The sequence below is a fragment of the Deinococcus sedimenti genome, assembly GCF_014648135.1.
Classification (GTDB): domain Bacteria; phylum Deinococcota; class Deinococci; order Deinococcales; family Deinococcaceae; genus Deinococcus; species Deinococcus sedimenti.
This window is the reverse complement of sequence record NZ_BMQN01000015.1, coordinates 1-57,671: the sequence shown is the minus strand read 5'-3', so window position 1 is coordinate 57,671 and position 57,671 is coordinate 1. Positions and strand designations below refer to the sequence as shown.

Annotated in this window: 45 protein-coding genes and 2 pseudogenes (1 of these 47 running past the window's edge); 26 read left to right on the top strand and 21 right to left on the bottom strand. The window is 66.6% G+C overall.

Annotation, left to right across the window (positions count from 1 at the left end):
- On the top strand, window positions 1-1,397 hold the 3' portion of the coding sequence (locus tag IEY69_RS17800) for a DUF262 domain-containing protein (protein WP_189074492.1). The gene continues 310 nt to the left of window position 1, outside the view; only the last 1,397 of its 1,707 coding nucleotides appear in the window; the start codon falls outside the window, past its left edge; the stop codon is at window positions 1,395-1,397.
- 312 nt (window positions 1,398-1,709) lie between these two features.
- Window positions 1,710-3,077, top strand: a complete 1,368-nt coding sequence (locus IEY69_RS17795) for a DNA cytosine methyltransferase (protein WP_189074491.1) — start codon at window positions 1,710-1,712, stop codon at window positions 3,075-3,077.
- 48 nt (window positions 3,078-3,125) lie between these two features.
- Here the strand turns inward: IEY69_RS17795 and IEY69_RS17790 are convergent, their stop codons facing one another.
- The 3 genes from IEY69_RS17790 to IEY69_RS17780 are packed head-to-tail and all read right to left on the bottom strand — an operon-like array spanning window position 3,126 to window position 6,932.
- A complete protein-coding gene (locus tag IEY69_RS17790) occupies window positions 3,126-3,962 on the bottom strand; it encodes a DUF6339 family protein (protein ID WP_189074490.1) in 837 nt (278 codons plus the stop codon).
- Entirely contained in the window at window positions 3,959-4,984 is a 1,026-nt protein-coding gene (locus IEY69_RS17785; RefSeq protein ID WP_189074489.1) for a hypothetical protein, read from the bottom strand. Before IEY69_RS17785 ends, IEY69_RS17790 begins: the two co-directional genes overlap by 4 nt.
- A complete protein-coding gene (locus IEY69_RS17780; RefSeq protein WP_189074488.1) occupies window positions 4,971-6,932 on the bottom strand; it encodes a hypothetical protein in 1,962 nt (653 codons plus the stop codon). Before IEY69_RS17780 ends, IEY69_RS17785 begins: the two co-directional genes overlap by 14 nt.
- 1,717 nt (window positions 6,933-8,649) lie before the next feature.
- Between IEY69_RS17780 and IEY69_RS17770 the strand changes: the two genes are divergently transcribed.
- Window positions 8,650-9,444: a hypothetical protein gene (locus IEY69_RS17770; protein ID WP_189074486.1), complete on the top strand. Its 795-nt coding sequence runs from the start codon at window positions 8,650-8,652 to the stop codon at window positions 9,442-9,444.
- A 243-nt stretch (window positions 9,445-9,687) separates the two neighbouring features.
- Here the strand turns inward: IEY69_RS17770 and IEY69_RS17765 are convergent, their stop codons facing one another.
- From IEY69_RS17765 to IEY69_RS17730, 8 genes are read right to left on the bottom strand one after another with little or no spacing between them, the layout of a single operon-like run.
- Complete coding sequence (locus IEY69_RS17765) at window positions 9,688-11,796, bottom strand: hypothetical protein (protein ID WP_189074485.1); 2,109 nt, start codon at window positions 11,794-11,796, stop codon at window positions 9,688-9,690.
- The gene (locus IEY69_RS17760) at window positions 11,793-14,207 is read right to left on the bottom strand and encodes a hypothetical protein (protein ID WP_189074484.1); all 2,415 of its coding nucleotides are present in this window, start codon (window positions 14,205-14,207) and stop codon (window positions 11,793-11,795) included. The genes IEY69_RS17765 and IEY69_RS17760 overlap by 4 nt, the downstream gene beginning before the upstream one ends.
- Window positions 14,208-14,215: 8 nt before the next feature.
- Window positions 14,216-15,787, bottom strand: a complete 1,572-nt coding sequence (locus tag IEY69_RS17755; protein ID WP_189074483.1) for a hypothetical protein — start codon at window positions 15,785-15,787, stop codon at window positions 14,216-14,218.
- Window positions 15,765-19,085 carry a DEAD/DEAH box helicase gene (locus IEY69_RS17750; protein WP_189074482.1) on the bottom strand — a complete coding sequence of 1,107 codons (3,321 nt, stop codon included), beginning with the start codon at window positions 19,083-19,085 and terminating at the stop codon, window positions 15,765-15,767. Before IEY69_RS17750 ends, IEY69_RS17755 begins: the two co-directional genes overlap by 23 nt.
- Window positions 19,082-20,446, bottom strand: coding sequence for a protein kinase domain-containing protein (locus IEY69_RS17745; protein WP_189074481.1), 1,365 nt, complete (start codon window positions 20,444-20,446; stop codon window positions 19,082-19,084). The genes IEY69_RS17750 and IEY69_RS17745 overlap by 4 nt, the downstream gene beginning before the upstream one ends.
- Entirely contained in the window at window positions 20,443-21,210 is a 768-nt protein-coding gene (locus IEY69_RS17740) for a protein phosphatase 2C domain-containing protein (RefSeq protein ID WP_189074480.1), read from the bottom strand. The genes IEY69_RS17745 and IEY69_RS17740 overlap by 4 nt, the downstream gene beginning before the upstream one ends.
- Complete coding sequence (locus IEY69_RS17735) at window positions 21,194-21,874, bottom strand: vWA domain-containing protein (protein ID WP_229784088.1); 681 nt, start codon at window positions 21,872-21,874, stop codon at window positions 21,194-21,196. Before IEY69_RS17735 ends, IEY69_RS17740 begins: the two co-directional genes overlap by 17 nt.
- Window positions 21,871-22,332 carry a hypothetical protein gene (locus IEY69_RS17730; RefSeq protein ID WP_189074479.1) on the bottom strand — a complete coding sequence of 154 codons (462 nt, stop codon included), beginning with the start codon at window positions 22,330-22,332 and terminating at the stop codon, window positions 21,871-21,873. Before IEY69_RS17730 ends, IEY69_RS17735 begins: the two co-directional genes overlap by 4 nt.
- A 258-nt stretch (window positions 22,333-22,590) precedes the next feature.
- Between IEY69_RS17730 and IEY69_RS17725 the strand changes: the two genes are divergently transcribed.
- From IEY69_RS17725 to IEY69_RS17690, 8 genes are all read left to right on the top strand, one after another.
- The gene (locus IEY69_RS17725; RefSeq protein ID WP_189074478.1) at window positions 22,591-23,700 is read left to right on the top strand and encodes a hypothetical protein; all 1,110 of its coding nucleotides are present in this window, start codon (window positions 22,591-22,593) and stop codon (window positions 23,698-23,700) included.
- A gap of 146 nt (window positions 23,701-23,846) precedes the next feature.
- The gene (locus IEY69_RS17720) at window positions 23,847-24,383 is read left to right on the top strand and encodes a hypothetical protein (protein WP_189074477.1); all 537 of its coding nucleotides are present in this window, start codon (window positions 23,847-23,849) and stop codon (window positions 24,381-24,383) included.
- Window positions 24,380-25,675 carry a hypothetical protein gene (locus IEY69_RS17715; protein WP_189074476.1) on the top strand — a complete coding sequence of 432 codons (1,296 nt, stop codon included), beginning with the start codon at window positions 24,380-24,382 and terminating at the stop codon, window positions 25,673-25,675. The genes IEY69_RS17720 and IEY69_RS17715 overlap by 4 nt, the downstream gene beginning before the upstream one ends.
- 1,160 nt (window positions 25,676-26,835) lie before the next feature.
- A complete protein-coding gene (locus tag IEY69_RS17710) occupies window positions 26,836-30,090 on the top strand; it encodes an eCIS core domain-containing protein (RefSeq protein WP_189074475.1) in 3,255 nt (1,084 codons plus the stop codon).
- Window positions 30,091-30,092: 2 nt separating this feature from the next.
- Window positions 30,093-30,533, top strand: a complete 441-nt coding sequence (locus IEY69_RS17705) for an SMI1/KNR4 family protein (RefSeq protein WP_189074474.1) — start codon at window positions 30,093-30,095, stop codon at window positions 30,531-30,533.
- A 373-nt stretch (window positions 30,534-30,906) separates the two neighbouring features.
- On the top strand, window positions 30,907-31,872 hold the full coding sequence (locus tag IEY69_RS17700) for a XamI family restriction endonuclease (protein WP_189074473.1): 966 nt from the start codon (window positions 30,907-30,909) through the stop codon (window positions 31,870-31,872).
- Window positions 31,869-33,449 carry an Eco57I restriction-modification methylase domain-containing protein gene (locus IEY69_RS17695; protein WP_189074472.1) on the top strand — a complete coding sequence of 527 codons (1,581 nt, stop codon included), beginning with the start codon at window positions 31,869-31,871 and terminating at the stop codon, window positions 33,447-33,449. The genes IEY69_RS17700 and IEY69_RS17695 overlap by 4 nt, the downstream gene beginning before the upstream one ends.
- Window positions 33,450-33,704: 255 nt before the next feature.
- Window positions 33,705-34,079, top strand: coding sequence for a hypothetical protein (locus tag IEY69_RS17690; RefSeq protein ID WP_189074471.1), 375 nt, complete (start codon window positions 33,705-33,707; stop codon window positions 34,077-34,079).
- 194 nt (window positions 34,080-34,273) lie between these two features.
- Here IEY69_RS17690 and IEY69_RS17685 read toward each other — a convergent pair whose 3' ends face one another.
- Window positions 34,274-35,593, bottom strand: a complete 1,320-nt coding sequence (locus tag IEY69_RS17685; protein ID WP_189074470.1) for a site-specific integrase — start codon at window positions 35,591-35,593, stop codon at window positions 34,274-34,276.
- A gap of 474 nt (window positions 35,594-36,067) precedes the next feature.
- Between IEY69_RS17685 and IEY69_RS21830 the strand changes: the two genes are divergently transcribed.
- The 5 genes from IEY69_RS21830 (at window position 36,068) to IEY69_RS17660 (ending at window position 43,565) form a co-directional block, all read left to right on the top strand.
- Window positions 36,068-39,772: a DEAD/DEAH box helicase gene (locus IEY69_RS21830; RefSeq protein ID WP_229784086.1), complete on the top strand. Its 3,705-nt coding sequence runs from the start codon at window positions 36,068-36,070 to the stop codon at window positions 39,770-39,772.
- Window positions 39,769-40,473, top strand: a complete 705-nt coding sequence (locus IEY69_RS17675) for a hypothetical protein (protein WP_189074469.1) — start codon at window positions 39,769-39,771, stop codon at window positions 40,471-40,473. Before IEY69_RS21830 ends, IEY69_RS17675 begins: the two co-directional genes overlap by 4 nt.
- Before the next feature lie 266 nt (window positions 40,474-40,739).
- Window positions 40,740-41,642 (top strand): hypothetical protein, encoded by a 903-nt coding sequence (locus IEY69_RS17670; protein ID WP_189074468.1) that lies wholly within the window; start codon window positions 40,740-40,742, stop codon window positions 41,640-41,642.
- Between the two features lie 177 nt (window positions 41,643-41,819).
- On the top strand, window positions 41,820-42,386 hold the full coding sequence (locus IEY69_RS17665) for a hypothetical protein (RefSeq protein ID WP_189074467.1): 567 nt from the start codon (window positions 41,820-41,822) through the stop codon (window positions 42,384-42,386).
- A 717-nt stretch (window positions 42,387-43,103) separates the two neighbouring features.
- Complete coding sequence (locus IEY69_RS17660) at window positions 43,104-43,565, top strand: hypothetical protein (protein ID WP_189074466.1); 462 nt, start codon at window positions 43,104-43,106, stop codon at window positions 43,563-43,565.
- 18 nt (window positions 43,566-43,583) lie between these two features.
- Here the strand turns inward: IEY69_RS17660 and IEY69_RS17655 are convergent, their stop codons facing one another.
- Complete coding sequence (locus IEY69_RS17655; RefSeq protein ID WP_189074465.1) at window positions 43,584-43,808, bottom strand: helix-turn-helix domain-containing protein; 225 nt, start codon at window positions 43,806-43,808, stop codon at window positions 43,584-43,586.
- 93 nt (window positions 43,809-43,901) lie between these two features.
- Between IEY69_RS17655 and IEY69_RS17650 the strand changes: the two genes are divergently transcribed.
- The 3 genes from IEY69_RS17650 (at window position 43,902) to IEY69_RS17640 (ending at window position 45,918) form a co-directional block, all read left to right on the top strand.
- On the top strand, window positions 43,902-44,531 hold the full coding sequence (locus tag IEY69_RS17650) for a hypothetical protein (RefSeq protein WP_189074464.1): 630 nt from the start codon (window positions 43,902-43,904) through the stop codon (window positions 44,529-44,531).
- 168 nt (window positions 44,532-44,699) lie between these two features.
- Window positions 44,700-45,641 (top strand): tyrosine-type recombinase/integrase, encoded by a 942-nt coding sequence (locus IEY69_RS17645; protein WP_189074463.1) that lies wholly within the window; start codon window positions 44,700-44,702, stop codon window positions 45,639-45,641.
- A 31-nt stretch (window positions 45,642-45,672) separates the two neighbouring features.
- Complete coding sequence (locus tag IEY69_RS17640; RefSeq protein ID WP_189074462.1) at window positions 45,673-45,918, top strand: hypothetical protein; 246 nt, start codon at window positions 45,673-45,675, stop codon at window positions 45,916-45,918.
- Window positions 45,919-46,087: 169 nt separating this feature from the next.
- On the opposite strand, the gene IEY69_RS17635 is transcribed toward IEY69_RS17640, so the two are convergent.
- The gene (locus IEY69_RS17635) at window positions 46,088-46,582 is read right to left on the bottom strand and encodes a hypothetical protein (protein WP_189074461.1); all 495 of its coding nucleotides are present in this window, start codon (window positions 46,580-46,582) and stop codon (window positions 46,088-46,090) included.
- A 13-nt stretch (window positions 46,583-46,595) separates the two neighbouring features.
- Here IEY69_RS17635 and IEY69_RS17625 point away from each other — a divergent pair.
- From IEY69_RS17625 to IEY69_RS17610, 5 genes and pseudogenes are all read left to right on the top strand, one after another.
- Window positions 46,596-47,767: pseudogene (locus IEY69_RS17625) on the top strand (IS3 family transposase).
- A gap of 34 nt (window positions 47,768-47,801) precedes the next feature.
- Complete coding sequence (locus IEY69_RS22120) at window positions 47,802-48,092, top strand: DUF6193 family natural product biosynthesis protein (RefSeq protein ID WP_373291081.1); 291 nt, start codon at window positions 47,802-47,804, stop codon at window positions 48,090-48,092.
- A 92-nt stretch (window positions 48,093-48,184) separates the two neighbouring features.
- A complete protein-coding gene (locus IEY69_RS17620) occupies window positions 48,185-48,433 on the top strand; it encodes a type II toxin-antitoxin system ParD family antitoxin (RefSeq protein ID WP_189074459.1) in 249 nt (82 codons plus the stop codon).
- Window positions 48,420-48,770: a type II toxin-antitoxin system PemK/MazF family toxin gene (locus IEY69_RS17615; RefSeq protein WP_189074458.1), complete on the top strand. Its 351-nt coding sequence runs from the start codon at window positions 48,420-48,422 to the stop codon at window positions 48,768-48,770. The genes IEY69_RS17620 and IEY69_RS17615 overlap by 14 nt, the downstream gene beginning before the upstream one ends.
- Window positions 48,767-49,792: a tyrosine-type recombinase/integrase gene (locus IEY69_RS17610; RefSeq protein WP_189074457.1), complete on the top strand. Its 1,026-nt coding sequence runs from the start codon at window positions 48,767-48,769 to the stop codon at window positions 49,790-49,792. Before IEY69_RS17615 ends, IEY69_RS17610 begins: the two co-directional genes overlap by 4 nt.
- A 51-nt stretch (window positions 49,793-49,843) precedes the next feature.
- On the opposite strand, the gene IEY69_RS17605 is transcribed toward IEY69_RS17610, so the two are convergent.
- Entirely contained in the window at window positions 49,844-50,593 is a 750-nt protein-coding gene (locus tag IEY69_RS17605; RefSeq protein WP_189074456.1) for a hypothetical protein, read from the bottom strand.
- A 74-nt stretch (window positions 50,594-50,667) separates the two neighbouring features.
- Complete coding sequence (locus IEY69_RS17600; protein WP_189074455.1) at window positions 50,668-50,847, bottom strand: hypothetical protein; 180 nt, start codon at window positions 50,845-50,847, stop codon at window positions 50,668-50,670.
- An 86-nt stretch (window positions 50,848-50,933) separates the two neighbouring features.
- Here IEY69_RS17600 and IEY69_RS17595 point away from each other — a divergent pair.
- Window positions 50,934-51,328 (top strand): annotated as a pseudogene (locus IEY69_RS17595) (IS4 family transposase); the annotation flags it as partial.
- Window positions 51,329-51,408: 80 nt separating this feature from the next.
- Here IEY69_RS17595 and IEY69_RS17590 read toward each other — a convergent pair.
- From IEY69_RS17590 to IEY69_RS17570, 5 genes are all read right to left on the bottom strand, one after another.
- Window positions 51,409-51,816 carry a hypothetical protein gene (locus IEY69_RS17590; RefSeq protein ID WP_189074454.1) on the bottom strand — a complete coding sequence of 136 codons (408 nt, stop codon included), beginning with the start codon at window positions 51,814-51,816 and terminating at the stop codon, window positions 51,409-51,411.
- A 121-nt stretch (window positions 51,817-51,937) separates the two neighbouring features.
- Window positions 51,938-52,906 carry a hypothetical protein gene (locus IEY69_RS17585; protein WP_189074453.1) on the bottom strand — a complete coding sequence of 323 codons (969 nt, stop codon included), beginning with the start codon at window positions 52,904-52,906 and terminating at the stop codon, window positions 51,938-51,940.
- A 639-nt stretch (window positions 52,907-53,545) separates the two neighbouring features.
- A complete protein-coding gene (locus IEY69_RS17580; RefSeq protein WP_189074452.1) occupies window positions 53,546-54,937 on the bottom strand; it encodes a replication initiator protein A in 1,392 nt (463 codons plus the stop codon).
- Window positions 54,938-55,465: 528 nt separating this feature from the next.
- Complete coding sequence (locus IEY69_RS17575) at window positions 55,466-56,371, bottom strand: ParB/RepB/Spo0J family partition protein (RefSeq protein ID WP_189074451.1); 906 nt, start codon at window positions 56,369-56,371, stop codon at window positions 55,466-55,468.
- Between the two features lie 68 nt (window positions 56,372-56,439).
- Window positions 56,440-57,228: a ParA family protein gene (locus tag IEY69_RS17570; RefSeq protein ID WP_189074450.1), complete on the bottom strand. Its 789-nt coding sequence runs from the start codon at window positions 57,226-57,228 to the stop codon at window positions 56,440-56,442.
- 144 nt (window positions 57,229-57,372) lie between these two features.
- Between IEY69_RS17570 and IEY69_RS17565 the strand changes: the two genes are divergently transcribed.
- A partial coding sequence (locus IEY69_RS17565; protein ID WP_189074449.1) for an IS6 family transposase occupies window positions 57,373-57,671 on the top strand: 299 nt, incomplete at its 3' end.

The following is a 57,671-nucleotide window of genomic DNA, read 5'->3' as shown; positions in this document are numbered from 1 at the left end:
TCGCGGCGGCGAGCGAACTGAATCACTACATCTTTCAAAAAGGTAGCCAGATCACCAATGTTCCCGATCGTCCTCGGTTGAGAATCCGGGATCGGGACAATGTCTTTTTCCGTGAAGTCATCCAAGAGGCGTGCCGAGATCTGAACGACCTCCGATCAGTGGTGCTTTCCGATCCCCAGAAGAACCTAAAGAACAACTACGAGGCCTATCTGGGGCGGCTGAGCGCGCTGACACCCGATCAACGCCTCTCCTTGGCAACCCATATTCTGACCAACTGCTTTCTCGTGACGGTGAGTACACCGAACATGGAATCGGCCTATCGCATCTTCTCGGTGATGAACGACCGGGGCTTGGACCTCTCCTACACCGACATCCTGAAAGCTGAGATCATCGGCGCCGTCGGCGAGCCGCGCAGAGAGACCTATACAGCGGTCTGGGAGGACATTGAAGAGGAGCTCGGGCGAAGCGGTTTTGAGAATCTGTTCTCCCATTTACGAACCGCCATCAGAAGAGTCAAAGCTCAAGATACCCTCCTCAAAGAGCTCCGAACCTACGTCAAGCCACAACAACAGCCGGAGAAGTTCATTGACGCCACGTTGCAACCTTACGCCGAGGCATACCGGATCATCCGTCGACAGGAATATGAGGCTACGACCGGCGCGGAGAAGGTAAACGAGATGACCGGCTGGCTCAGTAAAATCGACAACGAGGACTGGGTTCCCCCCGCATTGGCGTTTTTCGTCCGGTATCGTCAAGAGCCCCAGCTTCTCATAAGGTTCTTCACGGCACTGGAACGTCTGGCCGTCGTCATGTTACTTACTCGTGCAAACGTGAACGAACGGATTAACCGCTATGCGGAAGTCCTTTTGGCCATTGAGCGGGGAACGGGTATCTTTGGGCCGAGTTCGCCTCTCCATATTCGTCCTGCGGAAGCTGAACGTGCCGTGGCAACTTTGAACGGAGACATCTACAATTTCACGAAAATCAACCGTTACGTGCTTCTTCGGCTTGACGCTGCTTTGAGTGGCGCAGGAGCCAAGTACGATCAAAAGATCATAAGTATTGAGCACGTCCTCCCCCAGAACCCTCGAGCGGACAGCCATTGGATGCAGTGGTTTCCGGAAGCGAGCGACCGCGAGAGGTGGACACATAGACTGGCGAACCTGGTACTTCTGGCAAAGACGAAGAACAGCCAGGCGAGAAATTTCGAATTCGATAAAAAGAAGACGTCGTATTTCCAGGGAGTTGGAGGTGTCTCGCCCTTCGCTCTGACCACACAAGTTCTTTCCGAGTCTGCATGGACGCCGGAGAGCCTTGAGATCAGGCAGAGAGAACTGACGATGAAGCTCATAGAATTATGGAAACTCGATGGAAATCATGTATTCACAGCAATATAGGCTACGCATCAGTTGTCCTTCATAAAACGTGTGGTCATTATATCTTGAGGGTGATTCAAGAAGTGTATACAGTCGTTGGGCGGCTCGCTCATGAGGCTCCTGCTCGGAACGTATCCTTCCAGCCGTGTGACTTCTTGGTCCTATTGAGACCGGTGTCAGTCCGAATCGTTTAGGAGTGACCTTTACCCCCATAGCACAGAGCCTACGTCGCCACACCAACTTCAAGCCGTGCCGTTATCGCTCACGGGTGAGGCGCCGCGGATCCCGTGGAAAGGCCCACCGTCAAGCCGCTCCTGATAAGCTCTGTAGGTCGTGAGTCGCTTAATCGAAAATCAAACAGCTCAAGTGGAAGACGGCTTGACGATTCTGGAAGGCCCGAAGAGAGAACGAGATTTTGAGGCGGAAGGCAACCAGGAGCGACCACAGCTCACACTCTTTTCGCAGGAGCAGTTAGATGCCCATCGCGTCGAATCTTTCGCCCTCAATGTCGATGGGACGATGCTGACAAGGTATGTGAGGCGACGCGACGGCACGAAACGTGCCTCGTCGGTCCGATTGCGACGTCCACTCGAAGGGGATCTTCGCGCGGCCTACGACGAAGCTTGGTTGAAGAGCGACACCCGCCCGCCGACCACCAACCTGAGTGGCCAGTTGCGTATCGTCGACCTGTTCAGCGGGTGTGGAGGCTTAAGTCTCGGAGTGATTGAAGCCGCCCGCGCCCTTGAGATGGATTACGAGGTCGTACTCGCGTCGGACATCTTCCCGTCGGCTCGAGAGGTGTACGAAGGCAACATCGTCGTAAGGCGCACGACGGACGAACCTGTCGAGTCGCTCTTTGACGGTGCGCTCAAGGCCCCTTTGACGGAGTCCGAACTCGCCTTGAAGTCCAGTCTCGGCCCGGTCGATTTCGTGATCGGCGGCCCCCCCTGTCAAGGGCACTCAAATCTGAACAATCACACGCGCCGGACGGACGAGAAGAACGCTCTCTACATCCGGATGGCGCGTGTCGCGGAGGTCCTTTCTCCCGAGCACCTGATCATAGAAAACGTCGCCGGGGTGCGCTTTTCCAAAGACCAGGCGTTCCAGAAGGTGTGGCATCACCTCCGATGGTTGGGGTACTACGTCTGTACCGGCCTCGTCTACACGGACAGGATCGGGGTCGCACAAACGCGACCGCGCGTGCTCCTGCTCGCTTCGAAAAAGCAGCGGATCTCGTGGGACGACATGATTGAGGAATACAGGACGGAATCCCGCAGTTTCGATTGGGCCTGCGCGGACCTGGAAACGCTCGGCGAAGGAGACTACGACACTACACGTCAGCCGCTGCCCTTGACGCAACAGCGGATCGACTATCTATTTGAGAACGACCTGTTTGAGCTCCCGGAATCCGAGAGGCCGGAATGCCACCGGAACGGTCATACGTACAATGCCGTCTACGGTCGCATTCACGGCGAACTGCCCGCGCCCACCATCACGGGTGGATTCATGACGATGGGTCAGGGTAGGTTCGTTCATCCTCGGTGTCGGCGTACCCTCACTCCACACGAAGCGGCCCGGATCCAGTTCATTCCGGACTGGTTCCGGTTCGGAAAGCGCTCGCGGAAGGACTATGCGACATTGATCGGCAACGCGGTGCCTCCCAAGTTGTCGTATGTTGCGGCCTTGGAACTGATGCGTTGAAACGGAAGGGCGTCCCCGACCTATCCGGTCAGGAGCCGTCCGAAGTTGTCAAAGAAGCGACCTGAACCAGTCTTCCAGACTGTTGAGGGTCTCTGCCGGGACGCCCGATGAAGGGGGGCCTTGAGGAAGTTCTTCGTTGAGGAGCTCCTCGCGCTTCGGTATCATTCGATACCATTCGTCGGTAGGATCGTCGTCCAGGTCATACGCTGCTCTGGCTTCCAAGGAGTTCAGGCTGAGTGCGGCGTTGATCTTCTTGCTCAAACCTTTCATTTCCTCGTCATTGAGCCTAGGCGCGCCTTCACGAATGGGATAGTTCTCCGCCACCTTGACGAATGCGATGGCAGCCGGTCGATAATGCGAATACGAAAGTTCAAGGGCAAACTGCGCGGTGCGCGTACGGCGGAACAGGGGGGCGACAAACTGATAGTCGTCACCCGACCTGACCATTTCCGCTCCCCACCAGAGTCGTGCAAGACCGTTGCGGAGCGTTCCGCCGGTGTAACGCCAGGCCGAAGTGACCGTCTCCGGATCGGTGGGCCAACGAATCTCCATGTACCCTCGTCCGTACGCCAATGTCAGCCATGTCCAGAATTGAGGATCTGCAGCCAAAGCACGGTGCACCCGGACCGCGGCGTGCAGGCGGGGCGCCAGCCACCCGTCCAGCTCGTTCTTCTCCTCGTCTGTTAGCGGACGTTTGACCGTCCATTTCGAATCCGTCGTTAGGTGCCCGAACAAGGCCTCCAGCGGCCCCAGGTCCAGCGCCTGCTCCTCGTCGAAATCGACGGCGAACTTTTCGTACTCCTCCAAGGACCCCAAATCGTTCCCTTTGAGCTTCGTGATCAACAAGGTCTCAATTTCTCGGCGATACCCACGGACGCGATTCATTCTTCTCCTTCGTCAATGGCTCTGACGGCGTCTCGAATCATCTTCGTGCCACCGATCTGTTCCTGGATGGCCGTGCCGAGCAGCGAGGCCAAGCTGCCCGCTGCCGCACCGTTCCGGAGCTTTTCCAACAGTGTCGGGAGCCGCTCGTCCTCTGGTTCGAGTGGAAACAGCCTAGGCAGCAGCTCGTTGAGAACGTTTCCTTTCCAACCCTCGGGAAGTTCGGGACTATCGTCTGGACTTGTCGTCAGATCGGCCGCGGCCACGAGAAACATCTGATGCCAGACGGCCTGTGCGACGAAGGCCATGGTCATAAGCTTGACTGCCTTGCTGGTTCCGGCCGCATCGTCCGTCTCCAAGGCCGCATGTAGGGCCTTATGGTTGGAGTTGAGCCACACGACCGGCTCTTCGGCACCGGTATCCAGATAGAACACGTCTTGGGGATGCTTACTCCGCCATTCGTGATGAGAGGCCTGAAAGTCCTCCCAACGGACGTCCATTCCCGCATTGAGACGGGGCTTGGGCGGCTGCAACCGCACAACGGCACTCTGCCCTTCGGCGAGGATCTGGCCTACAGCCAAGGCAAAACTCTTCTTCGCCCCGGGTGGCCCCGGCAGGATTCGTACCAGTCTCGCGTCGCATTTCACATCGCGATCCACGCTGGAACGGCGTAGCGTCACCGTCCCTTCCCAGCGCCCGGGCGCGACCGCCGTCAGCTCTACCCCACGCCGCAACTTCGTGCTCGGACATGTCACGCGCACGATCATCCGAGTTTCGGTGTCCAAATCGGACTCCGGAGGCGCGAGTTTTTGCAGTTCCGCGTGTGGAAGGGTCACGCCCACTTGCATCTCGAGGGTTTTCCACTTGGGCGATACGAGCTCGTACACCATGCTGCCGACGTCTTCAATGCCCATAGCGGACGTGAACTCGATCGGGGTTCCAGCGTCTCGGTCGATGCAGGATGTTATCTGGACGCTCACGTCTGTCGACATCGCGTAGGGAGCAAATCGTTCACTGGTCGGCATCGCGCATTTCCTCGACTTTTAAATCCACCTTCAGGCGACTGGTCGCCGCGACGATTCCGTCGGCGTCAACGGCCGAGACCCCTGCAAAGGCGATCTCTTTCCGGTTCGGAGCCACCTCCAGCGCTCCCTCGGCGGTCGACGCCCCCTCGCCCACGACGTCAAGCTTCTCCCATCTCAGTGGAATCGGCCGTCCGCTTTCCACTTCCAAGAAGAGTCGAGGAGTCACGCGCCAGCGCTTCGTGCGGTCTTTGACCGTGACGATGGCCGAGACCTGCCATCGCTCATCCAACACGAACGCTTTGGGTCGTTTCATGGTCGCCGGTAACGAAGTCCCTTTCTTCGGGCCGGGGGCGACCGGGGTCTTGACTACCACCGCCAGCAGTTTCATGAGCTCGCTGGGACCGCTGTTCTCGTTGCCTTCCGGGGGACGGATGGTCTTGCGGATGGCCGTGACGATCGCCTTGTGGAAGTCGTCGAGACGGGACTTGGCACCCCGCACGTAATTCGCACTCAGATCGCTGGTGAACCGCCATTCGTCGTGCGCTGGGGGTTCAGCGTCCCGCAGAAACCGTTCGGCCGCCTGAGCTTCAGGATGCTTTCCGGTCGCCGTTCCGGCGAGCAGTACCGCGTGGAACAGGCGCCCTCCGACAACCAGACCGCTCTGCTTCCAGTACTTGACCACCATCGCCCTGCCACGGGTCAAGGCGACGTGCTCGACGAGCCCTTGTTTTGAGGCCTTGCCTGGCTTCTCGCTGGGCTCTGCTAGCCGGATGAGGAGGTGACAAGTGGCGATCGTCTCGCCCCTTTGACCCTTCAAAGCAGGGACGACCAACGGAACGTCAACCTTGACGGTATCCCCCGGGTCCCTCAACTGTTCAACCAATTCGCCCTTGAGATACCGATCATAGGCGTCGTAGAACTCGGGGAACAGGACGTTGGGAGATACTGTCCGCTGCTCGAGGCGTTTTTCGTCCTTCCAGCGTTCCACGGACACGGAGAGGCGCCCGGCGACGATAGCCGGCCAGAAGTGCTTCGCAGCGGCGGATACCAACTGCTCCACCATAGTCTCGGCCTTGACAGGCTCAGAGGCTTGTGGATCGGTGAAGCCGACGACGAGGAGGCTCGTCCCGTAGGCGAAGTGCGCGTCGGCGTCCTGCGGAAGGTCAGTCCGGTCCAATTGCATTGCCTTCAGCTCCTGACTAGTCAGCCACAAAGAACTGGCTTCGTCGCCTCCGGTCGAGAACCACCCTGGCCCGGCGAGTCCACCAGGCTTTCCATCTGCTTCGTGCCAGGTCAGTTCCGCCTTGCCGATGACTCGGAACAGATCGGCGCCGTCCACTGCCGGGGAGGGAGAGGGGTATGTGGGCCGAATCGCCGAGGCCACCATGACGGCGGAGAGATCGGAGCACACCCAATTGACGGCTTTCCCCAGGCCGAAGGATCCGCCAGCGGTCGAGTCGGACTTTGAGCTGTCCAAGTTGTTACGGATGAAAGCGGCGAACGGGCTTCGGCCATCGCCGGACTGGCGCTCGCTTCCGAACAGACCTGTAGTGCCGTAATCGTCAATCCTCAACAGGGTTAGTGAACTCGCGCTCCGGACGTGCTCCAGACCCTGCTTGAGCCGGCGCCCCATCTTGGAGTCGATTTTGGCCGCACTCTCAACGTGCTGCATGAGGTCCGACAGTCCGATCGATTTTTCGAATTCAGCGTACTCTTTGGAGCTTTTTGAGAGCTCCGTGATCACATAGCGGATCGAAACGGTGGCTGCGTCTTCCATGGCCGCGTCCAGGCTGTTCTGTCCCGTTTCTCTTACCAGCGTGTCAATGTCCGGTGGGGTGGCAAAGATATTGCTGTTGCCAAAATCACGTCCCCCATCTGAGGGAGCCGGGCGCCAAACCCACTCTCCTCCATTTTCCTTAATTGCTGCCGACATTTGATCGGATTCCATTCGACTCCTTGCACATAATCAAACTTCTGGAGAGGACGATCGGCATGACGGCTTGATGTGTCACAGATGAATTATGATGCGTTTTGATTCAAGGGGTGCCGAGATATCCGTCATTGGGTGCCCGCTGGAACGAATGCGCGGACGCGGATGAGACGACGGCTTCTCACGATTGACAGCTCCTCGCCGCCGGCGCACAAGGGTTTGCCCGTTAGGTGCGGGTGCTGCGCCTGCCACTCCCTGACCGAGACACGATAAGTTCGGCGATCGCCGACGCGATGCCGTCACAGTCGCGCTCGATTTCCTTTTCCCAAACCCGGACGACTCCTCAGCCCGCCGCGCTAAGGTCGGCAACATTCTGCGCATCACTCTCAACATTCCGTTCTATCTTGGCGCGGCAGTGCGGCTGGAGTTTCTCCTTTGAGTCATTGAAGCGTCGACCGCGTCAAAAGTCGCTGTCCACGAACACCGCTACCCTCGCGCCCGGGAAGACGACGTACGGAGAGCCCGGAAGAGTCGTCGCGTGCGTTCGACCTCGCGGTGGAGAGCCGAACGGAGAGCGAGCTCCAGCGCCGTGTCCCAGCAACGCACCCGCCCATCAAGGCGCTCCGCTGTTCTCGCGTCAACCGGCAAGACCCGAGTGGTTGTGGCCAGGGCACGACGAAGTCAGCCTCCCGTTTCCGACCACACACCGGACTGGGGAAATTGATGGGCGTGTCAGCGAGGCTGATGCTGAACTTTCTGGAGATGGTATGGGCCGTACGGTGACGCGTCTGTTCTTTGGACCAGTCGTTGACTGGCCTATCAATGAAGTAATCGACAATCATGCCGTCTGGCAGCGCGAGGGTGGACTCGGTGGTAGTCATTCCACGTAATTGTCACGCTTTTTCCGACGGCATACATCCTTTTCCGCCCTGTCGACAGGCCTGAAGTGAACAGATGTTCGGGTCCGTGAGGCGCATGTGCACCGGTCTGCCGGTCAGGAGTAGCACACGTCATCCGAGCGTGAACCGCGCTGACAGGTGATCAACCTCTGTCTGCCGAATTGTCCGGAGCTTGAGCTACAGGTAATCGGCTTGTCAAGTCCGGGACCGACTCACGCTGTTTGTCGGCCTAGACGCCGCTTTCTGGAGATCTCCCTCCTCATGACCAAGGTGCAACCACCCACGCGTCCATACGGTCTTTGCGTGACTTCCCTGTCCTTGGTGCCAGTTGAACGACCTGTAATAGCCGGCACCTCCATCGTTGGCGCGGTTGGATGTCCGTCGGCCTGGTCAAGACGTGCCCCGCCCTATTCCTCTCCAGCCCCTTCGGGTCGCGACGAGCTGTCCAGCCATGGCCCGACGCTGCACGTCAGGGCCAGGCCACGAGATCACGTGGCGAATTCTGCTGTTCCTGATCAGGCCACAAGGTGCCCGCTGTCGCTGGCTGGTACCTGTCCGTCAGATGCACTGCTGGTGACGTCTGACGTCTAGCAGCTCCGCACGAGCGGCCTGGCTTGCTGCGGCGGCCGAACAGGGCTGACCACGCCTGGTCTGCCGTCAACGCCGGGTTGACACCACCACTCGAACGCAGGTCCTGAACGGCGTGCCCCGCCAGGCACCCGTTCAGGCCTGGAGCTGCGCAGGAGCCAATGCTTCCCCTCGCTGACCCCACGAGATTTACAATCACGCACCTGCATCAGCGTCAGCGCCCCGCCGGGCACTGGCTGCCGGACGCCGTGACGGACACCACCGCGAAACGGAGGGCCAAGGCGCGGCGCCTGATCGGCGATGGCATGGGGATCGTGGCCCGCCTGGTGGCGTGTCCGGGACGGCTGTATCACCTCGTGTACGTCTTCGAGGAAGGCGTCGAGCTGTACACGGAGGGTGGTGAGCTGGCCCGGCACCACCTGCAGGCCTTGATACCTGATCTGCCCCAGTACGTGCGTGTATGCCTCAGCCGAGCGGAGGCGCTACACGTGCATATCCTGGCCAGCATTCCAGATGCGGAGTGTCTCAGCCGACTCCGGCAGATGGGATTCCACTGCCGGGCGGTCAATCTACGCGGGCCACACCTGGCGCGGCTGCTCGAGTATCTGTCGCGTCCGTACGACGAGCGGGCCAGTCGGCCTGACCGGCGTGCTGCGCTGCGGTACAGCGCGACCGAACTGCTGGATCAGCGTTTTGCCGCAGCGGAGGCGTACCTGCAGGCCAGACGCGCAGCCCAGGGACAGCGTTTACCGCGTTTAAGTTGGACCCGAAACCTGCCCCTGCTGCGGGCAGAGCCGTATACCCTGTACCGCCTGGCCGTGCTGCGCAAAGCATGGGCGACTCGGCCTGAAGGTGCAGAGAACCCGACTCCTCTGGACGTGCTCATTCCGCACGTGACCATGGTGGTCTGCCGACAAGATTGGCCCAACTTTCCGCGTGGTCCACCGCCACCCGCGGGTTACGTCGCCCGGCCACTGCGACCTCTGATCCATCCCAGTGTTCTGAAATGTGTGCTGTGCCCCCCACCCTTCCGACCCCGATGAGGTCTCAGCGAGCGTCCATCTGGCCGACCCCCCAATACCCTCCGTGTTCCGAGCTGCTGCTGACTGCCCATCTCCTCCAGGCCTGACCTGGCTGGTGCAGGGCAGTCGCTGCCTTGGAACGGGCGTTTCATGACCGGGTGCAGCCGGCTCGCCTAAGGAGCGAACGGCCCGTTCGTAAGGGCCGTCAGGGCGCCGGTGTGGATGGGTCAGCGCCCTCTGCGGCCGGTCACTCTTGTACGGGCTTCAGGTCACGTTGAAGGGAGTGTGGTCTGGCTGCTGTCCATCCGGGCAGGCGTAGCTGCCGAGGTCGAATGGGTCCGGCAGGGTCAGCACGTCCCGGCCGTAGAGGCGGTCGGCCCAGCCGGGGCCAGCCTCGAGCGTCGGGACGGTGTGAAGGTGTGGGAGCAGCCACGGGTGACGCTGCTGGCACGCCTGGCACCGCCTCAGGCTCCAGGTGGCGCCGCAGTCGCCGCACGCGCAGTGGAACTGGTCGTCCTGCCACGCGGAGAACTCGGCGCCCTCCGTGCCGCAGACCGGGCAGCGGCGCAGGTGGGTCAGCCGCTGTTCGCTGGCCGCCACAGCGGTCAGGAACGTGGTCCACTCATCCAGCTCAGCCTGCAGGCGTTCGACCTCGCGCTGGGCGCGGCGGAGGGCCAGGCGCTCGGGGGCGTGGCTGCCCAGCTGCCGCCTGGCGTCCTCAAGGGCGTGATGACGGCGGCGGCTTTCGTTCGTCCAGGAATGGGGCTGCGCGCTCAGGGGGCCGAGCAGGGCCCAGCGGCCGGGGCCGCGCGGCTGCAGCACGTCAGGAAGCCCGGTGGGTGGTACGGCCGCATCGGTTTCGAAGGTGGGCGGGTAGGCGGTGAAGCGCGCGCCGGTCAGCACCAGGCGCAACACGCGGGCCAGCCGCTCGACGCTTTCCAGGTCGACCGCGGAGATGGGCAGGCAGCTGAGCTTCGGGTGCAGCCGGACGGGATCGCTGGAGACCGCGTGCAGTTCGGGCATGGGAGTCTGCTGGGCGGTGCCGGGGTAGAGCAGGACCGTCTGGGTGGTGAGGGCCTCCGCGGCGTCGGTCAGGGCAGCGGCGGCCCGGCCCAGTTCCTCGCGGCGCAGGTCACCGAGGGGGGTGGGGGAGGCGACCACCCGGAGGAGTTCCGTTCCGGCCTGCTGCAGGGTGCAGGTGCCGTCGAGCTGCCAGGTCAGTTCGGTGGGGCCTTCGGGGCCGCGCAGGGCCAGCGTGGCCCCGGGGTGGAGGGCGGTGTCGGTCACGGGCGTGAACTCGAACTGCTGCAGGGCGTGGAGGGTCAGGAGCAGCGCGTACCGGTCGAACTGCGTGGCGTCGTGCTGCGCGGTCTGCTGCTGCTCCTGGACGGAGACGTGGCCGGTGTGGGCGTGGCGGTACCAGGAGAGCCACAGCCGGGCAACGCGGCGGTAGTGGGGGTCGTTGCCCAGGATGTTGGTCAGGCGCAGCTGGGCGGGCACCTGGCTTTTGGCGGGCACCCGCGTGTAGAGCGGACTGACGGTCAGGCGTTCGAGCCGGTAGAGCAGTCGGCCGAGGTCCTCCAGGCGTTCACGGGCGAGCAGCTGGGCTTCGGTCAGGTCGAGCGATTCGCCCCAGAGCTCGTAGACCCGTCCCTGCCGCCAGTGCATGCCGCTGGGTGGGGTCTGGGCGTTCAGGTCGATGGTGTCCAGGCCGTTGAGCAGCTCGCGGACCCGGGCCAGGCGCCGGCGGACGTACCGGGTGAGGTGATCGATCAGCCGCGCGGCCACGCGGTTCTCGTAGATGTCGTACAGATCGTCGCGGACGTTGGTGATGACCCGCCGGGGCCGCACGCCCCGCAGCGTCCGTGCGTCCCAGTCTTCCGTATGGGACGCCAGGTAATTGACGGCCCGCACGGGAATCTGTCGGGCGCGGCTGACCAGCTGCCGTTCCTCGAAGATTTCCAGGTGCGTTCTGGGTTGGCGGCACACCGCTTCGAGGTGCGTGAGTTCCCGCTCCATGGTGTCTTCCAGGGGAAAGCGGTGCAGTTCGTCGGCCAGGTCGCGGTCGAGCGGGGACACGCGCAGCCAGTCCGTCCAGCCGCCCGCGTCCAGGGCCAGGCCGGTCAGGGCCGCGTCGAGCGAGCCGAGGGGCGCCCGGGCGTCCGGGGGGACGGGGCAGGTTACCGTGACTGGACTGGCCGGCGCGGCGCTCCAGGTGAGTACGCCGCGGGCGTCCGGGAGCAGGGGCGTGCCGGCCGGCACCGGCAGGCCGTTGAGCAGGCCGCTGGTGGCGCTGACCCACAGGCCGGCGACCGTGAACTCGGGCAGGGCGGCCGCTGCGCCGGTCAGCCGGTTGAGGGCTGGTCCGCTCATGCGGTGACGGGGCTGACGCCCAGTCGGCGCAGCGCCTGTTCGAGGCAGCGGTGGGACTGCTCGGGCTGACCGCCCAGCCGCGGCCAGGTTTTCCGGAGCTGGTGTTGCAGCTCGGTCAGGTCATCCGGACGCACGTCGAACTGGTTCTGGATTTTGCGCAGGACCTTGCTCGCCAGGATGTGGTCGGTCGCCTGGGCGACCGTGCCGCCCGCGGCCACCATGACCGGCACGAAGGCCCGCACCTGCCGTTCCAGGCGGTTGCCCCAGTTCAGCCCGAACCGGTCGTGCAGGACGCCGCCGAGTTCCGTTTCCAGGTAGGTGTACGCCTGATCGGCCGCCGCTTCGTGCGTCCGCTGGGCCTCCCGGAAGGCGCCCTGGAGGGCGGTGAACGAGAGGGGGGCCCGTTCCGGCGACCGCTGCGGCTGAACCTGCGCCGGGTGGCGGGGCAGTTCCATCACGTGCGCGCGGTCGTAGGTCTTGTCGGCGAAGTCCTTGGTGCTCTCGTCGTGGTTGGCCGTGCCGATGAACCAGACGTTGTCGGGCAGATCCAGGATGCGGCCGTCGGTGAGATTCCGGGGGGAGGGGCTCACCGGCGCTTCCATCAGGATGAGCTGCTGGCGTTCCGGGTTTTCCAGGATCGACAGGATGCTCGCGAAGTAATGCTCCGTCTGGGACAGGTTCATCTCGTCGAGCACCAACATCACGGGGATGTCCCGGTACCGCGGGAGGGTGGCCTTATACAGCGCCTGCAGGAATTCCGCCTCGTAGAAGCGCCGTTCGAACGCGTTGAAGTGCCCGATCAGGTCGGCTTTGTCCCGCCAGCCGGACTGCACCTCGGTGAGTGAACTGAAGCCGCCGGTGGCGCGGGCGAACGCGAGGGGCAGGCTGGTCTTCCCGGTGCCGCTGATGCCCTGCAGGAGGTGCAGGCGGCTCATGGCCAGACCGGCGACGAACGTCCGGAGCGTGTCCAGGCTGTACTGGAGCGGCTGCCGTTCGTCGGACGCCATGCGCACCTGCAGGCCTTGAACGAACGCGCCCAGGTCGGCCAGCTGCTCGTCAAGCGGCAGGACCTCGTGCAGGGCCTCGCGGGCGTCGAGGTCCGTGCAGGCGGGGAAGACCACCTTGCCTTCGGCGGAAGTGATGTGTTTGTCCACGTCGGCTTTCAGTTCGCGCAGGGCGGTGCGCAGCAGGGTCGCCTGCGTCTCGAGGCTGAGCTTGTGGTCGCGCAGGGTCTCCAGTTCCGTCACGGCGATCCCGGCGCGTTCCAGCCGCTGCCGGAGTTCACTGATGGTCTGCCCGTCCTGCAGCCGCTTGGCCTCCCAGTCGGTCCGTTCCGTCTCGAGCAACCGCAGTCTGTGCACGGTGTCCTCGGACGGCCGGGCGTTGAGCTGGCTGCGCAGCTGGTCGCGCTCGCCGCGCAACGTGTGCAGCTCCCGCAGGATGTCGTCCGGGGTACGGCCACCGAACTGCAGCGTGGCCTGCGCCTGGGCGTCCAGCGTCCGGGCCAGCGCGTCGCGTTCCCCGCGCGCGGTGTCCAGCCGGCCCTGCAACTCGCGGATCTGCGCTTCGAACTTCTCCAGATCACGGGCAACCTCCTGCCGGGCCCGGGTCTTGAGGTGACGGCGTTCCTCCTCGAGATCCTCCTTCTCGAATTCCAGGTTCTTCACCTCGCGCTCCAGCTTGAGTTGACGGGCCTGAAGCTGGTGCATCTCGCGTCCGGCCGCGTCACGCGCCTCGCCGACCTTCACCTCGAAGTCGCTCTCACGGCGCCGCAGTTCGGCCGCGTGAGCTTCCCGCGCTTCACGCAGCGTCTGCTCATGCGTTTCCCGTTCCGTCAGGAGGTGCTGATGCAGGCGGCTGCCCTCCGTGGTGAGCCGCTCGATCTCCGCGCGCAGCTCCGACAGGGCCGCCTCGCGCTTGTGCAGGAAGCCCGCTTCGGCGTCGGCTTCGCGCGCGACCAGGTCCTCCTCGCGCTGCACCAGCTGCCGCCTGTCCAGATCCACCTGACGGCGCTCGGCCTGCAGCGCCTGCCGGTCGGCGTCGAACGTCGCCCGGTCTTTTTTCAGCTCTTCGCCGCGCTTCTCGGCCGCGCCGGTTTTGGCGTCCGCCTCGGCGACCTTGGCGTCCAGGGTCCGCTTGCGGCTCTCGAGCAGGGCCAGCGCTTCCGTGACCTGCTTGAACCGGCGTTCCAGTTCGGCCTGCGGCTCGGCCGCGGGCATATCGGTCGGGGCGGCCGCCGCCTGAGCCTGCTCCTCCGGGGACGCGCCCCGTAGCAGGTCACCGTACTGCTGGGAAAACACGTCCAGGGCCTGCGTGAACGACGGGCCCTGGGCCGCGCCGGTCGGGGCGGGCGTGGCCGGCTGAGGGGAGGCGGGACGCGCGTTGAATTTGTTCTTGTTCTTTTTGGACATGATTTCCTTCAGAGCTCGAGGTCATCGAATTCAGGGTCTTGAGGTTCGGGCGCGACGCGGAACGTGGGACCGGGTGCCGGGTGAGCCGGGCCACCCTCGCCGAGCAGCAGGTGGGTCGCCTGGTACGCCCGCGCCAGGGCGGGCTCGACCCACCGTTCGAACTCGGCCGGTGCCGTGCCCACGTGCGCGGCCTCGCCGCACCAGCCCAGCAGCTCGTCGAATTGCTGGAAGAAGTCCGGTGCGCTGCGGGCCGCCGCGTGGAACGGGTGCTCCGGATGCGCGCCAGCACTCAGGAGCAGCCCCACCAGCAGTGGCCGCAGCTTCCCGGACTGCTCACGGTTGGCCATCCAGTGGACGTCGCTGGCTTTGACGCTGGTCAGCGTGGCCGGGAGCGGCACCGTGAACGCCAGCGCGCCGGCCGCCGCTTCGATGCGGCGGAGGTTGTACAGGGCGTCGCGGTCGATCAGCTGCCGCGCGGCTCCCGCGGCTGTGTGCCGCGACCGCACCTCGCGCAGCAGGTGTTCGGCCAGGGTGCGGACGGCGCCGAGGGCCTGCCGGGCCCGCCGCGGCCGCTGACTGTCCGGCGCCGCCCTGAACTCGGCGGCCGCCAGTTCGGCGTCCAGGAGGGGCTGCAGGAGCGGGTGGCCGTCGACCTGCGGGCCGAACTCGTGCTGCAGGCTCGCCAGGGCGTCTTCGACCGGGTCGTGCTGCGCGCGATCCGCTTCGGGGCTCTCCGCTGAGAGACGCTGCACGGCGGCCCGCAGGTGCTTGGACGCCGCCAGCCGCCTGTGGGCCAGGGCCGTCAGGGGACTGGTGGGCAGCCCGAAGGGATCGGCCACCTCCCACCCGCTCAGGCCGTGCCCGAAAATGAAGGTGGAGAGGTACATCACTTCCGGCTCGCGCTCGATGAAGTTCACGCGCCGCACGCGGCTGAGGAACTTCGCTTCGGCGCCTTCGCCGTCCTCGTCGCCGCTCTCCCAGCGGCCCTTCCGCGCCTTGCGGGACGCTTCGAACGCCCGCATCACGTCCTCGGCGCGGGGCGGCGCGGGCTTCTCGGCGGGCGGGAACTCGACGTACGGGCGCAGCACGCGCTCGCCCCGGTGCAGTTCGGGAAAGCCGTTCTCCTGGACCGTGAAGTCGGCCGTTTCGAGCGTCTCGACGAGGCGCGGAAGCAGCAGGCCACTGAAGGGATCCTGAAAGACGTACCCGGTCGTGAAGCCGTCGGCGCGCCGGCCCAGGTCGAACCGGGCCTCGCGGTAGCGGCGTTCGGCGTCGGGTTTGACGATGTCGTCCTGGTCGATCAGGTCGCGGTCGACCAGGAAGGACTTGACGATCCGGACCAGGTCGGGGTGCAGGTTGAGGATATCGGCAATCTGCTGCGGGTCGTTGACGCCGTGCAGCAGCACGCCGAACACCGCGCGCTGGAACAGGTCCATCTGTTCGGCGCGGTGGGCGACCGGCACGCCGACCCGGTAGGCGAGCACCGGCCACAGCACGTCGCGGCGGCGGCCCTGGTACCCTGCCGGCGCGCGCGGGTTGAAGCGCAGGACGCGGGCGTCACGCGGAAACGATGCGGCCATATGCCCCCTTGCACAGCTGGTAGAAGCGGTCGAGGGCCGGCACGGCGCTGTGTGCGTCGTCCGGCGGGAGCATGCCGGTGTCGCCCACCAGGAGGAGCAGGCGCTGCTGGCGGCTCATGGCCACGCACAGGCGGTTGTCCAGCGTCAGGTGCCCGTACCGGCGGCGCTGCTGCTCCGGCGTTTGGCCGGGCAGGGTGTTGCTGCGGGTCAACGACAGCAGCACCACGTCGAACTCCATGCCCTGGAACGCGTCGACGGTCCCGACCCGCAGCCGCTCCCGCGAGCGGCCCTGCAGGTCGTAGGTTTCCTGAACGTTCGGGTGGATGCGGTACTCGCCGTCCTCTCCCCGTTCGGTCAGCCCCAGCGGCTCCATCGCCCGGCGGATCTCCCGGACCTGATCGGCGTAGAACGAGATGACCCCGATGGACAGGTCCGGGCGGGCCTGAAGCAGCCGCGCCGCTTCCTTCGCGACGACCTGCGCCTCGACCGGCCTGGACTTGCTCTGCCGGCCGCGTTCGCCGCCCCGGTCGTGCGGGACGTCCAGCCAGGCCGCGACCGCTCCCTCGTACGGGCTCAGGTCGTGGCTGAAGTCCTCGGCGGGGCGGCCACTGCTGAACGCTTCGCTGGGGTTGTGGGCGGCGTAGAACGTGTCGCTGACGAACTGACCCAGCACCGGGTGCATGCGGTACTGCTGGTCGAGCGTGACGACCCGGCGGATGCCGTCGCGTTTCTCGTGTTCCTGCAGAATCGTGAACAGCCGCTCGAACAGACTCTGGTGCAGCGCCTCCGCGTTGGCGTCCCGCACGCTCTGGTCCTGCCAGCCGGCCTGCAGTTCCCGCTCGACGTCCGGTTCCAGCAGGTGCGGCAGCTGCCGGTGGTCGCCCACCAGGATGATGCGGCGTTCCGCCTGGGCCATCGGGATCAGCAGGTCGAGCGGATGCACGCGCGCCGCCTCGTCGATCACCACGTTCTCGAACACCCGCGTCTGATTGCCCAGCGCCGTGCGGATCTGCCGCACCGTGTACGAGTCGGACTGCTGGCAGGTGGCGGCCAGCACGGCCGTGTAGTTCTTGACGGCTTCCCGCGTGCCGTCAGGATCGTTCTCCAGGGTGGCCAGCATGTCGTGCAGCACGGTCTGAAGTCCCCCCTTCTCCTTGCGGGCCGCCTGGCGGAGTTCCTCCAGCGCGGCGTTCAGCCGTTCCACCGTGCTCCGGTCCGCCCGCTGGAGACGGGGAGACGCCAGCTGCGGTTGCAGGGCGGTCACCAGGCGCGCTTTGACCTCGGCCACGCCGGGCAGGAAGGGTGGCGCCGCGTCGGACGTCCACCCGGCGCTGGCGGTCAGGACCGCTCGGTCTGCGGCGGTCAGTGGCATTGGCAGTGGGGTGTCGTCCAGACGGCGCAGGCAGCGCCGGGCCATGCGCGGGCCGTCGTCCGCGAAGGCCTCCGGTGTGGTGCGCAGGGCCCGCACGGCCGTGAGCACGTACTCGCGGTCCGCCTGGTCGACCTCGGCCGGACCGAACTCATCGAGCCACTCCTGCAGCTGATCCCGCGTGCTGGCCTGGAGGTGGGGCCCGCCCGCCTCCAGGACCAGCCGGATCACCTGCTGAAGGTCGTCCCGTGGGCTGGGCGCGGTCGTGACCCGCAGCACCTCGTCACGCAGCCGGACGAACGTCACTTCCAGCGGTTGGTCCGCCGTGTCGGACAGCCGCGCCTGCAGCCCACCGATCATGTTCCGGCGCCAGTGGTCGACGCCATCAGAGAAGTCCTCCGCGAACCGGCGGCTCCTCCCCAGTTTCACGGCGGGCAGCCCAAAAACCTGCGTGGCGGCCGCCGCGTTCTCGACCGCGGCGTGCTGCGCGCTGGTGAGGAGCGTGTGGCCCGGCAGGTGCGCGCGGTCCTGGGCGATATCGGCCAGGCGCTGCTGAAGGGCCGCGATGACGCGGGTCTTGCCGGTCCCGGGCGGGCCCTGGATCAGGGCGATGTCCGGCGTGTTGAGCGCCACGTCCAGCGCCTCGACCTGGCGGGCGGTCGGCGTGCCGCGGAACGCGGCGGCCGCCTGACTGCGCGGCGGCAGGGCCGGTTCCCGGTGCAGGCGGCGCTGGGGCACCTCCTGCCCTTCGAGCAGCAGGGCGAGCTGCGGCATGGCCGTTTTCGCCTGCTCGATCGCGAGGCGCGCCCGGTCCCGGCGTCCGAACTGCGCCTGGTCTCCTGCGAGGCTCAGGGACAGCCAGCCTGACGGGGGCGGCAGGCTCTCATCGCCGTTGAGCGGAAGGACCCGGAGCGCGCCGTGAGGCTCCCCAGCGTACTCCCCGATGAACTCCTGCGGCGGCCGGCGTCCCGCGGCCGGCGGCACGTCCGTGCCCAGATCGGCGGGGCGCACCTCGGTGGCGCGCAGGGTCAGGCCCGGATGCTGCCGCAAGGTCGCCAGCTGCTCGGGCGTGGCGGATGCCCGGAACGTCCAGAAGCCCGCGCGGTACTCCGGGCGTTCGGTGTAGGGCATCGCGCCCAGCGTCCGGGCCAGCTGTTCACCCCGGCGGCGCTCCACCGCCTGGTACTGCTCCCAGAGTTTGAGGTAGCTGCGCTGATCCTGCATGACCTCGGACGTCAGGGCCAGCAGCCGCTCCCGGTCCTTGGCGGCCAGCGTGACGTTTTGGAACGTCCAGGCGGCCTCCAGGAGCGTCACGGGCCGGTTGGTGACCCGCCTGTGTTTGATCATGGTGACGAACACGACCAGCCACTGCCCGTCCTGGAAGGCCACGTCGGCGTTGTAGCGCCGGCCCAGCAGGCGCAGGTACGACTCGCTGTCCGGGTGCCGGTTGGGCGACCCGACGTACAGGAAGCGGGGCAGGCCGCCCGGCAGGGCCGGTATGGCGAGGTCGTCCGCGAGCAGCTCCACGGCCCGCTCGGCGGTGATTTTCGCGCCGGTGAGCGCGCGCATGCGGTCCACCACCGCGTCGTCCACGCCGAGCGCGTGGGGCTCGGGCAGGCGGTAACTCACGGGAAAAGCGTGCACCTGCACCGTGAAGGACGGCCCCTGCCGGCTGGTGACCCAGGCGACGTACGGCAGGCCGCGCCCCAGCAGCAGCTTGACATTCGCGTCGTCCTTCGCAGCGGCCTTCACGGGCCAGCTCAGGTCACCCGCGGTGACCCGCAGTTCCTCGAGCAGCTCGGAGTAGTGAAAGCGCACTTCGCTACGGACGTCGACCTGAGGAGCGGCCTGGCCGGGCGCGGGCGGCGAGTCGTCCTGGGAGAAGGTCCAGGTGTGCTCGAAGGCGAGCGGCAGATCGGAGACCCTCACGGCGCGGCTTCCCCGACGAGGTCGAAGGTGACGAGGCGGTGCTGGCCAGCCAGCGCCCCGAGGTGCAGCTGCCACGCGCTGCGGCCTGGCGCCAGCGGAAACCGCTTGGGTTTGCCCTGCTGCTCGACCGGCACGTCGTCCTTGTCGCGCTGCTCGCGGCGCAGGGTGTACGTCGCCTCGTCCAGGGACCGCACCGACAACCGGCCGCCTGTGAAGGTCAGTTCGACGTGACTGGCGCCCTGCGCTTCGCCCGTGAAGTGACGCGGCTGGATGTGCCGCGCGCCGTCCGAACCGACGACGACGACGGCCAGCGCCATGGTCGGCGCCGGCACGCCCTGGACGGCCGCGAGGTCACTCACCTCCTGGTCCGTCACCTGAACCTCGGCCAGCACGTACGGCCCTCGCCCGGCGCCGCACCAGGGGCACTCCGGGAGGGCGTGGTCGGCTTCGGCGCCGCACGACGGGCAGGCCAGCAGGCGGTCCGCGGCCGCCCAGAGCGCCTCTTCCCACGCACTGAGCCCTGGGCGGGCCAGCGGGTCGCGCAGACCCTCGCCGAAGGTCTGCTCCGCCAGAGCCATCAGGGCCGGCGTGAGGACCAGGGCCCGGGGCAGACCTGCTGAACTGCGGTTGCGGTCGTCGTGCGGGTGGTCGATCCACGGCCACTCGCCCCTGAGCGCGGCTTCTTCCGCCTCGGCGTCATCCTGCGACACCTGATCGCCCAGCAGCGGGTGCACGAGCGTCAGGGTCTGAAACGCCATGGCCGCGAACGCGAAGGCGTCGGTCAGGCTGCTGACGCCACTGCGTCCGGCGTACACCTCCGGCGCGGCGAACCACGGTGTCAGCACCCGCTCGCTGAGCGGCCTGGACGCGTACCGCAGGTTGTCGGCGTCGATCAGGGACACGGTGTCGTCGCCGCTGAACAGCACGTTGGCCGGCGAAGGGTCCCCGTACACCAGCCCGCGGCTGTGCAGGTGCCCGAGCAGGCGCGCCGTCCTGGCCAGCACCGCCAAGCGCCGGCGCAGCCCACCGGTCCTGACGTACCACTCGCCGGGCGCGGCCTCCACGTGCGGCACCTGACAGAGGGACGCGAGGGGCTGCGCGCCTGGCACCCGCTCCATCACGTAGCCGACGTGTGGGCGTTGCAGCAGCCGGATGGGCCGGGCGATCCGCAGGTCCTCGAGCGGCAGCGTCCGAACGGCACTCAGGCGCCGCAGCCAGTGTTCGCGGGCGGCCTCGTCCGGCAGCCGAAGCACCTTCACCACGTACCGTTCGTCCTGCGTGGCGTACACGCTGCCCTGCCCGCCGGTCCCCAGTTCACGGACGAGCTCATGGGTTCGTCCCCCGTCGTCTTTCACGTTCACGCCTCAATGCCCCCTATCCGCAGGTACACCACGGTCTTGTCGTCGCTGTGTCCAGGCACCGGCCACTGCCGAAGCGCCCGGCGCAGGGCCTGCCCCCGGGCGGCGGCCGGACGGTCCTCCAGCCCGGCCAGCCACGTCAGGAGGTCCGGGACATGGTGTTCCGGCACATCGTCGGCAATCCCGTCTGACAGCAGCAGCACGCGGACTTGCCCGGACGCCTTCAGGTCCTGCACCTGCCAGTCATTCATGTGGTGGGGCGTGCCGAGCCCCACCGTGGTGTTACTGAAGTGTTCCGCCGGGCGGCCGCCCACCGTCCACAGCCCCTCTGGGCCGTCCACCACCGCCAGGCCGTCCCCGAGCGCCAGGAGCACCAGGCGCCACTCTAAGCCGTCCGGCAGGGCCAGGGCCAGCAGGCAGGTGGTCGCGCAGTCGTCGGCGGGCAGCGGCGCGACTTCCAGCCGCCAGAGCACCTCCAGGAGCCGCACGAGCAGACCGACCGGGGCGCCTGGCGCGCGGCTCCACTGCCGCGCGGCCCGCTTCGCGGCGCGCACGCCGGCCCGCGCGCCTTCCCGGGCATGCGGGCGGGACCCGAGTCCGTCGCAGACGACCGCGCAGTGCACGGTGCCGGGACCAACCACCCAGCGCGCGTAGGTCCAGGCGTCTTGATTGGCGAGGTTCGCCGCGACGTGCGCTGGCCCGGCGACCGACGCGCCGAACGCCCGTTCTCCCGCTGGCGGCGTTCGGCGCTCAGAGGTCAAGGTCATCGAACCCGTCATCGGCGCCCAGGTCAGGTAAGGTCACCACCTGATCGGGCGTCGCCGAACGGGACCGGGCGGTCACGCTCATCGTCACGAACCTGAAAAACCGCCGCAGCTGCCGCGCCTCGGCCGCCCGCCGCACGTGGTCCGCCCCGGCAAAGTGCGTCAGCACCTCCAGATCGGCGTCCTCCCCGACCGCCAGGGCCAGCCGGACGGCCTTCGACGCCCGGGGCGACGCCAGCAGCGCCGCGAGTGGCGCTTCCCACTCATCGGTCGGCACGCCGTCGGACACCAGGACGACCGTGGGCCGGTAGGCCCGGCCGGGCACCAGGTCACGGTTGTCCAGAATGCGGGTGGTCAAGGCCAGCGCCGAGCCCAGCGGCGTATGCCCTTTGGCCTCCAGCGCTTCGAAGCGGACGTCTCGGGCCGGCTTCAGGGGCACGTGCACGCGCGCCTCGCGCCCACTGAAGGCCAGCACCGCGACGTGAATTTCCGCCCCACCCGCCTGCTCCTGCGCGAACGCGTGCAGCATGTCGCGCACGGCCGTGTTCAGGGCCGCCAGCTTGCCGTCTTCCGCCATCGAGCCGCTGACGTCGAGCAGCAGAAGGACCGGGAGTGGCCGCGGCGCCGCCACCGTGATGTCCTTCAACGTCAGTCTGCCGCGGCTCACGACTCGTCCTCGTCGCTGACCACGTTCTCCCACTCCGCGCGCAGCCGATCGGCGTCCGCCTGGGTCCACTCCGCGCCTGCCGCGGACGTGTGCCCCCACCGCTTTAGGGCGGCGGCGTCGTTGAGGGCTGCCTCCCGGCGGCGGCGCTCCAGCTCGATCTGCTCGGCGCCGCGCTGCACCCGCTTCACGTCCTGCGGGATCCACCGCGCGCCGTTCCGGCGCAGCTCGTCCCGCAGCACGCCACCCAGGCTGCTCAGCCGCGCGTCGGACATCACACGCAGCCCGTACTCGAGCATGACCAGCACGCCGTCCAGACGGACCTTGGCTGCGGGTACCCGCTGCCGCTCCGGTTTCGGCTTCCACACTTCGAACGGCAGGACGGGCGACCGGCCGTACGCCATGGCGCGGCTGGCCTGTCCCATCGTGGGAAAAAAAACTTTACCCGACCACTTCGCCATTTCATTCAAGATAAAACAAGCCAACATCGGACGAGGACGCACATCCGCTGCCCCTGACGGGGGATCTCTGTGCTCAGCGGCGGCGCCTGAACGTCACGCCCACGCGCCACACCCGCTCTCCCCGGCGGCCCACCCCCCTGTCTTCAGCAAGCGCGGCCAGGCCCGTACCGGCATTCAACCCCTTTCACCCGTCGTCCGCCGGGTGAGTGAACCGCGCCGGTTCTTCACGGCCCGTTCTCTCACCGAGGTTCCCTTCACATGCTGACCACCTACAACGTCCGCGTCCTGCACGAAGCCACACCCACCCTGGCCGGCCTGATCGCCGACCGCCACCTCTGCCCGTGCCCCGGCGAAACCGTCCAGGGCCTGTCCGGCACCGTCTACCGCCCGGCCCCCACCCTGCTGGACCGCGGCACGGTGGCCGCCCTGAGCGACCTCGAATTTCAGCTCGGCCCCGGCATCCTCGCCGCGTCCGTGTACACCCTGCCGCCCGAGGAGTACGCCGGCCTCCTGCTCGGCTCACCCGGCTTCCGCCAGTACGACGTCGGCGGCCTGATCGCGCCCCTGACGCACGCCATGGACCTCGCCGAGCAGCGCGACTGGCAGCGCGCCCTGGCCAGCGCCCTGCTGCGCGAGGCCCGCTCGGACAGCACCCCGGCGCTGCTGCCGCACCCCCCTGCGCGCCCCGCCACGTGGCTCCCGGACGGCACCCGCCTGATTCACGGGCAGGCCGGCTGGTTCCTGTGCCTGCGCTTTGACGTCCCGGCCCAGCCGCCCCGGCTGCGCATCAACCGCAGCGCCGCCGGCATCGATCTGGGCCTGCGCACCCTGGCCGTGGCCGCCTACAAAAGCGGCCTGATTCACAAAGCGGGCGGCATCACCGAGATCCGGACCGACGCGGCCGCCCTCTCCGAACCGCTGGCCCGGCGGCCCGACCTCTGGTCGAAAGCGCGGCTGATGAGCGTGGTCGTGCAGCACGCCGCAGCGCGCGGCGAACTCGCCCAGTTCATGGACGTCGTCCTGGCGGCCGCGACAGTGGTCGGCTACGAGAAACTCACGTACAAGGACATGGACGAGCCGGTCAAGCGGCGCTTCCGCGCGTTGGGCCTGCGTGACTTCCTGGCCGTCTGGCTGCCGCAGCGCCTGCGGCAACACGGCCTGACGGGCCAGAGCGTCACCCCCCACCTGACCAGCCGGCTGTGCAACCGCACGTACCTCGGCGGCGTCCGCGACCAGGGCCAGCTGCGGGTGACCCACGGTGCGGCCGAGGTCGTCCTCGACGCCGACGAGAATGCCGCCAGCAACATCCGCGACCTGGCCCTCGCCCACCTCATTCAGTACAAGGGACAGCGCACGTTCACCGACTGAGCCCCGCGGGATGCAGCGGCGGCAGACGACCCGTCGTTCGCACAGACGATCCCAGGCAGACCGGCTTCACGGGTCAGGAGAAGCAGAGCGCCGTCAGAAAAATGGATTTACCGAAACGCGGGCAACAATGGTGTTTCGGAGGTTCTATGACTGAAAAAGACACCGACGGCCTGTTCTCCGACCTGATCCAATCGCTCGAGGAGAGCGACCTCGGCCTCCAGCCACCACACCCGCAGGAGGACGACACGCCGCCTGCTGACGGCGACGCGGCCGTGACCGCGCAGGAGGAGACCGCGCCCGAAACCGACTACGTGCTGCTGAGCGACCTGTTGCGCGAGATGCCGGTGGATGAACGGTCGCTCGTCGTCGAAAACTTTGAAGACGGGGTCCGCCGGGGCGTCATCCGCAGCGTGCCGCTGGAGGGCGCTCCCTTCACGGTCCGGCTGCTGGTGGACGGGCAGCCCGGACGGCGGCGCACGCTTCAGGACGAGATCATCCAGCCCACGCCGGAATGGACGGAGTGGCTGCAGATCCAGCGGACCGAGTCCTCGTACCTCTACCGGGCCGCGACCGGACGCGTGTCGTCCACCTTGGAGCGGCTGCGCTCCGGGCAGGACCAGTTCCGGCGCCTCGCTGAACTCCGGCGGCAGCTGGCCCGGCGCACGGCGCGGACCGCCGAGTGACCGCCGCGAAGGTCGTGTTGGTGGGCGACGACGACGTCGTCATCCGCCCCCGCATTCAGGCGGCCCTGCGCCGCCTCGACGCCGACGGCGCGTGGCGGGCCGACGAGGTCGCCGCTCAGCTGCCCGAGGCGGCGGCGCTGTACAGCGCCGGCCTCCTGACCCGGACGTCGACCGTCATCGGTCCGCTGACGCACCTCACGGCGGCCGGGCAGCGGCGCGCCGGGATCGACCGGACGTACGGCAGCGTGGCCCGGCAGCTCGACCGGGCCTACACCCGACTGGCCATCCAGGCGCAGGGCTGGACCGTCGCGCCGGACGTGCAGTACCTGCGCGAGTTCGACTGCACCGGTCTCATGACGGCCGTCCAGACTCCCTTCACGGAGGACTACGGCAGCGGCGCCGCCCTCGTCATCGGCAAGCTGCCGGCCGGGTACTCCCCGAGCGGTCTGCGGCACCTGATCGCCCGGTTTCGCAGTCAGGCGCTGCACTACAACTTCTGGGTGATCGTGCTCAGCCCTCAGGGCCAGCGCGGCCAGCGTCTGGCGGCGCAGCACCCCGCCTGGCTGAAGGTCATCCGCGTGCTCCCGACTGGGCCAGCGTCGTCGGTGCCACTCGACATCCCCAAACCCGTCTTCCCGGTCAAGCGGTCCTTGCAGGGGCCCGCCGTCGACCCAGGGCAGGAGCAGCGGGCGCTGGAGTATATGGCGGCGCGCGGGCACCCTTACGGCCCACTCTGGCTCTCGATCGTGAGCCAGCCGCGCGCCGCCCGCGCCGCCGCGTTTCGGGCGGCGCTGCAAGTCGACCGGGTCATCTGTGGACAGCAGCTCATGCGCGTGTACGCGCTCAGCCCCGAGGATGTCGAGGACGTGCCCTACGTGGACACGCAGGTCAAACCCGTGCACAGTCAGTCCGGGTATCTCGTTCAGACCCGCTTTTACGTCGCCGAGCGGCGCCTGCTCCGGCGGGACCCCAACTTCCTCGCGCACGCGGCCGGCGTGGCGGAAATGAGGGTCTTGATGAACGTACCGCCCGACCCGGCCGTGTGGCGCACAGGCGTCACCCTGGGCCGGCGGGAGGCCTGCACGCCCGACGCGGTCTCCATCGGCGACTTCGGCCCGGTCGCGGTCGAGTACGACACCGGGGCGTACACGACTGGCGTCATCGAGGACAAGCTCAGCGCCTTCCGGGACCAGGGGTACGACGACGTGGTCTGGGGCGTTCCCGCACAGTCTCGGCGCGATCGCCTAGCCCGTGAGCACGACCTGCGGGTCAAACTCGTCCGCTGGTTCTGACGGCCGCTCTCCGCGCCGCCCCCGCGTCCGTGCGGGGGCGGTCCTGTCATCGGCCGGCGACACCGCCCGGCCCGGTGCGCACCATATGAGGCGTCAGACCGCCAAATGGGACTCAACGTAAGGGAAATTTCGGGTCGGGTGGACACGAGGGCTGGTCGGTTCAGGTGGGCCCGGCGTCAGTCCCTTCGGTGGACGACGGTGCGCTGCCCGTATGGAGGACCGTGCGGTGGCCGCGGGTCAAGTGGCCGGCGGGTCACGGGCTGCGGCAGGTCCTCCTGGGACGCCGGTCAGGTGGCTGACCCGATAGTGGGTCGCCTCGGCCAACGGGCAGGCATTCGGGCGTGCAGGCCCAGAGTCGAGCGCAGTCAGCTGAAGCCGGGGGCTGCCAGGCTCTCTGGCTGGTCACGATCCACCCTTCACGGTTTACCCGACCAGGCTCGTCGGTTCGGCAACTCGGGTGGAACAAGAATCTGTGCCGCACCGATCCTTCGGTTCGCTCAACAAGTCCGCCCAGCGCCTCCCATTCCGACGGCGACAAATCGAATGAGCGCGGAGGATGCCTTTGTCAGAATGCTCTGGATGGTCAGGCCCACCTCCGCCACCAGCGTTTTCAGCCGGACGGTCATCCATGCATGACGTCGAGGACCGACTGCGCATGGCCCTGAGGTCCGGGTACTGTGCTGATGAAGCCATCTGGATGCTTGCCCACCAGCAGGTGGGTCAGGTCTTCCTGTGCCGCGCGGTGGCTAGCGTCTTCACCCTCACGCTTGAGGACGCCTGGCACGCGGTAGGGGATGCGGTGAGGCGCCAGGGCATCCCACCTCTCGAACCGCCCTCGCCCAGCGCGCCCGGCTGGCCCGACCGGGAGGCGGGTGTCTTGGACGCCCTGGCGCAGGGCAGTCCGCTCTGGTCCCACCACGCACCGGTCCACGTGGCGTACCGGGCCTGCTTTCTGCCCAGCTGGCACCTGCCCCTCATGCTCGTTGTCGAGCAGTCCTCCACCCCACGGTTCACCGCTGTCACCTCGGAACCGTTCTCTGGACCGGACAGCCAGGGTTTGGTCCGGGTGCCCCGTTGGCCTGCAGCCGGAGCCGATGTGCATCTACGGCAACGTCCGCGCCGGCTGCCCGGTAGACTCCTGACTTGTCGGGAGGTCAGTTATGACGTTCGTGCAGCGCCGCCACTCCAAACGCGTTCCAGGCCCTCGGCCCGTCGCCCTCTCACAGGTCCCCAGCACGGCCGCCGAGGTGCAGCAAGACCGGATTCAGCAGGCGCTGTACCGGCACACCGTCCGGCCCGTCACGGCGCAGCGGCAGCTGGCTGCGCCCGTGCTCCGCGCGGCCAGTCTCGACCGAGCTGAGGCCGCGCGCCTGGACGTCCAGCGGCAGTCGGCGCAGCGGCAGCTCAGCGCCCTGGCCGTCCCGGCTGAACGGCCCGCCTCACCCGCCACACGCCCGGCGCCGGCCCGCCCCACGACGCCAGACGAGTGGGTGACCGTCCTGCGCCACCGTGCTGAGGGCATCGAAGGGCAGCGCTTGGACACTCGCACATTCGGAGAATTCCAGGCCTTGCAGCGGCAGGTCGCGCAGCACCTCGCGCAGGGCTTCCGGGCGGACCGGGGCGACGCACAAGCCCGCTACGCCAGCTACGGTGAGCAGCTCGCCACCCTGCAGCGTCACGCGCTGAGTGCCCCGGTCGCCCGCGTGGTGCTGGGGATGGTGCCGCCGGTCGAGCGGATCCCCCTCCAACGGGCCACCGACGAGGCCCTGCAGCGTCTCCAGGCCCAGGAGCACGCGGCGCTGGCCTTCGACACCGTGCAGGCGTTGCAGCGGCAGCTGGCGGAACTGGACGCGGAGGTCGCGCAGCCCGTCCTGGCCCGCATTCAGGCGCGGCGCGGCGCGGGGAACCCCCTGCCCGAAGCGGTCCGGCGTCACCTGGAACAGGGCCTGAACCACGACCTGAGCCGCGTGCGGATCCACGACGACACGGAAGCCGACAAGCTCGCCAAGGGCGTCAACGCCATCGCCTTCACCACGGGCACGGACATCTTCTTCCGCTCGGGTCACTTCAACCCGAACACGCAGACGGGCCTGGAACTTCTCGCGCACGAGGTCACTCATACCGTGCAGCAGAGCCAGGGCCGCGTCGGAACCGGCATCGATCCAGACGCCGGGCTCGAAGGTGAAGCCCGGGCCATGGGGGCGAAGCTCGCGCAGGTCATGCCCAGCCCCAAGACGGTGCTGCCGCCCGTCCCGCACCAGCATGGTTCCCACGCGCCCGGCGTGTACACGAAAGCTGCCGCGCTGGGCCGCGCGCAGCAGGGAGCGGTCACCGCCGCCCTCCACCAGCCCTTCCAGGCGCTCGGCCTGCAGCGTCAGGTGATGCCCACTCTGCAGCGGAGCTTCCTCGGCGATCAGATCAGCGGCCTCGCGGGGCAGATCCCTGGCTACCGCGAACTCTGCCTCGCGTTCGGCAGGGACCTCGTCACTGGTAAGACCCTGGCACAGAATCCGAACGCCATTCTCGACGCGCTGGCGAAGCTGGTCCCCGGGCCCTTCCAGGACATGCTGCGCGCCGTGCGGGGGCAGAACCTCATCCCGAAAGCCTGGGCGTGGTTCCAGGGCGAACTCGGCAAACTTCAACTCGGCCAGGCTCTGACGGAGGTCAAGGCGGCCGTCACGAAGTTCCCCCCGGATCTCGGGGTCGCGAAATCAGCCCTGCCCCGCCGCGCCGACGGCCTCAAACGCCTCGTCAGCGGCGCGGCGAGGCACCTCGCCGGGATCGCCCTGACGGCCATCGAGGCGGGCCTCGGGCCAGTCGGGAAGAAGGTCATGGGTCTGCTGCGCCAGAGCGGGGACGTGGTGATGCAGGTCCTGCGCGACCCGGCGAAGTTCGCGAGGAACCTGCTGCGCGCCCTGACGCAGGGCTTCACGCAGTTCCGAAACAACGCGGGCCGCTGGCTCAAGGACGGGCTGGGCACCTGGTTGACCGGCGCGTCCGGCATTCAGTTCCCCGCCACGCTCGACCTGAAAGGCGTGTTCCTGACGGCCCTGAGCGTCATGGGCCTGACGTACCACGCCCTACGCGGGCGGCTCGTGAAGGAACTCGGGCCGGGCGGCGAGCAGAAAGTCGCGCTGGCCGAGAAGGCCGGCGGGGCGCTGGCCACGCTCACGAAGGGGCTGCACCAGGCGCCTGAGGTGAAAGGGCAGCAGGGCGCGATCGGGCAGGGCGTCGTGGACAGCCTCAAGAAGGAAGTCACCACCTCGCTGATGACCGCTGGGGCGGCGAAGGTGGCGTCGCTGCTCGTGCCGGGCGGGGCGTTCGTGCAGGCCTTGCTGACCGCCTTCAGTGGCGTGCAGACGCTGATCAGTCAGGGCAGCCAGATCATGGGCGTGATCCTGAACGCGCTGGGCAGCGTGCAGGCCATTGCCGCCGGGCAGGTCGCGGCCGCGGCGGGCTTCGTGGAACGCACCATCGGCGGGAGCATTCCCATCGTGCTGACGTTCCTGGGGCGCCTGGTGGGCCTGGGGAACATCGGGACGCGCATCCGGAACACGGTGAAGAAGCTCCGCACGCGCCTGGACGCCACCATCGACAAGCTCATCGGACGCGTCCGGAAGGCCATCGGGCAGGCCAAGACGACTGCGCCGGCCACCGGCGCGCGCCCGGCGTCAGGTGACCTGATCCCCGGCGGCGTGCCCAACACCGATCGCCCACGCATGAAGGCCTACCACCGGAAGATCGCCCGGAGCGCCCTCACCGAGATCTCCGCGTTCCCGGCGCGGTACACCACCTTCACGACCTTCCTGGCGAGCCTGAAGGTGAACGCCCAGCGCGTCGCCCGGAACTACAATCCGTACATCCACCTGCCCGCCAAGATGACCGTCTCCTTCCAGGAGACGCTGGACACGCCCAACGCCATCCGGGTGCACATCGGGCCCAACGACACGGACCTGTACGACTCGAAGAACTGGCGCGAGATCCTCGAAGCCCGCTACGGGAAAGCGAACGTTTCCTCCACCACGGTCGCCAACAAGGACGACCGCATGATTCACATGGCCGGCAAACGTCACCCCGTCACGCAGGTGGTCTACGACGGGCGGGGGTTCCCGATCTTCGACGCGTATTCCGCCGCGGACCTGCACATCCCAGTGGCCATCGCTTCACAGAAAGGGAAGGACAAGCAGCATTACGAGGCGGCCACCCGTGAACTGAAAGCCATGATTCACAGCGGCAAGGTGGACCGTTCACGCTTCACGGCCGCGCAACTTCAGGACATCGAGAAGGAACGTCAGAAAATCACGGATTACACCTGGCACCACCACCAGGACTTTGCGAGAATGCAACTCGTCAAGACGTTTGAGCACAGCAAGACAGGCCACCTGGGTGGCTCCAAGATGTGGTTCGGAAGGTGACTATGGAGATCTGGGAACAGGACAGCGGCAGGGCACTCGGCAGTCGGGAGCACCTGCGAAGCATCGAGGACACCGTGGGTCAGCCGTTCCCGGCCGACTACCTGCACGTCCTCCAGACCCACAACGCGGCCTACTTCGAACGGCAGGAGTTCCCGGTGGACACGCCGGACGGCCCGGAGGACAAGAGTGTGGCTGTCCTGCTGAGCGCGGACGGCGACGAGATGGACGCCGAGAGCGTGCTGAGTCAGTGGCGCACCCTGCAGGACGAGCATGGGCTGGAACCGCACGTCGTCCCGTTCGGCATGGACGGCGGCGGGAACTTGGTGTGCTTCGACTTCTCGGCGGAGGGGGAACCGGCGGTCGTGTACTGGCAGCATGACGAGACGTGGCCGCCACTTCCGGTGGCGGAGAGCTTCGCGGCCTTCTTGCAGCAGCTCAGCTGAGCCGGCCGGCGGGCCGCGGATTGCTGTGAAAACAGAGGCGGAGCGTCGTTCGGGGCTGGCCCTGAACGACGTCTCCATGGTCCGCAGGGGCGGAACAGGATGAGATGAACGCATGATCCGGGCGTGCAGGGTGAGACCGCCCTGTGCTTGGCCTTGCCCCTGCGAACGTTCCTGCTGCGACGCCCCAGGCAGACGCTCCGTTGTGCGGCCTCAGGTTGAGCTTGGGACTGAGTAACAGAACGGAGCTGCGGCGCTGGATCCTCTCCATGGGTGACTCCAGGGCTGTCCTGCTCAGGGCGCCCGTCTCTCTGGCTGGATCCCGAAGGCCGGCGCACCTACCGCCGCGCCACGACGACACCCTATGCTCGGTCCAATGCCCGTCAATCTCGACAAACCTCACCTCTGGAAGACCGACGTGGCCGCGTCCGTCGATCTGTACAACACCTGGTTCATGCGCTTCGCACCCGAAGCCTTTCGCCAGGCACGCCACCGCACCGCCGATGGCGTGCTCGCTGACCTCGCGCACACGAATCACCTCGCGGATCTGTCCCCTCCGGTCCTGCGCCAGCGACCGGGCGTTCTTCGCGCCTTGCGGATGTGCACGGCTCCCCCACTCGCCCTGGACCGCCTCGCCGGCCTCGCGGGGGTCAACCGGAGCCTGCTGCTGACCCTGGAGGGCACCGAAAGCGTTCCGGGCCGCCTGCCGCCCCGGATGCTTGGCGCGGAGCTCGACGCTCAGCTCACCCGCATGGGCGACGTCATCGCCACACTCACGGACGAATTCATCTTCCCCTGGGTCGCTGCCGGCCTCACCCCCACCCCGGCGCAGGAGGAACGGGCGGCGTCCATCGTGGCGGACCGCCTGTGCAACACCCTGGCGGATCCCATCATCCGCAACGCTCAGGAGAAGCGTCAGCTCGCCTTGATCGAGGCCTGGCTGCTCGCCCGGGGGTACACGGCGCTGCCCGCCGGGACGCCCTACACGGCCATGGCCCCCGGCACCTTCGCGTTCCGCCTCAACGTGCCGGTGAAGGACACCGCCGGCAAGAGCATCAACCTGCCCGTGGACGCCGTCGTGCAGCCCCGGGGCGCGGCGCCGGGCGACTTCCCGCTGCTGATCGAGGCCAAATCGGCGGGTGACTTCGCCAACACCAACAAGCGCCGCAAGGAGGAGGCGCAGAAGTACGCCCAGCTCCGCGCCACCCACGGTCCTGGCGTGCGTTACGTGCTGTTCCTGTGCGGTTACTTCGACGCCGGCTACCTCGGGTATGAGGCGGCCGAGGGTATCGACTGGGTCTGGGAGCACCGACCGGACGATATGACAGACTTGGGCCTATGACCGCCGCGCCCACCCCGCCCCTGCCGCTGGACGAACGTGAACGCCAGCGCCTGACCGTACAGGACGCGCTGGACGCCCGGAAGACCCGCGAGGAACGCAACCGCCTGGGGCAGTTCGCCACCCCCCCAGCCCTCGCCGGAGACATCGTGCGCTTCCTGCGCACGCTGCTGCCCGCCCACCAGCCCGTCCGCTTCCTGGAGCCGGCGATGGGGACGGGCTCGTTCTGCTCGGCGCTCCTGAGTGGACTGCCGGCGGGCAGCTCCGGGGTGGGCTATGAACTCGACCCTGCTTTCGCCTCAGCGGCGCAGGATCTCTGGAAGGGCCTTCCCCTCGAGGTGCGCCCCGGCGACTTCACCCGCGCCGAACCGGACGAGCAGGGCTTCGACCTGCTCGTGAGCAACCCACCCTACGTCCGGCACCACCACCTCAGCCCACCGGACAAGGCTCGGCTGCGCGCGCTGTCCGAGGCGCGCGCCGGCGTCCGACCCAGCGGGTACACCGGACTCTACGGGCACTTCCTCCTCCTCGCCCACCCCTGGGTGCGCCCCGGGGGCCACAGCGTGTGGTTGATCCCCAGCGAGTTCATGGACGTGGGGTACGGGAAGGCGCTGCAGGAGTACCTGACGCAGGAGGTCACCCTGCTGCGCCTGCACCGCTTCGACCCCCGGGACGCGCAGTTCGCCGACGCGCTGGTCTCATCGGCGGTCCTGGTGCTGCGCCACGAGCGCCCACCGGCAGGTCACCAGGCTCACTTCAGTTACGGCGGCACGCTCGCCGCACCCCAGCGCAGCGAAGCGGTACCACTGGCCACGCTGACCACGAGTGGCAAGTGGTCGCGCTTCGGCACGCCCCCGTCCGATGAGCCCGCACCCACCGCCGAGACGCGGCTGAAAGACCTCTTCGACATCCGGCGCGGGGCAGCCACCGGAGACAACAACTTCTTCGTGCTGAGCGAGGACCGCGCCCGCGAGCTTGGCCTGCCCGCAGCCTTTCTCAGGCCCGTCCTGCCCAGCCCCCGCTACCTCAAGACGGATGAAGTGATCGGGGACGCAGGCGGGCTGCCGCTCCTCCCGCAGCGGCTGTTTCTGCTGGACTGCGACGTGGACGTGGGCACCGTCGAGCGGGAGCACCCGGCCCTCTGGGCCTACCTGCGCCAGGGCATCGAGCAGGGGGTCAGTGACCGCTACCTGTGCGCCAACCGCTCACCGTGGTACCGCCAGGAGCGCCGTCCAGCCCCTCCTTTCCTGTGCACGTACATGGGCCGGAGCGAGGCGGGCAACCCCTTCCGCTTCATCCTGAACACCTCACAGGCGACGGCCACCAACGTCTACCTGCTGCTGTACCCGAAAGGGGCCATGAAACGTGCCCTGGAGGACCGGCCCGGGTTGCAGCGGGAGGTGTGGCGGGAACTGAATGCCCTCGGGGCGGACCTGCTCAAGGGAGAGGGGCGCGTGTACGGCGGGGGGCTGCACAAGCTGGAACCCCGGGAACTCGCGAATGCCCCCGCCGACCGGATCGGTGCGCTGCTCGGGGCGCCGGCAGGCGCGCGCCAGCCCCTCTTGCTCGAGGTTGGATAGGCGGCCTACAGGTCCCCAGAGCGAAGCGGCCACCCTGGCCGCTTCGCTCGCGCATCCGGGAGCCGCCGGGCATGCCTTCGCCCTTGAAGACGGGGACTCAAGGGGCTTCTCCCGAACGCGCAGCGGGAGGATTCACGCGTTTCCCGGTGGGAGAAGCTCAGCAGAATGGTGCATCTGAAACACGTGCGCCGACACGGTGTTCAGATGCGCCCTGGATCAGCGTAGGGCCTCAGCTTCTACCACAACCCAGCCACGATGGGTCGAGGCTTTCGTGGGGAAGTCGCCAGCAGTGGCGTCATCGCAACCAATAAGGAAGCGGTCGCTGAACGTGCCGCGAACGAGGGAGGCGTCATCTGGTGCGTGGGCCGCGCCTCAGCCCGTGAAAAGCGGTACTTCCTCTACCAGCGGATCGTGGATACGCGCTGCAGGTATGCCCGGGATGCAGACGACTTCCGTGTGACCTTGACCGGCCGGACAACGTTGAAACGGGGCTTCCAAAAAGACATTACCGATGAGCCTTACTTCCCTGAAGTGAAGAAACTGTTGAGTCTCGGGCTGCAAAGCCTCGGGAACCGCAAGATTCTTGCAGACTTCGAAGCTGCTTACCAGGCGAACAAAACTGAGGAGTGAGCGTCGGCCGCAGACCATTCCCCAAACGCTCCCGGCAGTCGTCATGACCGTCAGCTCGTCATAGTAGAGGTCAGCCGCAACGGGGCAACGATCTCCAGGCTCTGGACGGTTCCCGGGCACCCGGTGCTCCTATACCTCCGGTCACCCGCCAGCCGCTGGAGGTGCCACCGCGTTCGGCGCGCCGGGATTTCCGTTCAGGTTCGTGGCTGCATCAACTCGCTCAGGGCGGCCTGCGCCCAGTCGGGCGCGCGGGCCAGGAAGCGGCCCAATGCCTCGTGCAGCTCCCGCAGGGCGTCCAGCCCGGCCTCCCGCTGATCCCGAGAGGAAACGGGGATACGTGGCTGCTCCGGTGCGTTCAGAAGCTCGCTCAGCGGGAGGGCCGCGGCGGCGCGCTGGTCGTCGTACACGTGCGTGTAGACCTTCAGCGTGAAGCTGGCGTCCGCGTGTCCGAGCCGGTCGGCGACCACCTTGGGCGGCACGCCGCGCCGCATCAGCAAACTCGCGGCCGTGTGGCGCAGGTCGTGAAAGCGGATCCTCGGCACGCCCGCCTGCTCCGTCAACGCCCGGTAGGTCCGGTCGAGGTGGCGGCCCTGCACGTGCTGCCCCGACGCGGCCGTGAACACCAGGTCGTCCGGACGGGGCGAGCGCCGCCCGCGGCACTCGAGTCGCCGGTGCGCCCGGAGAATCCCGACCACGTCCTCGGCCAGCAGGACCCGCCGGTGCCCCGCGTCGGTCTTCGGCGCGCCGATCGCGTAGTGACCGGTGGCGTCCTTGACGAGGTTGTGCCGGACCGTGATCTCCCGGCCGTCCAGATCCACGTCGCCCCAGTGGAGGGCCAGCAGTTCCCCGCGCCGCAGGCCGGTGCTGAGGGCCAGCACGAACAGCGGGTATAGGCGGTGCGTGCTCGCCGCCTGCAGGAACCGGGCGGCCTGGGTCGGCGTCCACACGAGCGTCTCCGGCCGGACGACTCTCGGTTTACGGACGTCCTGCGCGGCGTTTGCGGGGACGAGCTGCCAGCGGACCGCCTGCCGCAGCGCCATGCGCAGGATGTGCAGGGAGCGCCCCGCGCCCTGGGGGCCGCGCTCGCGGTGCAGGACGCGAACCAGTTCCTCAACGCCGAGCACCGTCACCTCCGTCAGGGGCGTGGCCCCCAGGACCGGCACCACCGGCTGCAGGGCAATCACGTACAGCCGGTAGGTGGACGGCCGGACATCCCGCTCCTTGTAGGTCAGCCAGCGAAGCAGGTAGGCGTGCAGGGAAGTGGGGTCTGACGCGGGCGGCAGGGTCGGGGGCGTCGCGGTCCGGGCGCGGCGTCGAGTGACCTGCGGCAGTGTGCGCTGCAGATCCTTTAGAGCCCGTTCCGCCTCCGCGCGGGTGGCGCGGCTGACCGACCGGCGCCGCTGCTTTCCGGTGACCGGGTCGACGTAACTGGCCAGGCCGCGGTAACTCACGATGCGGCCGTTCCAGCGGATCGGATGGACGGTTCCCTCGCCGGCGCGTCGTCTTGGAGGCATGCCCAATCTTGGGGGCTCTCTCGAGCTCAACCCATGCTGACCGCTGAGGGACGGTGATCACCTCATCATGCAGCTCAGTGACGTGGCCCCGTTTCTGGGGGCGGCTCGGTCCAGCCAGGGATTCCGGGTAGACCTGGACCCGTTTTTTGGCGCGGCTCATCAAGGACGCTGGGCTCATTTGGGCTGGCCCGATCGGCGGGCGAACGTCAGCGTCCCTGTCCTGACCCCCGGTCACTTCGGAATCACGGATTTGCGCGCATACAGCAGGTTTTTTACTGCTACGGTGGCGTCGGCATGCCTTCTCATTCCCCCCTCTGGTCCCTGGTCTACGCCGTTGGTGGTTTGACCACCTTGGGGGCAACGGCCCAACAACCCTTAGGGCCACTCCCGGCTCCCGTTCGGTCCGCGGTGCTCCGCGCGGCGGGCTGCCTTGCGCCTGACGTCCTGTCCACCCACGCCCAGTGCATCCCCTTGATGTTCTCTGAGGGTGAGTTCGACCGCGTGACGGACTGGCACCTGCGGCTCGAACGATCCGGCCGTCAGCGGGACCGTGCCGCCCGGAAGAACCGTGCGGTGTACGTGAGCACGGAAGAGTTCATCCGGCAGCATGACCTTCGCCCGCCGTCCCAGGGCCAGGATGAACATTACGCGGAGCGTCTGTTCCTCGAAGAGGCCTTCGTCCCGGCGCTGGGATTGGCCGGGCTTTCCTTCCTGACGCCTCAGGAGGCGTTTCAGGACTCGCTGGGTAAACGGCGCCGGATCGACTTTGTGCTGCGTGGGCAGCAGCTGTACGCCCTGGAGATTGAAGGGGAGCGCTATCACGGCCAGGACTTCATCCCGAGTGAGCGGTTCGATGATGAAAAAAGTCGGCAACGTGATCTCAGCAGCGCGGGGTACCACTACCTGCCCTTTTCCTTGTCGGATATCCGGTCTGGGCGGGCGGCCGCGGTCCTGGGTGAATGGGCGAGTCAGGACGCGGTGCTGCGCCCGGTGCTCGAGGCGAAGGGGACGCCCGGCGCGCAGGCGGTGACCGCCAGCGTGAGTCGGGTGGACGCCCTGCTGGACACGCTCCCAGGTGCCTTCCAGGAGATGCAGCTGGCGCTGCTCGCCCTGCTGGAGACCTGGGCGTCCGGCGGGCGTGAGGAACTCACACTCGTCGATCACGCGCCCCACCTGCCGGTGCTTCCACTGGCGCTGCTTGATCTGATCGGTGTGGCGGAGCGGGTGGCCGCCCTGTACGGTCACACCCTGCGCCTGCCTCGGCTGACCATCGCCGTGCGTCGGCCGACAGACGAGGTGCTGTACCGGACCGTGCTGCGCGAGTACCTGGGCGAGTCGCTTGATCCCAACGCGGTGACGCCTGACCCGCTCCGGTCGTGGGTGAACATCGCCTGGCTTACCGATGAAGACGCTCCCGCGGACGCCGTGACGATCCTGCAGCGGCCCGCGGCCGTCGCGGGTGAGGTCCTGCTCCCCCATCACCTCACGGCGCTGGCCCGGCAGACCCGCGCGGCGTACGCCGCGCCACCGCTGGACGCCCAACCCGCGCAGGTCGGACGTGACCTGCTCGACTACTTCACCCGGAGATTTTTCAATGTCCCTGAGCTGAAGCCGGAACAGGTCAAATTGGTTCAGCGGTCCCTGCGGCAGGAATCCGGACTGGGGTTGCTGCCGACCGGATTCGGGAAGTCGCTGGTGTTTCAGTTGTTCGCGATGCTGGTGCCCCGCACGTCCCTCGTCATCAGTCCCTTGAAAGCCTTGATCCGTGATCAGGTCCACAGCCTGCACCGGCAGGGCCTGATCAGTGTCGAGGCCATCACGAGCAACGACTCGACCGCCGAGAAGAACCGGAAGCTTGAAGGGTTCCGCACGCACGCCTACCGCCTGCTCTACATCTCCCCGGAGCGCCTTCAGATCAAGGGGTTCGCGGAGGAACTGCGCGCTTCGATGCAGCGCACGCCGGTGGGCGCGCTGATCATTGATGAGGCGCACTGCGTCTCGGAGTGGGGGCACGACTTCCGCCCCGCCTACCTGCAGATCCGCCGGCTTCGGGAGGCCCTGCAGGAGGCGTCCGGCCGGCCTGTGCCCATCATCGGCCTGACCGCGACCGCCTCGGAACCTGTGCGCCGGGACGTCCTGCGGGTCCTGGGGCTCTCAGAAGACAGCGTGGAGCAACTGGCCAGCAGTGACCGGACCAACATCAGCCTGTCGGTGCATCCGCTGGGCGGGGACCACACGAACAAGGCGGACCTGCTGGCCCATGTGATCGAGCACGTCGTTCCCCACGCCCTGAAGATCCCCTTCCGGGAGTTCGTGCCGCTGCAGCCGCGCAACGTGTATCCCCACGCTGGGGTCATCTTTGCCGTGTATGCGAACACGCACGGCAAGACCACCCTGGAAGAGGGTGTGCACGCCATTTCCGACCGCCTGCAGCGGCGCATCATTCACGACCCGGATCTGATTCAGGTGCATGCCAGCACGGCCCCGACCAGCTGCCCGGAGTGCGGGTCGGCCCTCTACGTGAGCGCCTCGGCGAAGGACCTCGCCCAGGCGGGGGTAGCCGGCCGGTACGGTGGCCAGTGCCTGGCGTGCAAGGCCGTGTTCTCTGATCGGGAGATCGTCACCGATCGGCACTGGGAGGACACGCTCATCGAACGGCAGGACGCGTTCCAGGACGGGAAGTTTCCGCTGCTGGTGGCCACCAAGGGCTACGGCATGGGCATCGACAAGCGCAACATCCGCTTCGTGGTGCACCACGCGCTCTCCAGCGGCCTGGAGGGCTTCTATCAGGAGGCCGGCCGTGCGGGTCGCGACGGGGCGCATGCCCACGCCGCGCTGATCTACCAGCCGCCCACCGAGACCTGCTACCAGCGGCACCTGAAGGCGGCGCAGGAGCCGCCCTGCGTGTCAGATCCGACCAACCTGAAGTTCCACAAGTGTCCCTACGGGCTCAAGCCCATGTGTGATTACGGCCGTCAGGCGCGGTTCGTCAAAGGCAGTTACCCGGGCGAGCAGCAAGACGTGGAGGCCGCCGTGAGCCTGCTGCCCAAGCTGGCGCAAGGCAACGCCTTTGACGTCTGGAAGGAGGAGGAGGTCAAAGCGACTCAGATGTCGCTCTTCCGACTGCAGCAACTCGGGGTGGTGGGGGACTACACCCTGCAGTACAAGGAGCGCCGCACGGTGCGGTTTGAAGTCGAGCGCCGGACATGGGATATCGCAGCCGTGAGCGACCGGCTCACGGCGCACCTGCGGGACGACCTCGGCCTGACGGACGAGGCGATCAAGGGGATGTACCGGGCCGTCGGCCTCACGGTGTCCGGTGGTGAGAACCGGGACGCCGGGGTCGGGCGGCAGGATCCGGTTCAGCTGACCCGCGCGCTGGCCGTGCTGATTCACGAGGTGTACGGGCGGATTCAGCGGATGCGGTACCGGATGTTGACCAACGAGCTGGAGTACGCCCGCCCGCCACACGGTGCGGACGCTGGGAAGCGCGTCTGCCGCCGGGTCATCATCCGCTCCATCTTCGACGCGGTCGATCACCTGCCGGACGACTACAACTGCGGATTCTGCGACGTGTGCGTTCCGGACCTCAATTTCCAGCGGACCAGCGCCGTGGTCGCGCCAAAAGACGCTCACCTCGACGAGATCACGCGCCGCCTCCCGGACGTGATGCGACACTTCGACCCTGAGGCCCTGACCGCTCTGGTAGCACTGGCCGATCAGCACGGCGCGGTGGTCGGCCTGGGCGCCCGCGCCGCCAATCAGCTGGAGCACGAGCCGGCCAACCTCTCCGCACTGTTCCTGGCCGGCACGCTGCGTCTCCTCCGCCCCGGCTTCGAGGCCGCCGCGCTGGCTCACCTGGCCCAGGGCTTCACCGAAGCGGCACGCACCGGGGCCGGGCCGGACGCGCAGCGCCTCTTCTACGACACCGCCAAACGCGCCCAGCCTGAGGAAGCCTTCTCCTGGGTCACCCGGGCCGACGGGACGCTGCATACCCCCGCGGGTCTGCAGTGGCTGGAAGACGAAGCGCTGGCTCTCTTCGGGGAGCACTCCGAGCCGCACCGCCGCCTTCAGACGGTGCGCCGCTACCGGAGCCTCCGCACCGCCCACGCTGCACTGGTCGACGAGGTGCTCACACCACTGCAAGACCTCGCCGAACACCTGGGAGTCACCGCATGACACACATCGACACCAAAGCCGCTCACATCACCGACCTGGACTACGTCGCGGAGGAAGCCCGGGCCTCCCTGGAACTGATCCGCAGCGCCGCGCAGCACATCGGGCAACTCACCGCCATCCGCACCCGCTTCGAGGACATGGCGCGGCAGTACGACCTGATGAACGAGCGGACCGAACAGGCCCGGGTCACCCTCCAGGACGCGAGCACGTTCATCGCCGCCCTCGAACAGAGCAGCGCGGCGCTCATCCAGTCGCTCGGGGACGAACGGACCCAGAGTGGCCTCTGGCTGAAAGACCAGGAGCGTGAACTGCAGAGAACAGCGGAGGTCCTCCGGAGCCGCTGGCAGGAACAGGCTGCCAAGAGCGAGCGCTGGCAGAACGAGTTCAAGCGCGACATGGAAGCCCTCCTCGACAGGGCCGAGCAGCACCGCACCGAGGCGTTGCAGGCCGCGCAGCAGGAACTGCTGCGTCAACAGCGGCGTCAGGAGGAGAAGATGGAACAGAAGTTCCAGACACTCACAGGTGACCTGCACACGCAGCAGGCGGAGCATCAGAAGCAACTCGCCGCCATGAACGCCGCCGTTTCCACCCTGCGCGCCGATCTCCGCCGCACCAAGCGGAAGACCGGGCAGCTCATGATCTTCCAGGTGCTGCTGGCCGTCGTCCTCGCGGCCACGACCTGGGTGAACCTCCTGCGGTGAGCTCCCCCCGGGAAGCGGCGCCGTGCGCGTTCAGGGAGCGCCGCAGCCCAGCACGTGACACGCCTTGTTCCGCGCACCTGCCATCTTGTTGAAGGATGACTCTGCGTGGCACCTGGACCCTGGCGCGCCGCCTCCATCAGGCCGTCAGGCCGACGCCCACTCACCCTTTCCCTCAGATTCCGCACGAGCCGCCTCTAGCCCCCTTCGACCAGGCGCGACCAGCGACCCGGATCACCCTCGACCACTGGCATGTGGACTGGAGATGCATGACCCAGCGACAGATCCGTCAACCCTATACCCGCGCCGCTCTCGACGAGGCCCTGTCCGAGCTCAGGGTAAGTACGCTCAAGATCCACGAGCCGTCCGAGGAGCGCCTGCACGTGCGGCTCCTCGTGGCGGCAGACGAGCATGCCGCAGGCCTGGTCAGGACCCTGAACGCCCGCTTCGACCGGCCATTCGTGGTGATCCGTGACGGCTCGCCCATCAAGGTCGCGGTGCAACTGCTGGCGTTCATGCGCTCCGAACTCGCGTTCATGCTGGAGGACGCGTTCGGCGTCATGGTCTACGCCAGCGACACCCGAGAAGCGCAGGGCAAGGCGCGTGGGACGAAGTTCGTGAACTTCGAAACTTTCCACCGCTTCACCGGTGGGCAGCTGAGTGTGCTGCCCGCCAGCGACGCGTACCACGAGATGCTACGCAGCGCCCTCCGCGTGCGGGCACGTGCTGCGCAGGCCGAGGGCACCGGCCTAGACGCCCTACTGGCGGGCCAGCGCGGTATCGTTACCCGCGCGGAGCTGGAAGCCGCCCTCGAGATCTCCAGTGAAGACTTCTCGTGGCTCATCCTGCCTGAGGGGCCGACCCGCGGATCGTACGTATTCGAGGTGCCCTTCCTGGGGCGGCCCGTCGGGACGATCTACGACCTGATTGAGGGGCGCCTGCGCGAGCTCGCGCCGTTGTTCGGGTTGTCGCTCCAGGGGAAGGAGACCGACGTCCAGTACGCCGTGAAGTACTTCCTGGGAGGCGAGCTCGGTCAGGTCAGCGTACTGTTCTACCACGCTCCCAGCCGGGACATGATGTCGCGCGTCGTCCTGGAGCGCCCTGCTTTGAGCGTTCCAGCGGCCCGGCTGGCAGAACTGCTGCTCGCGCTGCTCCATGCCCAGGTGCGGTGAGTCGTGAAGGCCGCAACCTTCTCACGCCTGAGCGCGAAGACGTTGTGGATCATCGCCGCGCTGAGGAACGGCACCGCGCACGATGCCGGCACGTGCTCATCTGCGGGCCGTGGTGCGCCGTGGACGTGGGCCTGAGGTTGCGCTGACACTGGCCTGAGCGAGCCGGTACCCTGAGGCATGCGAACATTGAGTAGGATTGCTGCGGTCTGTGCTGTTGGCCTCGGGATGGCACACGCTCAGGTGAAACCTGCCTACATCGGATCCAGCACCGACTTCATGAAAAGCGCCTTCTGCAGGCAGTACAAGTGCTTCCTGGCCGGCAGCATCAAGGTCAGCACCGAGATCAACGAGGTGTATTACAAGGTGAGCGGCTTCAGGGGTCAGACGTACGGTCTGGATGACTACCTCGTGTTTTTCACCAGGATGGGCACGACCGTCGTACGAGCCGGGTTGCGTTACCCCCCTGCTCAGGACAGCGTTGAAGACGGGTCTTTTGCGCTGGAGTTCTTCAGCTTCGTTTCGGGGGTGCCACTCCAGGGATTGAGCGCTGAGAAAGTCTTCAGAGCCTGCACGTCTGCCGTCCGTGGGCAGTCGGCCATCTACTTCATCAACAAGCCCTCGTACATGGGCTTTATGAATGCCAGCGAAGAGATATACACCATGCAACTGGCTAATGGATTCGGTGCGTCGTGGTTCGAGAACGAGTCGCCAACGACTCGCTTCGTGACACAGACGGGCTGCTGATTTCACCGGTTCCCCCCCTCGAGCAGTGGGGCCAGTTAGCCCAGAACTGGCGTCCGCAGCAATGTGCAGGCCTGCTGGTTCCTCCCGACGCCAGCGGGCCGCAGGACCTTGAATCTGAGGGTTGCCGCTCGCGTGTCGAGCGGCCTTGGACGCAGGGCTGTGCTGGGCACGGAAAGGTGCGTCCGCTCACGCTCGTTCCCCTCTCAAGCCCCTGATCCTGATGCCCTAGCGCTCTCAAAGGGCAGCCTTGTTCAAGGTCCAGCCAGCACTCAGCGGGATCACAAGGGCCGCAGTTGCCCTTGCCTCGGGGGAGTGGTACTGATGACGGTGGGGTCAGTCACATCGATCACGGCTTACGTTGGAGTGAGGGTATCCGTCTCGCGGACACAGCCTGAACAGCGTGTGGCAGCTCGTACAGGCTGCGCCATGATGCTCACCTGGGCGTCCACGGCCAGGCCGCAGGGTGCCGCCGAGCGGCCATCGGCTCCCTCCCGCGCGGGACCGCAGGGGCAGTGTCGGAACCGCAACGCTGACGCCAGCAACGGATGTTCACCCGGTCGGGTGCGGTGGTAGGAGGGATGGAGCGCCCCTTAACGTCTTTCGCGGTCCGCCCAAAGGAGAACTCATGTTCAGATGGAAGGGTCTGTGACGTCCCGTGTGCATCAGCGTCTCCTGGGCCTGCCGGCCGGTCCAGTGGCGCGAGTGACGGAGTGGTCGGTGCCTGAGCGCGTGCAGGTGCACCGCGAGGCTAAGGCGTCGCTGCTGACGCAACTGACCAGCGCAGGGCGCTGGCGCGGCGGCCTGCTGTTCGGCTGGTGTGAGGGTGAGGCGCTGCAGATCCGGTTCGCGGCTCCACAGGGCTACGCCTGGTGGCTGTCCTGCCAGTCGCCCCTGGATGCCGATCCCCGGTACGCGGTGGGCTGGGCGGACGCGCTGGCCGCCGCTGGTGGGCCGCCAATGAACTGGGTGGGCAGCTGGATCATCGCGCCGGACAATCAGGTGGCCGGTTTCGAGCAGGACCTGACGTGGCTGCGGGCCGGCCGGCGCACCGCGCTGTTCGACGACCTGCACGTGCTGCTGAGCGTCGGGCGGCGTGAAGAGCGGCTCTCGGCCGCCGCGTACCGGTGGCTGGGTGACGAGGTGGAGCCGCTGGACGTGGTGTGGGACGCCCACCCGTGAGTGGCGAGGCAGCTCCGCTCACAACAGTTCGCGCAGGGTCAGGCCGAGGCCTGCGGCCAGCAGGTGCATGTTGTCGACGCTGATGTTGCGGCGTCCGACTTCGACCTGCGCGATGTAGGACCAGGTGATGCCGCTGGCAGCGGCGAGGTCTTCGAGGGTGAGGCCTCGCCGCTGCCGTTCCTCGCGCAGCCGGCGCCCGAAGGTCAACCTCGATTCGGTCGGTCCCTTGTCCGTTTTCGCCATTGCTTCAGGGTGCCGAGAGGGCTAGCCGTGCGACCATGCAATTAAAGTCATATCACTTAAAGTCATGTAGACTGCTTCTGGAGGTGCTGACCCATGACAGCCCGGTTTCTTCTTCCCTTTCTCCTGATCTCTGTCCCGGCGCAGGCGGCCGCGCCCGCCGATTGCGCCGGCCTGATGCTGGCGGGCATGCAGCGGGCGAGTTACCGCACGCAGGCCGCGTTCCCAGCTGAACCCGAGACGGTCAACGTCGAGTTCTTCAGTGGCGGCCCTGCGCGCCTGACGGCCTTCTGCGGGTTCGTCTTCAAACCTGATCCGAAGGCCCGGACCTTGACAGTCACGGCCCGGCAGTTCAGTGCGTTTGCGAACGTGTTCCGGGACGGGTACCGCAACACCGGCAGGATCGTTCTGGAAAACAGATCGTATGGGGCCGTCCCCCACGCCTCGAACGTGGTGTTTGACCTCGCTGAGCGCCAGCTGACGTTCGATGCTGCCGGCCTCCCGGTGATGCCGCTCACGGTCGGCGTCAGCGTCGACGGTGGTCCGCTGAAGGCCCTGTTCTACCGCAACACGGCGACGCCTCAGCGGGTGCCGAAGACGGCACGGTCCGTCGACATCTACGTCAAGGCGCCAGGGGGCACGACCCTGGACTGGCAGCGCGTTCGCTTCGATATCCAGAAATCAACCGTCACGTTCTATCGCAGCGCCGCTTTTCCTCGCCGCTGAGTAGGGAGCGAGTAGTGGGCCTTGAGGGGCCTAGGACCACTCTTCCAGGGGTACCGAAGTCGAGTTGGACAAAGAATCGCCGGTGCGAGTCGCCAACCGGAGTGGGGGTATCAATATATAGGAAGACAAGCAATGAAGCTGAGACCGATACCAATTTTCACCACGCCTATGCAGCAGCAAAAGCTCAAAAAACAGCCCGAACACGTGGCTTTTTTGGCCGATTACTCCTATATATTGAGGTTTATGCCGGAGGTCAACGTTGCCCTGCGCCACCTGATCGTGCAGCGGGCGTATGCCGCTGCTACCGATGCGCTGACCCCGTACCTCGCGAGCCCGCCCGGCACCTCCACGCACATCAACGTCGTCAGTGGCATCCGGCTTTACTTCAAATGGGTGGAGCAGGAACAGCGCAGTGTCCTGAACGCCGACCTCCACCAGGCCGCAGCTTACCGGCACTGGCTGATCACCCACTACGCTCCGGCCACCATCAAGAATCGCCTGACTCAGGTGCGCACCCTCTACGACATCCTGTACGACCAAGGCCTGGTTTCCGGCAATCCCTACCGCAGCATCATCGGCGTCATCAACCATCCCGAAGAACACCGCCAAGCTTACACCGCCGACGAGATCGCCCAGCTGCTGCGTCATGCGACGCTCGAAGAACGCGCGCTCGTGCTCCTGGGCGCCCACGGCGGCCTGACCGGCCCAGAAGTCCTGAAACTGACCTTCAAGGACCTCGATCTGACTGGCGGTACCCTACGCACCACCAACCGCACCGTGAACATCAGCGAGGACCTGCGAACCGCCCTGGAACAGTGGGGCCGTCAGCGCGGTCACACCGCCCTGTTCAGCACCACCGGACGGGTCTTCGACATTGAAGCCCAGTTCTTCCTCCGCAAACGCCTGTTCTTCCTGTGCCGGCGCGCCGGCGTCACCTACCGCGCCTGGCAGGCCTTGCGCAACGCCGCCGGCCTACGCCTGCTCGAGAACACCGACCAGCACCTGCTCCACAGCCGCCAGCAGCTGCGTCAGCACCTGGGGCTCGGCTCCACGGAAGCCATCCGGCCACTCCTGAAGCTCAGCCTCAAAAAACAGGATCCCACCACGTAACAGCGCGTCCACCGGACCAAGGAGGCGACCCATGCTGGTGCACATCACCGTGAACCTCAACGAAGCAGAGGACAAAGCCGCCGGTGAAGCCGTACTCGAACTGCTCCACCGGGCTGGGGTGCGCGACATCGACAGCAAGTTCCTTCATCGGTATGGACTGGTTTCCGGAGACGTCGATCCGGACCAGATCGAGGCGATTGAAGCCCTGGCTGTCGTGCAGGCCGTCGAGCCAGATGGTTCAGTGTCTGCTCTTTCACATCGCAGAAGCCGGCCGTGATTCACCTCAGACGATGGAACTGGCCACTCTTGCCTCCACGTTGCGTGATGCGGCCTGAAAAAACCGACAGATCAGGATCGCGTACGGCAAAGTCGACCAGAACCCGGTCCGGATCCGCTCGCCCGGTTCCACCGGTTCTGGTGGCCTTCAAGGCGCTAGAGTTTGTCGGCTAGCGTCTGTGCGACAGATCGGGTTGCAGCATGAAATGCGTTCGTGCTACGCGGCTCCGTACCCATGAGTCCGGAAGCCGTTCCTCGGCCACCCGCAGCAACAGGATGAAGTAGCTCAGCGTCTGGGCCCACTGCATAACCCTCGAATGGGCGAACACAACACGTGAACCATCCATGGACGACGCGACCCCCATCAGCGCCACACCCTCAAAGGCTCTCCAAGTGTTGAAAAAGCCGTCCGAAACCTCATTCGGCAATGTCCAGCCGTCAGACAATTCGTCAAGCGCTTGTAATGCGCCTTCCGGCAGGGGGACCTGCGCAGACCACGATTCGACTCCGAAGCCGGTTTCATCGCCCACCACGATCCTCAAGCGATACGGTTCATCGGCAGGCACCGTCAACAACAGGGGTGGCGCCGCTCCCACACCCTGCTCAGCCTCCGGGAAGTGTGAACTGGATAGAGTTTGGTGGAGGGTAAGTTCAGTGTGATCCACACTGGAGGACAGAATGTCCGTACCCAAGCAGAAATTTACCGCTGAGTTCAAACAAGAAGCCGTCCGGCTGGTCCGCACGACCGGAAAGAGTTGCGCCCAGATTGCCCGTGACCTCGGCGTTCCCCCTCACTACGTCGTCCGGTGGAAGCAGCAGCAGGACACCCAGACGGCCGCCGGCCGCCCAGCGTTCACCGGGCGGGGCATCCCCGCCCTTTCACTACAGGAGGCTCGACTCAAGGAACTGGAGCGGGAACTGGAAATTGCACGACAGGACCGGGATATCCTGAAAAAAGCACTGGCCTTCTTCGCGAAGCAGCCCTGATCTTCAAGTTCATCGAGGGGCACCAGAACGAGTTCCCAGTGGAACTGATGTGCCGGATTCTGGACGTGAGCATTAGCGGGTACTACGCTGCGCGGGGAAGGCCGGAGTGTAAGAGGATCACAAAAGACCGCGTGCTGATCGAGAAAATCAGGACCAGCTTCGAGGAGAGCCGGGGAACATACGGGGCGCTGCGCATCCAAGCCGACCTGAAAGCACAGGGAGAGCAGGTCAGTCGTCAGCGGATTCGGCGACTCATGCGACAAGCACAGCTTGTCGCGCGTGGGAAACGGAAGGTCCGCACGACAACGAAAGCGAAATCTTCGCGCCCAGCCGCAGAAAACATTCTTGATCGGGTATTCACTGCGGACGGCCCGAACCAGAAGTGGGTCACGGACATCACGTATGTCCCCACCCGTGAAGGCTGGTTGTACCTGGCGACGGTCATGGACCTGTACTCGAGGAAAATTGTCGGCTGGGCGCTGAATGAGCGACTTCAGACGCCGCTGGTCACAGCGGCGTTGGAGATGGCGGTGGCTCGTCGGAACCCACCAGGCGGACTCCTGCATCATTCGGATCGAGGGAGCCAGTATACGAGCGATGTGTACCAGCAGGCGCTGGATAGATTGCAGGCCATTCAGAGTATGAGCGAGGCAGGAGAATGCTGGGATAACGCTGTCCAGGAAAGCTTTTTTGCGACATTGAAGACGGAGATGGGGCTTGGCGAAGCGCAGTGGGACCGTGCCCAGACACGGACAGAGGTGTTCGAGTGGATTGAAGTGTTCTATAACCGTCGCCGTCGTCACTCATCGTTGGGGTATCAGTCACCGACGGCCTTCGAGGAGCAGGCTTACATCCTGAACTGAGGCTCCACCAAACCCTTGACAGATCACCGGCCGCGTGGGGACTCGGGCGTTGGTAGAAGCGGCGTGGCAACGACTGGAGCTACGCCAGCTCATGCCCGTGAAATGCCATGTGATGCTGGGTTTCAGCCGTTGTACAGGCTACCCGTTCACGCGTGATCTGCCTTGGACTGTTTCCTATGGCGATTCGTTCCGGGTGAAAGACGCTTGGGGACGTGTGCGAGGTGAAGGGAGGACGGAGCAGGTCGTGGCTCGCTTGGTCGAACTGCTGCCCGCCGATATTGGCCAAGCCGTTCATGGTGGGGAACACATGTTCAACACGACCTAGTTGTGTTATTTATGTTAAATACTCTTAACGTAAGAGTAAACGGCTTCAGCAGACGCGAGCTGTTCGTACTTTTCTTCCGATAGAATTTCGGAATGAGTGTGGAGAAATTGAGCGTCAGTCTGGACGGCACGCTGCTGGACTTCGTGGCCCAGTACCAGAAGTCGCATCAGGTCCGCTCCAAGTCCGAAGTCGTCGCCCGTGCCCTCACGCTGCTGCGTGAACATGAACTCGAAGGGCAGTACGCCGGCGCTCTCGAGGAGTGGCACACCTCAGGCGACGCCGAACGCTGGGACGCCCTCCCCGCAGTGGATCCGGGAGGTGACCCGGATGCGGCGCGGTGATCTGTACCTCGCCGATCTCCACCCCACGAGGCCCGGCGGCGCAGAGCCGCTCGGCCCGGTCGTAATCGTCAGTGCCGACAGCCTCAACCGCACCGTCGAGCGGCTGGGCACCGGCGCCGTCACCGTCGTGCCCGTGAGCAGCAAGGTCTCCCGGGTCTACGACTTTCAGGTCCTGCTTTCAGCGTCAGACACAGGGCTCGGTCAGGACTGCAAGGCGCAGGCCGAACAGCTCCGTACCATCCGCTTCGAGCAGCTGGGCCAGGCACCCATTGGCCGCCTGACCGCAACGCAGGTGAGGCAACTCGACGCGGCCCTGCGGCTCCACCTCTCGCTGTGACGGACCGGAAGACAGGTCAGGCCGACTGGACCGCGGACGTGCCCATGCCGGGCGTGCCGGCCCTGCGCTCCCCACTGAGCCTGGCCCTGTTTCGCAGTGAGGCGATGGCCGTCTCGCGCCACTGGGTCAGCCTCACGCCCGAGGAACGCCGCCGCCGCGCCCTGGAAGCCGCCCGTGATCTGGACGAGGCCGTGCTGCTCGACCTCCTGCAAGCCCACCGGCAACTGTTCGGCCCGGCCGGCGCACGCACCTCGCCGCAGACCCAACGCACCTACACGCACGGCGTACGGGCCTTTCTGGGCTACGTTGAGTCGAGCACGGGCGGGCTGCTGCGCCTCACGTCCGACGAGGCCCAGCTCTGGATCCGCCTGCTGGAAGCCAAGCGCGCTCCGTCGACGGTCACCGTCTACCTCGCGGCGGCCCGCGCCCTGACGGCGGCGCTGCGCTGGGCGGGCGCCATGAAAGACGACGTCTTCGTGGACGCCCGGCCCGGACGCAATCCGACGGCACCCTGGGAACGGCGGCGCCCCTACTCGGACAGCGACTTCGAGAAGCTGCTGGCGTGTGCGGACGTGCAGGACCGCGTCCTGGTGCTGCTCGGGGGGCACGCGGGCCTTCGCGTCGCGGAGAGTACCGCCCTGGTCTGGGCCGACGTCGACTGTGGGACCCGGCGCCTGACCGTCCAGCGGGGCAAGGGAGGTAAGCGGCGGCGGGTCACCCTGTCACGGCGCCTCGTCCGGGCGCTGGAGGACTGGCGCCTCCTGGCCCCCGCCGATGAGCCCCGCCTCCTCGCGTACACCACCACCCGCGCCCGGCAACGCCTTAAAGTCCTGGCCGAGAAAGCAGGCGTCCCGTACCTCGGCACCCACGCCCTGAGGCATACCGCCGGCACCCGGCTGTACAAGGCCACGCACAACCTGGAGGACGTGGCCCGTCACCTCGGCCACAGCGGCCTGGAGACCACGCGAATCTACGCGAAGTGGGACGACCAGCACCTCAGTGACGTCGTGGACGAATGGTGAGCGGCAAGCCGACATGATCTCCACGCTTCGCCTGCCGCTGCCCAGGCAGGCTCATTGACCTCTTTCAGTCTGGCGTTGTTCCCACCGGGCACGCCGGTGCTGCAGGGTGACCGTATTGGCCAGATGGACGTTGTCCCAGAACGCCGGCTCCTGACGTCCGGTGGCGTGGTGCTGATGGATGGAGAGTTCGGTCCGGACCACGTCGAGGTGCGCTGCGGCGTGGAACTGCGCGGCTTCGAACGCCTGGGCGATCACCTTGACCTCGGCCTGCCGGCCCGCATGGACGAGCCCCGTCACGACCCGCAGCAGCGTGCGCTGCTCCAGGATCCAGCGGCGCAGGTCGTCCACCGTGAGGTCGAGGCCACCGGGCTGTTCGTCCAGGCCGACGTAGGACCGGATCAAGGGGTTGATGACCGGCAGATCGAGCGGTCGGTCGTTTGCCTCCCAGAACTCTTTGAGGGCCTGCACCCGCCAGTCGGCCGTCAGTTCGGGCTCCTCCGTGTCCCGAATCTCCGGCAGGCGGGCCATCTCCTGCTCCAACAGGTACACCAGCCATTCCCGCCGCGCGAAGAACACGGGCAGCTCCTCCAAGGCGGCCAGGCGCGTGAGGGCGTCCTGTCCCTCCTGCCGGTGCGCGCCGTCGCGCAGGCCGGCGAGGTCGGACATGGGGATGAGCGCCGCACCGGAAGCGGTCAGCAGACGCGCCTCGGCCAGTGCCCGAACCTCCGCCACGGACAAGTACAGGGTCGGCCAGCCGACCAGAACGGCAGACCAGCTCAGAGATGGGAAGGCGTCCTCCACTGCCTCACCAAAGCGACCATCCGGGTATCGTGGAGTTCGGCCCGCACTTGTCGCACTGCGCGGCCGTTGATTTCTCACCGCTCAGCGCAGGGACGAAGTTGCCGCACGGGATAGGCTCTGGCTTCCTCTTCCTTGATGGCGATTGCGCGGTCCAGGAGGCCGAGCATGAGCCTGGTATCCGCCAGGGCCATGTGCAGGGTCGTGGCGGTGTTCTGATTCAGCACGATCAGGGACGTCACGACGATGGCGAGCACCTGCGCCCAGAGCGGCCCACCCTACATTTCAGGTCGAATAGCGCCCTGGACGCGGTGCAGGATGACAATAGGCAGCATCCTGGCCTGTGACGATCCCGGATCCTGCCCGACTGCATGCTGACACGCAAGCCGCCCACCTCAAAGCCCATCTCCCTCATCGCCACTTTGATGCCCTGAAGCGTCTCGCGGAAGTGCTCCTGGCGACGCTTCAGGCGGAGTCCACGCTGCATCGCAAGATTGCGCTCCATCTCCCTAGGGACGCCCCGATGGACTCCAAGACCCGCACCGTGGCCCGCGTCTTCCACGATGCTCATACCGCAGACAGACGTCCTGCTTCCCTTGCTCCCCTCGGCGCTGGACGGTGTTGATCGCGTACTGCGAGTTCCTCACGCAGGAGTGGTGCACGTTTCTGCGCTGGAAGCGCATCCAGGAGAACAACCGTGTCGAGGATGAGCTGGCTCGTGATCTGTTCACCACGCTGCAACAGGAGGCCAAGCGTCAGCCTGCGCTGACCGGAACGTCACGGCCCCTCCTGATTAGCGAGGGACGGCCAGCACCGGGTCAGTGCAGGAGCCGCTCGGTCCGCAGGGCGGCGCGGCGTAGAGCGTACGCCACTGCGCCCAGCAGAGCAGCGGTGGTCAGGCCGCCCCTCAGCCCCAGGTACGCCGCGGAGTGCAGCGCGTGATACGCCGCCTGTACCGGCTCGTCCCGGACTGCACACAGCTGCCCGTACACGCCGGCGCCCAACCCCTCCACGTCCGCGCCGGCGTGCCCAGCCATCAGGGCGATGTCTTGCGCGTGCCGGTCCACCTGCCCCGCAAACGCCACGGTCAGCTCCGGATCCGTGGACGCTCCGGTGGTGGGTGCGAACTCGATGCTGGCGATCATCTGCAGGGTCAGGGCGATACACGTCTCGAACGCCTGCTGGTTGTGCGGACTTGAGGTCCCGGTCGAGGAGACGGCGGTCATACCCTCAGAGTATGACCGGCGCCTGGGTGGTCGCGGCGCACCTGGTGACGGGGTCAGCCACGCCCTGAGGGTCCGGGGCGCGCAGCGCCCGCACGTGCACCGCCTCGTGTGACCGGGGACGTCACTCTGTTTCTCCGACCAGCGTGCCTTTGACGTCGGTGGCGTACCACGCTGGGGAGTAGAGGTTGATGGCCGGGTCGCTCACCGTCATGACGTGACCGCGCAGGGGACCGCCCGTGATCAGGTAGGTGATCGCGACCCCGTTGCTGGCGATCTCGCGCCGCTGATCCGCGGACGCGAGATCGTCCGCGCCGAGGCTGGGGCCTGTGATCTTGATCCACCAGTCCGCCGCACCGCGCCGCACGCCACTCACCCGCTGGCCCCAGCGCGGGACGTCCCACGTGTGGTACACGCGGCCCTCACCCGAGCTGGTGTCGAGCACGCGTTCACTCTTCGGATCCGCTCCGAGGTTCGCGAGCGCCTGCGCGGTCGGCACGTTCTGGGCTGGAGACGCCGCAGCGACCGGAGCGGGTGCCGCCTCAGGCTCCGGTGCCGGCTCGGCCGCGGCGACGGCCGGCACCGGACGGTTGGCCATCACGTCCCGAAACCTCTGTTCGTCCACCCCGCTACCAGGACCGAAGACCGCCTGCCCAGGCGCCGTACTCGAACAATCGAAGATCTCACTGCGCTCACCCACCTGCACCGTCCCCGAGATGACGTACCCCCGGTCATCCTGATACACCTTTCGAACTTCCGGGATCAGCGTCGGGGTAACGCGGGAGGCCTTGATCGCCACCTGCCAGCACTGATCGAGCATGTCGTCGATCGTGGGCGGCCAGGGTGGCGTCTGGGCGGAGCGTTCGGGTGACTCAGAGGCAGTGGCCGCGCGGTTGGGCGGTGCAGGGCTGAACGCCTGGGCCAGGAACGACAGGACCACCCAACCGGCCAGAAACCGCCATCCTGCTCGCCATACGGGCCGCCTCCGGGCTTTGGCGCGTACCATCCTGACCAGTCCGATGAGCAGGAGCGTGAACCCCAGAACATTCAACATCGTCGCCATAGCGACCTCCCTGCGGAACGCGGCGGCCACGTCCGAAGCCCTGGGCGCCGCGCACCTGCAGTTCACTCTCCGGTACGCCTCGTCACGCCGATGTCACCGGGCGCGGCGCCTGTGAGGTGTGCACGGGGCCAGAGGACAGGGGCAGCAGGGGCATGGGCCTAGGAGCCGGAGCCGCTCCGGAGCTCCATGGTCCTGCTCGACTGGTCCGGGTGACGCCGCCGGGCGCTTGGCCATCGCCTGCACCTGTCTCCAGCGCCAAGCTGCATACGCGGTGGACACGCACAGCCATGCGGGCAGGTCGGCGAGGCACGTCACCACGTCGTGCGGGGCGAGGGTCGGACGGCCCGGGGTAGTGTGCCCGACGGGCGCTGGCGCGCGGCAGCCCTCTGCTACGTTGCGCGGCCGCCACGTGAACTCCACGGACCCGCCCGCGTGTTCGTCCAACACGTGCAGGGTCAGGGGGCTGCCCACGGGCCGCACCAATCCCTTCCCATCGCCGGTCACGGCGAGGTCGGCCGCGTGCGGATACGGATCGTCGGGGTCGCAGGAGGGCGTTGAAGACATGAGGGCACCCGAGACTCGGCGCGCCGGGCAACCCCGCCTGTCAGTGTCGAGGACCTGCTCTGACGGCTGCCGTGGCGCGCACTCTACTCTAGGACCGTTCCAGTCTCAGAGCTCGAGCGGCAGCAACGGATTGAGGCGCCGCCTGAGTTGATCGACCGCTTCCTTCAGGCCCGTGCTGGCGGTCGCGGCGATCAGCGTCCGGGTCAGGTCGACCGCCTGGATCTCGCCGGCACAGGCGAGCGCTTCGAGCTGTGACCATTGGTCTGCATTGAGCTGCTTTTTCAGGATGAGCTGCAGGGTCGAGCGCTGGCTTTCCCACTGCTCAACGGGGGACGCGCTGCCGAGACGCTCCAGGTGCGCCTCAGCCTGCTGCTGCGCCTCATGCTCGGCCTTCTGGTGGCGACGGACCGCCTGCTCCTGCCTGGCCTGCGCGGGCGGCGTGAACTCGGCCGGGACGGCGTACTTCTCAGGGTTCTGCAGATAGTCAGCGACCAGACCGCCAGGGTTGCGCACAGTGCCGCCAGCGTTCATCCGCCGCTGCTCCAGAAACTGCAGGGCCAGTTCGACCCGCTCCGGGTACAGGGACGCGAGGGTGGCGGCCCTGGCGACCGACACCCCAGCCTGGCGCAGCATCACGACCAGGGCAGGATCGGCGGAATTGGTGTCCGCAAAGACGTAGTGCGCGACGGCCGATTTTCCGCGGCCTTCGATGGTCGCACTCTCGAGGTAGCGGTTGGCGAGCAGCTCGTCATGGGCGGCGGTCAGGGCGCGCCGCACCAGGTCACTGCGGTCGGTGGTCAGCCCGGTCGCCTGCCGCCAGTCCACCAGCGGCACCCGCAGTTCCGAGAGCAGTGAGCCGTCGTCCTGCCGCCGGTGGGCCTGCAGGGTCCGGTACAGGGCGCGGGCGGGCGGCTGCTCGAGCTGATGCAGCAGGTGCCCGTCGAGGACGTGTGAAATGCCCGCCCGGATACTCTCGGCCAGTTGCTCCCCGAGGCGGATGCTCAGCGTCGCTTCACTGTCGAGCGTGTTCAAGTCGCCGTCGTCGTCATGGTCGCGGTAGCGCAGCCCTTCAAAGAACCGGACGCCGACGTTGTCCCAGGCCACCCGCTGTGATCCCGCCAGTGTGGTTTTCCGGCCCACGATGACGCTGGTGAAGTACAGGCGCCGGATGCTCTGCCGGAGCCGGTGGTAGTTCTCTCCGTTGTTCGCCAGCCCCATCAGTTCGCGGACTTCGTAGGCGGTGGTATGCACCCAGTTGTCCTGTGGACAGTCATGGGAGATGAAGAGGGTTTCGAGGGCCACCAGGGTGTCGGTATCGATGCCGTGCGGCCGTCCCTGAGGCGTGACGGCCTCGATCCGGAACGTCCGGCCGTTCACGGCGAACTCGGTATTCCAGTGGGTGATGCTCTGGTCCACCCGGGTGTGCATGCTGATCACGCCGAACCGGGCGAAGTTCAGTTCGTCGTAGAGGTTGGGTGTTTTGTTCTTCTTCGCCACTCTCAGCTCCTGGTGTTGTTTTTAACTGATGTAAAGATATAAAAAGAACAACAACAAGCGGGTGCCCGATCTGCGTCAGGGACGGTGTTTTTCGGAATTTTCCCGCAAAGGTATCGCTAATTCGCACTGAAATCCCGCAAAGGTATCGCTAGTTTCAGCGCTCATCCCGCAAAGGTGTCGTCAGCGGCGTCCACAAGGCAGCTCAGGAGAACGGATCACGGATTCGCCGGTCCAGACGCAATTTTGGTTTTTTCCCGCAAAGGTGTCGCTAGTCGGGCCTGGGACCGATCCCGCAAAGGTGTCGCTATGTCAGGCGAGAATCCCGCAAAGGTGTCGCTATTGCTGCAGACGACTGGAAGCACTGTCCGGCACGACTTTCTTGGCCTTCCTCAGGGAATTTCCCGCAAAGGTATCGCTGGTCGTTCAGCTCAGAGCGCTGGACGAGCAGGGCCCTGGAACAGGCATTTTCCCGCAAAGGTGTCGCTACTGCAGCGAACGACAGACAGGTGACGCGTTCGCCGGAACGGTCTACTTGAGGCGTTGCCGTGCGGGAACCTTGGACCCCTCCCCCATAACGGCGGCCGCCTGCTTCAGCAGGGACAGGAGTTCGCGTCTCGCTTCGGGCGTCAGCTGGGCCAGCTGATCCCTCGCGGTGAGGCGCCGGAAGGTCTCCAGCGCACGGTTGAGGTCCTCGTGCGGCGCGCTCGTGCGGCTGGCCTCCTGAATCCGCTGGCGGATCTGCTGGACGGACAGCGCGTCACTTTCGGCGAGCAGGGCGTCACGCAGGTCCTCGGGCGCCCGTTTGAGCGCGATGGCCTTGGTGTAGTCCAGCCGGCCCTCACGGACCGCTTCCAGGAGCGGCGCAGGGAGGCGCAGCACCGGAAGGCGGTTCGCCACGAACGACGTCCACTCCCCGCGGGACAGGCCCCGGAACAGGGTCTCCAGGTGGGCAATCGCCTGCCGCTCGTCTTCGGACGCCCTCGCGAGTGCAGGATCGCGCATCCGCATGGATTTCCAGCGCTCGAGTCGGGGCGTGAGCTGATCTTTGGGAAGATCCAATTCGGCCGAGAGGATGTCGAGGACCGCGTCCGCTTCGTCCACTGGATTCAGGTCCTCGCGCTGGAGATTCTCCACGGCCGACAGCTGCTGCACCTGCCGTTCCGTGAGCCCGGAGAAGACCTTGACCGGGACGGTGGTCAGGCCGGCGGTGCGCGCAGCCCGCAGGCGACGTTCTCCGGAGATCAGGTCGTAGCCCGCCGCGGTCTGGTGGACGGACAGCGGCTGCAGGATGCCGTGCGTCCGGATGCTGTCGGTCAGGCGGGCCAGGGACTCCGGCGTAAAGGAGCGGCGCGGTTGTTGAGGACGGGGCCGGATGGCGTCGATGGCCAGATCGGTCTGCACGTCGGGCGCGGGCGGGCTGGTGAAGCCGGCCATCAGTGTGCCTGGACCCTGGTGGCCCGCCAGAGGCCCCATCTTCATCTGGGGTCGCTCTTTCCTGGTGCTCACGCCGGCTGCCCTTGCAGCTCGAGGAAGGCGGTCACCACCTGGGCCATGTCCCGCGCCGCTTCACTGCCTGGTTTGTAGACCTGGACGGGCTGCCCGCTCATGCTGGCGTCGTTGTGGTCCGCGGCTCGGTAGCGGACCGGAGGCAGCACCGGCGCCAGCGGCGCGAGCTGCTCGCGGATCATCTCCAGAACGTCGGAATCATGCCGGTTGCGCTGGTCGTACATGGTCGGGAGGAACGCCGCGAAACCCAGGCTGGGCTTGACCCACTGCAGTTCGTTCACCATGCGCGTCAGGCCGGGCAACCCATCCACCGCCTTGAATCGGGTCGCCACGGGCGTGATGACCGAATCCGCAGCGACCAACGCATTGACGGTGAGGGTTCCCAGGCTGGGTGGCGAATCGATCAGCACGTAGTCATAGGCCTGGGGCAGGTGGTTCAGGATATTGCTGAGTCGCCGCTCGCGGCCGATTTTGGCCAGCAGCTGCGCTTCGGCGATGGCCAGGTCGATCGTGGCAGGATAGAGCGACAGGCCGTGAACCTCGACCGTGGCTGGCAGTCTGGACTGCACGGCGTTGGGGTCGTCTTCCAGCAGAGCGGCCAGGAGGGTGGCGTCCTGATTCAATCCCCATTTGTCGGCCCCCAGGAACGAAGTCAGATTCCCTTGCGGGTCGAAATCGACCAGCAGCACCCGGTGCCCACGTGAAGCGAGCTCATACCCGAAGTCACGCGTGGCCGAGGTCTTTCCGACCCCGCCTGCGTGGTTGAAGAAGGTGTAGGTCGTCATGTAGCCCCAGCTTAGCGGACTCACACATAACGTTATGTGCGGTAGGGACTTCATCTGGACTGATTCGAGCTGATGTCGTCCTGTAGCAGACGGTATGTCAGGCGTTGCGGTTCTGGCAACTTAACCTCTGTAGGCTGGTGAGCTGTGACTGACCGGAAGCCCTACCGCCACCGTTTTCCCCTGAGCGTGATCGGCTACGCTCTGCGGCTGTACCACCGCTTCCCACTCAGCCAGCGGGACGTTCAGGAACTGCTTCACGAGCGTGGTGTTCAGGTCAGTCACGAGACCCTCCGTCAGTGGAACATCAAGTTCGCCCCACTCCTGACCGAGGAACTGCGCCATCGAGAACCCCGCCGGGGTTCTCGATGGCATCTGGACGAGGTCTGCGTCAAGATCGGCGGGGTCAAGCATTGGTTGTGGCGAGCGGTCGACGAATACGGGGA

Coding starts and splice junctions, on each gene's coding strand:
- IEY69_RS17790 (WP_189074490.1), bottom strand. CDS start 3,962: ATGAATCGCGTCCGTGGGTATCGCCGAGAAATTGAGACCTTGTTGATC.
- IEY69_RS17785 (WP_189074489.1), bottom strand. CDS start 4,984: ATGCCGACCAGTGAACGATTTGCTCCCTACGCGATGTCGACAGACGTG.
- IEY69_RS17780 (WP_189074488.1), bottom strand. CDS start 6,932: ATGGAATCCGATCAAATGTCGGCAGCAATTAAGGAAAATGGAGGAGAG.
- IEY69_RS17765 (WP_189074485.1), bottom strand. CDS start 11,796: ATGAGCGGACCAGCCCTCAACCGGCTGACCGGCGCAGCGGCCGCCCTG.
- IEY69_RS17760 (WP_189074484.1), bottom strand. CDS start 14,207: ATGTCCAAAAAGAACAAGAACAAATTCAACGCGCGTCCCGCCTCCCCT.
- IEY69_RS17755 (WP_189074483.1), bottom strand. CDS start 15,787: ATGGCCGCATCGTTTCCGCGTGACGCCCGCGTCCTGCGCTTCAACCCG.
- IEY69_RS17740 (WP_189074480.1), bottom strand. CDS start 21,210: ATGACCTTGACCTCTGAGCGCCGAACGCCGCCAGCGGGAGAACGGGCG.
- IEY69_RS17730 (WP_189074479.1), bottom strand. CDS start 22,332: ATGGCGAAGTGGTCGGGTAAAGTTTTTTTTCCCACGATGGGACAGGCC.
- IEY69_RS17725 (WP_189074478.1), top strand. CDS start 22,591: ATGCTGACCACCTACAACGTCCGCGTCCTGCACGAAGCCACACCCACC.
- IEY69_RS17720 (WP_189074477.1), top strand. CDS start 23,847: ATGACTGAAAAAGACACCGACGGCCTGTTCTCCGACCTGATCCAATCG.
- IEY69_RS17710 (WP_189074475.1), top strand. CDS start 26,836: ATGACGTTCGTGCAGCGCCGCCACTCCAAACGCGTTCCAGGCCCTCGG.
- IEY69_RS17705 (WP_189074474.1), top strand. CDS start 30,093: ATGGAGATCTGGGAACAGGACAGCGGCAGGGCACTCGGCAGTCGGGAG.
- IEY69_RS17700 (WP_189074473.1), top strand. CDS start 30,907: ATGCCCGTCAATCTCGACAAACCTCACCTCTGGAAGACCGACGTGGCC.
- IEY69_RS17695 (WP_189074472.1), top strand. CDS start 31,869: ATGACCGCCGCGCCCACCCCGCCCCTGCCGCTGGACGAACGTGAACGC.
- IEY69_RS17690 (WP_189074471.1), top strand. CDS start 33,705: ATGGGTCGAGGCTTTCGTGGGGAAGTCGCCAGCAGTGGCGTCATCGCA.
- IEY69_RS17685 (WP_189074470.1), bottom strand. CDS start 35,593: ATGCCTCCAAGACGACGCGCCGGCGAGGGAACCGTCCATCCGATCCGC.
- IEY69_RS21830 (WP_229784086.1), top strand. CDS start 36,068: ATGTTCTCTGAGGGTGAGTTCGACCGCGTGACGGACTGGCACCTGCGG.
- IEY69_RS17675 (WP_189074469.1), top strand. CDS start 39,769: ATGACACACATCGACACCAAAGCCGCTCACATCACCGACCTGGACTAC.
- IEY69_RS17670 (WP_189074468.1), top strand. CDS start 40,740: ATGACCCAGCGACAGATCCGTCAACCCTATACCCGCGCCGCTCTCGAC.
- IEY69_RS17665 (WP_189074467.1), top strand. CDS start 41,820: ATGCGAACATTGAGTAGGATTGCTGCGGTCTGTGCTGTTGGCCTCGGG.
- IEY69_RS17655 (WP_189074465.1), bottom strand. CDS start 43,808: ATGGCGAAAACGGACAAGGGACCGACCGAATCGAGGTTGACCTTCGGG.
- IEY69_RS17650 (WP_189074464.1), top strand. CDS start 43,902: ATGACAGCCCGGTTTCTTCTTCCCTTTCTCCTGATCTCTGTCCCGGCG.
- IEY69_RS17645 (WP_189074463.1), top strand. CDS start 44,700: ATGCAGCAGCAAAAGCTCAAAAAACAGCCCGAACACGTGGCTTTTTTG.
- IEY69_RS17640 (WP_189074462.1), top strand. CDS start 45,673: ATGCTGGTGCACATCACCGTGAACCTCAACGAAGCAGAGGACAAAGCC.
- IEY69_RS17620 (WP_189074459.1), top strand. CDS start 48,185: ATGAGTGTGGAGAAATTGAGCGTCAGTCTGGACGGCACGCTGCTGGAC.
- IEY69_RS17615 (WP_189074458.1), top strand. CDS start 48,420: ATGCGGCGCGGTGATCTGTACCTCGCCGATCTCCACCCCACGAGGCCC.
- IEY69_RS17590 (WP_189074454.1), bottom strand. CDS start 51,816: ATGACCGCCGTCTCCTCGACCGGGACCTCAAGTCCGCACAACCAGCAG.
- IEY69_RS17575 (WP_189074451.1), bottom strand. CDS start 56,371: ATGGCCGGCTTCACCAGCCCGCCCGCGCCCGACGTGCAGACCGATCTG.
- IEY69_RS17570 (WP_189074450.1), bottom strand. CDS start 57,228: ATGACGACCTACACCTTCTTCAACCACGCAGGCGGGGTCGGAAAGACC.